This window comes from Paenibacillus sp. TCA20, assembly GCF_000732325.1.
Taxonomy (GTDB): Bacteria; Bacillota; Bacilli; order Paenibacillales; family Paenibacillaceae; genus Paenibacillus; species Paenibacillus urinalis.
Genome location: NZ_BBIW01000020.1, coordinates 1 through 57,671, shown reverse-complemented (window position 1 = coordinate 57,671; position 57,671 = coordinate 1). Strand labels below are relative to the sequence as shown.

Below are 57,671 nucleotides of genomic sequence, written 5' to 3'. Positions count from 1 at the left end.
TCAACAAGCAAGCTTGCTTCGGTAAGCTGACCTTCAAGCACGTCATAGCTCGGAACATTGCTTTTAGGCGATGGCGGAAGCGTTGGCTCCGACGGTTCGCTCACCGACATAGTCTTCCCGCCGGTCAAATCTACAAAATCACTCATACGACTACCTCCTGTGCGTTGCAATGAATACTGCTGCCCCAACGACGACCGCTCCGACAGCAGCACCTGCGATAAAGCTGCCTCCGCCAATGGCTGTGGCCGTACCGACAACGACTCCGCCTGCGAGGGCTCCTGTTGTGACTCTGGTAGTACGCAATCGCTTATTTTGCTTACCAATCCACTGCTGTTGCCGGGAACTGGGAGGCGATGATCTCCATGAATTGCTGGAGGGTTGGCGAAAGGGATAGTTACCATTATTAGCAACATCCATTCTGCTACTGCTATTACCGGGAACACTACTGATCCCGTTGCCGTTTGAATGTCTTGCTGGTGTATTTGAAGCAACCGGGCGTAGATGTCTAACGATCTCCTTGAGACGGCTGATCCGGTCGTGCGAGAAGTTGCCGACAACCTGAACCATTAGTTTATTCATGTAGTCGTCGTTCCAGGAAGTTTTATCCTCTTTAAGCTCCCGACCGTCATGTTCATCATAAAGCCCGTTTATATTTCGAGCATACTGTTCCATTTGGTTGAATTCAGCAAATGTCGGGTCAACAAGCAGGCTATCTTTCATCATAATACGGATACTTCGGACATTTCCTGCTTCAACTGCGTTTATAAAAGCATTCGTAATAGCCACGATGGTGCCCCCCTTAGATTTCCACTATTAGTTCCACTTTGGCCTTGATCTGCTCCAGCCAGCTCAGCTTGCGTTCCGATTCCTTAATACGTTCCTCGGCTTTTTCTTTATCGGTAGCATAACTCTCCAGTTCGGCAAGCTTTTCCTTGAGTATACCATCAAGCCGCACAAACTCTTTGTTAAAGCGTGCTGCGATTCGTTCCGACTGCTGAATTGCATATTCTTTAGCAGCATCGCCGTTATCGTATAAGCTTTCCTGTACAGGGGTTAAATACCATTGCGCCAGTTCATCGCCTTTAATGTAGCGAATGGTTTTACGAATATCCCTGTACTTGGTGACATATTCATCCTTAGGCCAAAAAACAATGCCTTTAAACCAGCCTCTTGTACGTTCTTTTACTTCATAACTTTCCTGACCCACAACCCGCTCTTCTTCATGTTCAAGATGCTTTACGGAATAATCGAGTGCCTGGACACTTCCATTCATTATCTTAAAAGGATCAATGGTTATACCATTGAGATCCTTGGTATCCACCTCTTCAAGCAAAGAGCGAAGCTTTTTCTGATATTCGGCTAACAAGGCGTTTCCAGTCTCTTCTAAGTCATTTCGGATGAGATCATCAAGATCTTCTTCGAAATCCGGTTCTAATTTCTTTGCGAACTTATTCAACCGATCAACTTCGTCCTTGACCTCATCATGTAAAATCTCCTGACCTCGCGAATCGTCGATACGCTTGGTGATCTTGCTTTGGAACTTCTCTATTACTTCTTCAACGACTACTTCGGAAGACTTTTTCACCTTGGTAATAGCATCATCAACGTTTTCCCTAAATTTCTTCGCATCACGTGCATCGTCCATCTTCTTGCGGATCGAATCGATCAAGCTCACGATCCGTTTGCTTTCCTCGCGATTTTGAGCAAGCTCACGCTTTGTTTCCTCAAAGGCGCCCACCTCGTCTAACTTGTGCAAAAACGTATCCACTATATTTTTAACTTTTGCCGTTTTGGCGTATTTCTGCACATACTGACGAATAGCTGCTTCGATAGAAACGACGCCGGTATGAATTAATGCTTCATCCGGATTTTCATTAGCTCTGCCGTTCCATGCTGCTCTTGTAGCCGCAAGCTGTTCGTTGATCTCGCCGCGAATGCTTGGGGGGAGCGCGGCATACGATTCAAAATGCAAGGATTCGTTGCGGTTCAACTTCTTGATCTTCATCTCCGTCTCATCGATCGTGTCCACATCCACGTCCGCTCCGCTTGCAATGAGCCTGATGTTCAGCGCAGGCAAGGCGGAAGCAGGGAACAAATTCGGATTCGCTATACCATGGTTTTTCAGGTAAGCACGTACACGCTCTAACGTTTGGCTCGTATCGCCATCCTCTTTCTTGCGGTCATCCAGTTTATTGACAACGAAGATAAATCTGTCCTTCGACTGCTTGCCCCCGACACTCATGCTCTCAGCGACCCGACTCAACAGTGCATTGTCATCGTCCGTACCGAATTCGCCTGTCATAATGTAAAGGACTAGCGCTTTGGATGACTTGCCAAGAAGCTCGCTCTGGACCTTCTTATGTCTGGGGTCGCGTGAATTGTTTGGCCCCGGCGTATCGATTAGTACAAGAGAAACATCCTCCGACGAAACGAATGGAATATTTCCTGAGACATGGATAGCGGAAACATTCTCGCTGGCATTCAATCGTTCCATGATCGGATATGTTAATTTGGCGTGCGTCTCAGCCAGCTCGTCCTCTTTATTATAAACTTCCGCTTTGAATGGCACTGCGTCTTGGGTGATATCCTTAATCCGTGTAATAATAGCAGTACAGGCTTCTTGCTTGGAGGGCATCAGCTTTACGCCGAGCACCGAGTTGATCAGCGTGGATTTGCCGGCGCTCATCGTTGCGACCACACAAACCTCAAAATCGCTGCTCTTGGCATGCTCGAATGCGCTCACGATCTCCACATCCTTCAACTCATCGAACGGACCTTGCTGGACTTGTTTGAACACATCATTGATGAGAGCTTCCTTATCCGATGTTTCTTTGGCAGCCTTACGCTTAATCGTTGCTCTTAAATCATTCTTCTCATATGCTTTAGTGAATACATCGACCAAGTCCTCGTAGTCGAGCAGCGTGCCGTGGAACGTAACTTCAAACTCCGTGTCATTGTACTCGTCGATAAGGATGCGCGGGAGTTCCTCTACCCAATCCTGCAATCGGGAGCCGTCGGCAGCTTTCTCGCCAAGCTTGCTGTTTTGTGCCAAACGTTTCCCTTCAACAGTGATTTCCGTTTCAAGCTTATATGGATTGTATTTCACGAATACTTTTTTCATCGGTCTTTCCTCCGTATAGTATGTTTTCCAGACCGTAAAGCCCGCTACTCACTGCTAGTGCCGATTGCTTGTCTTCTGCTGCCTGCACTTGAGCGCTGGATTTAGGAAGGTAGACAGGCAGGTCATACTCAGCCCTGCTGAATTTTTTTACATAGTAGTCATACGCATCCTGCTCATCCTCAGTCATGGCCTCGCCATACATCTTCATTTTCAACAATAGTGCGAAGTATGCAGACAACGGGCATATTACAGGCTCTTCAAATCCAAGATGAAGCAAATCATTTCGGACACCCTCAATGCTTGAGGCGATGGAATCGTCTGCACTTTTGAAATTATCAAGCTTATTTAACACGAAAATGACCTTGTCCTTTGGTACATATTCGGAAACGTATTTTAAATAACGTATCTCCTCGTCTGTCCCGAGCTGGTTAGCATTTAGTACATAGATGAGCTTGTCGTAATGCTCTTCACGCAGCGCACTACGAGTACGTTCGCCATGCTCTCGATTGATCGCGGAATTTACACCGGGAGTATCGATCAGACAAATTCGACTTGGCGAATCCGAATGTACGAAAGAACGGAAAAAAGAGGCGATCTCACTGCTGCCTGCTCGCCCCGCATTCATCAGATCGTCGTATGCTGCATACAGATTGAGCCGCGGACCGAGCAAATGAATCGATCCATCTTCAACCGGCTTGTTGAATAAGTAACATAGGTTCGCTGTGCAAGCTTCTTGTGACGTTCGGGCAACCTGCTTGCCGATCAGGGCATTGATAAGCGTAGACTTGCCAGCGCTCATGTTGGCTGTAATCAAAATTCGTATTTCTTGTTGAGCAACAAATCTTCGGTTTAACCGAAACTGGTGAATCAACCCCTCTGCAAACAATAGCTTTTGCGGGATAGTCTCATCAGTAAATAAGGCAGACACCAGGTTACCTATTGCTGCAGACTGCCGTTTGTTCAAGTATCCCATTAAGATCTTTAGAGCTTTGTCAATTGCGTTTTTATCCGCTGCGATAAGCGCAATGTCACACATAAGCCAGAAGCGATATTTCCACATCCATGGTCTTAACCAGTCATTGACCATTGAACGAATCATGCGTTCACGATTCCCATCAGTTAAGACAAGTGCACTCTCATCTCCGATAAGCATTGCATGGTATTGTGATAACCGAGCTTTCGAGTATTCGGCAAAACCTGCACATCGGTTCACAAGATATTCGAGTATGACATAGTATTGAATCCTAGTTTTTTTCTTCGCCCTCTTTAGCGGATGCGATATCAAGCTATGTGAGGTTATAAAATTGTTTCGCAGATTAATTTCCATTCGTTGCTATAGCACCTCAACCTTCTCTCCCTGACTTCGCATCCACATATCGACACCATTTCCGTATACTTCGACAGAAATCACATAAATCCCTTGATTTTCCGATAATATCTCTGCCGTCGGAAGCCTGTCCAGCACAGCATCAATAGAATCACCGCTAAACTTAAACTTCACCCTTCGCAATTCTCCTGAGTACATGAACTGTACCCGTTTGCGAAACTCTCCATCGTTGAACTTGTCCTTATATGGCACTTTAAATTTGGCTCCAGAACTTTGAAACCTTTCGATCCTATCCACACGAAACACCGTAGGGAAATCATGGCGATCATCGGCCATAAAAGCAACCAGATAGAAATAGTATTCTGAAAACATAATGGCGACCGGCTTCAATTCATGCTCCCGCTCCACACCATCTTTGCGGACATAAGTAATCCGGATTACTTCGTTTTGAGTTATATACTGCGAAAGTTCCCATATTGTCCCGAGAAGCTTCTTGCCATGCCTCAATGGAACATAATAAAACTGTTCACTACGGATCATGTTCTCGACCTGCTTGCGGTCATTTAACGTTACCTGCGCTAATAATTTTGCGACAAGCGCATCCAACTCTTCCTTGCAAAACGCCCGGCTCTCTAGAAGGATTTTACATACAGCTAAAACCTCTTCGTTAGTAATCCACTCGCGCTCCATACGGACAAGGTAGTATCCTGAACGAAATCTATCATAAATAATGGATACCTCCCCTTCCGCAAAACGGGTGTCTGCCAAATACACTCTTAATTCGTCAATGTCACGTTGAATCGTTTTTTCTGTTACTCCGTATCGCTTGGCAAGCTCTGCCTTCTTGATGAGTTCGCCTCTATTGAGCAGTTCGTGCATATTCAATAGACGAAATCCTTTATTACCGTTAAAATCAAGGTTCAAGCAATATCCCCTTCTTAAACAGTTTTTTCAACTATATCACAACCGGATGGACATATATTGGGGTTAGTAAGATTTCACTTAACTAATTTCGGATTCATCCTAGTTACAATTATCCATGACATATGATCTAATATTACACTTTTCGATATGTCGAATACTGTAGAATTTTGTAGAGAGTATTTTAAGGTTCAAAATATGTACTAGTTGAGAAGTCGCCCGGCGCTGTTTGTTCGATGAGCAACGGTGGTTCCTTGCCCTGTTACAACGTGTTACTGTTACGTAAAAATTAGTGTCGTTCTTAACGGTTCAGATTAACCTTTTGAACTGAAAAAACTCAATTATTCTAGTAGTGTGAAATAAATAAAAAGAATGCGCGGCCAATAATTCACCGCGCATTAGTACATATCCTGCATAGTTATGTTTCGTGTGCTGATGATCGTACTGTTGAAAACGGTCATCAAACAAGGACACAGCTTCCTTCTTGCCCCAGGACTTCCCTGCAAAGGCATAGAGATATTCATGCTCGGGGAGTTGATACTAGCAATGCTTTGTTTTAGTTACTATCACCGAGTTCATTGCAAGTAACCAGCAGGTTTCATCTTTTTAGAATGGGATAAACGCCAAGCCGCTGCTCCAAATTTCAATCCATACATCCTACCAGGCCACACTTGGTTCGTTCCTGAATCAATCCGGTATTAAAACGTAAAAATCTCAACCGAATCCTCATACACCCGTATTTCCCTTACAACCTGCCGGATTAAATCCCGCTTCTCTTCAAACGATAGTTCGTCTTGCCCTTTTGACAGATAATACTGAACGGCTTCCATTAGGACGTTAATGTTATACTCATTGTTCTGTGTAGAATTCAACATATCCGATAACTCGGCTAGTTGGTTATTCAGAGCTTCCTCTTTCTGAGTTAACTCCTTCAATTCCTGCCGGATTTCCTCTTCCCCAATACCGTCTTCACTGGCTGCAAATAACTTGATTAATTTTTTTCGGGCGTTTTTAGTTTTTTCGATTTCCTTTTCAAGCCTAGCTATTTCTCCAGCTTCAAAAGGCTCTTTTGTTTTCTCCTGCTGCAACGCCGCGGCAATTTCGTCAGGATTATTTAACCAACCAGCGACTTGCTCCCATACTTGATCTTCGATCATCTGGGCTTTAATTCTTCTACCACAGCCTTTTTGTTTTGCACCGGCTGTATTTTTAATATCTGTATATTCAGGGACCTTTTTGCCCCAATTATTTGATAATCGTCCGGTCATTGTATTGCCGCAGTCTCCGCATCTAAGCAAGCCACTTAATAAATATGGATGCTTACTCTTCTGTGCCCATCTTCGACGTGATTCTGAAAGCAGTCTCTGGGCGTGTTCAAACTGGGCCTCTTCGATAATGGGAGGGCAAGGTATCAGGATCCAATCACTCTTTGGCCTCTCCCTCATTGGAACCTTTTCCTCATCTTTTCTATGCTTGTTGCCAAGCATTCCTTCGGTATTCCAACGATTCTGATAAAACTCGCCAATATAGGCTCGATTCATTATGATTTGTCTAACGACTTGACGATGCCATACTGGAGCTCCTCGTTTGGTAGGTACACCTTTGCTAGTTAAATATAGTGCGATACCATTTAAACCTTGAACCAATGTATTGGGCTGTGTAAATAAATCAAAAATTAATCTTACGATTGCAGCTTCGTCTTCATTGACAAGGAATTGCTCCGACTCTTTGTCATAACTATATCCGTAGACTTGAAAATCTCTCAACACTTTACCTTGTCGCGCTTTTTCTCGTCTGCCGCGGCTCATTCGTTCGTTAATCTTGGATTTTTCAAATTCGGCTATCGCCCCACGCATAGAATAGAACAGGTTTCCTTCCGGGGTTTTGGAATACTCTCCATTCACGAATACCAGTTCTATTCCTCTTCTATCGAACTCATCCGTTATGATTAATTGGTTCATTAATTTCCGCGATAAACGGTCGGGATCCAGACATATGATTTTGTTTATGATCCCTTCTCTAACATCTTCCCGTAATTTGGTTAAGGCTGGTCTATCTAGAAACTCTCCAGATATCCCATCGTCCACATATTCTTTAACTTTATTCGTCTCCGCTTTCATCCGACACTGACGAATCTGATCGTTCAGGCTGAATCCATGTTTTGCTTGTTCTTCTGTGCTCACCCTGGCGTAAATAGCGATCATGTTTCTCCCTCCTGAACTTCTCTAGGAGATAATCATAACAGGCCATGCGTATTTTGTCATTAGAGTCGCCCGCAATCAGTTTCACATGCACCCGGCATCGCCTCCTAATGGAGGATATGCTGATACGGCTTGGACACTTGATAATAAAAAACGACCATAGACATTTATTTGTCCATGGTCGCTATATCACTTCATAATCAGTATTCCAGTAAATCTAATGAACCGTATTGACATATAATTACTGAAAAAACTTATAAATTCAGGGTATTGAGCTGAGGTTCATCCTACACGAGCTTGAACAATTGCCTATCGATACGTCTTAGCTCCTAACTTTCTTAGTCCACATATCGTTCGAAATATTATAGTTGATGTTTCACTTTCATTGGAAGTTTACACTTAGATGTAGTAACTGAGTTAGGCTTCCAAATCAACCTCTTCCACACCAATCATTTCTTTAAAAAGATTATCGTAGGCCGATATTTTCAGCTTTTGGGCCTTATCTATCTGGAACGTGACGCTGATGCGGGAAAGATCGCGGCAACGACTCGACGGCCTAATTTTCATTCTATAATAGACCGATCCATTCGCCTTGGTCAACGGTTCATATTTGCCTCCCTTGCGGGCCATCGGAATGATTTCGATCTGATCCTGATGCGGTCTCATCGTAGCGATCCGCTTCTTCACCTCGATCGGATAAGTGTCACTCTCCTGAATAACAGTGACAGTTTCTTTATCGTGGTGATTGTAAATCCCGTACGCGGCATTTACGGAATCGTCAACCAGAATCTCCCCATCGTTATAACTGTATCTTGCATTGCCGCGACAAATCGCTGTCTGCAGGTATTGCTTCTCCATGCCGAGCTTGGCATTCGGAAGTAACTTTTCCAGGATATCATGTACATGCGGAATTAGGCTGCTTCCCCCCGACAATAGAACCGTCTCGATCCGTTCAAAGCCAGACTCACCATTTTTCTTCATCTCCTGGTTCATTTGCAGCAGCCCTTGTTCGATGTAATCCCACAGAGGTTGGCAGCGGCTTACAAACTCTCTGCGCGTTAGCTTGATACTACGAATGCCTACCCGATCGTGCTTTGGTAGCAGTGGCGGCATTGAAGTGCTGTACTCCTCTACCTCGGAGAGTGCAATCTTAATCCGCTCCGCAGTCTTTTTCAGCAGTGGGTATATTTCGTTCTGCTTTAAATTTTCTATCCGTTTCTCATCGTCAAAAATGGCTAAATCCAAAGCTTGGCATACTGGATTCCCCTGCTTCTTACCCTCTTCGATGATGAATTTAATAATGATCATGTCTATGTCATCGCCGCCAACGACAATTCCCTTTTTGACTAAGATCTTGCCACGACTATAATTATCGGTACTTCCGTTATTCCACTGTTTCAAAATGGAAGCCGCCGTTTCCACGCCATTCGCATTTTCGCTTTTATTCATAACAGCAAGGTCCAACGTGCCACCGCCAAAGTCAAATACTAGCATCGTTTCTTCTCTGATGAACCTGTCTTTATAATCCCAGAGAACGGCGATCGGCTCGTCTATGAACCATATGACATCTGATGAAATGCCTAGTCGCTTGCAGGCTCTTTCCATCAAGCTTTTTAAATCCTCGTTATAATGAGTAGGAACACTCATAACGAGTCTTGAAATATCGCTGGCATTAAGTTGCGCACGCCTTAATAGGTCAGTCAAAAACAAACCAACCAGTTCATCGGAGGAGTACGTCTTTTCGTTTATGGTCCTGGAATAATGGATGTCCTTCATGAGGTGCCGTTTCAACGAAATGATTCCTCGCAATGAATCGTTGTAAGCGCTCGTTTCTTCTGCTTCAACTGAACCATCTGGATTAAAGTATAGCACTGTGCGAAGCAGTTGCCGCCCAGGAGAGTATCCCCCTTCAAGCTCGATAACCCTCACTTCTCCCGTTTCATTATCGATAACGGCGATCGAGCTGTTTGTCGTTCCGAAATCAATACCCACGTAATACATCCAGTTTATCCCCTTCTGTCTTAGATTTTTGCAAGTTCCGCCAAAAATTCGTCAAGCTCTTCATCACTTCTTTCTTTATAAACGTAAAGCTTTGCTCTGCACAGCACAGAACCGTCCCGCATGCTTCGAATCCCAAGCTCCGACAGACGAAATTCAACGTTGTGACCATCAAGGTCCGGAATTGTATTCTCTAGTTCAAACATTCGAGGATTCCGATGAACCTGCTCTCGTAGATGCTTCCCATCCCAACGATCGGGGAACCATTCCCAGCCCTCTCCTTTCTTACAGAAAAAAGCTTCAAGTTCCTGCGAGATTTCGGGCAACATTCTAGTGGCGTCCTCCAGACGGAGCAAATATTGTCCGCTAAGCCGCTGAAGAGCGGCTACCTGTTCATTCGTAAAACCGAGCTCGTACTTCCTTTTTCGTTGGAAATATCTTTTGATAGAAGCAAACATCTTTGTGTCCCCCCTGTCGGAATTTTATAGATTGAATAAGCCGTTAAATATATCGTCCAGCTTTTCTTCGTTTTCAATCTCCCCGCGTACGACAGAGCGAACCAAGACACGACTGTTCTTCATCAGCAAGCCTGGTTCCACGAGCTCGTAACGAAAAGTAATACCGGACATTTCACTTAAAGCAGTCTCCAGCTCAAAACGTTCTGGGTGCTGACGAACCATACTTTGCAGCTGCTCCGAAGACAGGGCTCTCCCATCGTGATCGGTTCCGATTATGCTGCAACCGAATGCTCTCAACACTTCCTGAACAGGCCATATCTGATCTCCCCTACAAGCGTAAAGATCCATCAACAACTCCTCCAGCCCGGCGTCAGACAAGTAATGAGCTCCAATAGCCTCTAAGCCCTGTAAAGGAAGCTTGTCCCAAGATTGTTTCAGGTGGTGGAGCATATCGTTCTGAACCTGCGGCTCGAACACCCAGTCCTTGATGTAAGCTGCGTCTCCCCCGTGGCATCCGTACAAAGCGAGCCACCGTATATCTTCTCGAAAGGCGGGTACGTACTCGAATGCATATTGCCAGTACCGGCAATATATTACGTTCAAGCTGCTTCGGTCCCTCTTGTACCAGTGAACCTCCAAAAAACTTGTCAATATTCGCTGCAGCAGTTCCTCATTGTTATTTACGAATTCTATAGGGCCCAGCATCCCTCTCAGGTTGCGAGGTTCGATGACAAACAGCCATTCCAGTTCTCCCTGCTCTATCAAGCCGCTTCGAATAAAGGAAGGGAATTTCCCTACCGTCTCCCCTATTCGCCCCGCTAATCTATTGAGGATAAGCTCCACTTGCCGGTCGCCGGAAATCGCCTTTTGAACAAGCCGATAGGCCGTTTTACGATGCGAGGTAAAAGCGTCCTCCCATGGAAATTCATCCTTCACAAGCAAACTAGTGAATGCTGCGGCAAACATCTCGCCCAAGATCGCATCGGATGCCAAATATTCCAGCAATCCTGTATCTGTATGAAAATACCTGACGAAGCCCTCTACATCGTCGATCTCCTGCAGTGTAAGCCGCTTCTCCAGTATCTCCACGAAACGATCGTAATGCGCCATCAATCCTAACATGCTCAACACTTTCATGCTTACTCCGAGCGCTCTTTCACTTCGGGGCGATTTAGTATCGAGTGCATCGTCTTGCGGATTCCTCCACCGAATATAAAGCTCAATCGCCTCCAATACCTTCTCAATAGAATTGTCATATACAGTCAGGAACGGTATAGCAAACGTTAGCTTCGCAAGCTTAGAATAGTCAATGCCAACTAGACTTGATTGTACATGGTAATGATATTTTAAGCTTTTCACCACCAAATCCGCCTGGGACTTCAACCACTTTGCTAAGTCGTCCTCACCATCCGGCAGCGACCAATCTGGTTGTCTCAACACTTCGAGCTCGATTAACTTGCTTGGCCGCTCTGGTTCAACTCTTTCACTGGGACCATATCGGCGGTTGCTCCTCCACTCTTCAAATCCCAACAGGAATTTATCCAGATTTTTCCGTGCTTGTTGAACCTTTTTATTCTCCGATTGGGAAATTTTATTTGCAATGTATGTCTCTATCCCAGTCTTGATCTCAGCATATGGGAATTCAGCCTCAGCTTGCTGTGCCCCCCATAACCATGCCTGCCATGTCTTCAGTCGATCAATAAACAGGTTCCAATCGTCCGGATATCGGCTGTGGACCCGAGTGAGTGAGCGATGAAAATTGGCTAACGTATGCTCAGACTTAGAATTGGACACCGACTCATAAAACACAATATGCGGAATGAGGTGATGAAACAGCGCCTCCTCCCATGGTGCCTTCTTCCACTTTTTTATTTCTATCGACATTTCGCCACCATCGAAAATCTGCCGTTTCTCAAGCTCAGTCGGAGCTGATACGAGCCACTCCAGACAATCAAATGAAGCTTCTTTGATAAGAAGTTTGATCGTGTCTCCAGAACTGCGCCCACCTGCCCCATCAGCTTGCACTATCTTTTTCAGAGCCTCTATTGTTAATCGCTCCGTCACTGACTCCCGCCTTCTTTCTTATCAAACCTTCTGCGCACTCGCTCGACTAGCTGTAGCACCACATCCCGAATACCAACATAGAGGCTGGTCTCGGCGACAAACCCGCGCTTACGGTCCCCTCTGAAGGAGAGCCAGTTATAGCTGCCGACGATGGCGAATTTATCGTCACAAATTAGTATTTTCTCGTGGGTATCTCCCAGCCGGACCGCATGGAATCGATTGGAGGCCAGTTTTTCTTTGAGCTGCTTAACAGCTTTCTCCGTTCGCTTGCCCTTATATTCCTCATCATGCGGGTAGCCATATCCGATCCAGAGATGGCCGCCCCTTCTCAGAAACGATTTCATCACTGGGAATAATTCATCGATTACCTCGTTGGAAACCCATGGACTGACGATGTACACGGTATGCTCCGCATTCTCCAGTGCTTCCTGCATCTTAGCAAAATGCTCAGTCGTAGTAAGAGGGTATACAGCCCCGTTAACTTCAGGTCGATCTTCCAGCTTCGGTACATCGAAAGCTGTCCACAGCTCCTTCAGAGCCTTTTCCTCCTCATATGGTCCGGTTGTCCCAGACTGATGCGGCAGTGGCAATTCATCGCGAATAGAAGCTGGAAGCTCCGTCATCTCCCAGATCTCTACACCGCTTTCAGCCATCTGGGCCAAGGGCCCGGAATATTCTGGGGCATAATGATGCCGGTCAAACACTTGGAAAATAAATTTCCCTTCCTCCGTTCGATACACCAACAGTCGCAACCTTTGATATTCGGTATACACATTGCCTGGAATGCCGACGATATCATCGAGCTCGGTCTTCTCGTTTTGCTGGTAACGATTTTTATAGTCTTTATACAGTTCCTTAAGTTCTGAGAAATGCTGCGATACCTCATACAAAGTCGGAGCAGGCACATATGGTCTTAGAGTATTTCCTGAATCCGCTCGCAGCGCATAAGAACCGATGGAGTGTAGATGATGCCATTTGCCTGAAATCGCATCCAGTTTTACTGTAAAAATCTCTTCCCTGGTCGTAACGATTCGGTCCAGCTCCAGCGCTTCCAGACCTTTCGGGTTTATTTTGTAAATGCGGCCGGTCAAGGTTGGAACTTCGATGATATAAGAAAGTGCGGATAATTCGCCCAGGCATTTGCGCAGTTCCCCCAGCGGCACACCGAAAAAGTCTGCCAGATCAGTCTCCTCATGAAACTCCTCTTTAATCAACCGCAGCACAAATTGCGCTAGCAGGCTCATACCTCTCTTGCCCCGCACGCGTATAGCCAGCTCCATCCGGTAAACGGGAAAATCTTTCTCATAGAAGGCAACCAAACGCGCCCCGGGGATCGCAAACTCTTGCTGCTGTGCGAGATCCAGCAATTTCATGGCTGCAACTCCTTCCAGGAACGAATCGCTGCATCGCGATCGGTTGCTATGTAGTCGTAAATCCCTCGGACGATGTGCTGAGGGGTTAATCCTCTTGCCATCTCCGTACTTCCGATCATAACGAGCAGCTCCCTCGCGCGGGAGAGGGCAACGTTCATTCTTCGCTCATCCCTTAGAAAGCCAAGATTGCGTTCACTGTTATTCCTCACCATACTGTATAGTACGAGGTCAGCTTCTCGTCCTTGGAATGCATCCACAGTGTCAACCTCTACCTCTAGATGCTCCAGCTTTAATACATCAATCGCTTCGCGCAGTTTATTTCGCTGCGGCATATATCCCGTAATAACGGCCACTGATTTTCGCGTTCCCGTATCTTCCAGACACTTATCTAAATTCAGCAATGCGTTTTGAACAGCATTGACCTCAGCTAGATTGAAATAGGATGTGCCCAGCTGCTTTTCCGCAGCCTGCTGATGATCATCCGTACGAATCCAGGTTATCGGCTTCCAGTCGTGAATTCCCGACGCCCTTTCTTCTTCGGTACAACCCGGCTTCAATGGCGTATCCGAGTAGAATAGCGCGGATACCATTCGTGCAATCGCGGGATGCATCCGGTATTGCGTCTGAAGGGTAGCTCGACTGTCCGTATGGATTCGCTTGAACAAATCTTCGAACAAGCTGACTTTCAGCGAGTTAATTTTCAACTTATCCTCTCCGGCTTCATCCAAGAACCGGTCAATAACCGGCGGAAGCTGCTTGTGGTCGCCTACAAAGACGACCTTCTTGCCGTTGATACTTGGGAGAAGCGATTCCGGCGGCGTTGCTCTCCCTGCTTCATCGATAATGACCCAATCGAACGACAAATCCCATTGGTACAAAGGATAGCTTCCCATACAAGTAGCACCGATCAAGGTCGGAGATTGAGCCAGAAACAACGGCTTCATCTCATCATCTTTGCCGAACATCGTCTTCCAATCGTTATAAATGTCCAATACACGGTTATAGCGGGCCGGATCCTGGATTCGATCCATAATGGACCATATTTTACCGTCCACATTATCCTCCAGATGCTCGACCCAACGCTGAAGAGCCGGATCGATCGTCCACTGTTGTACACTCTCTCCGATCTTTTCATTCCCAATCCGCACAGCAATAGGCGCTTGGCGGAATTCATGCGCATGCTGTTCGACAATCTTCATAAATTTAGAGAAGGCATGATCGATGGCCACATTGGACTGCGATGCCAGCAAAATGCGGGCCTTCGGCTCACGGCGATAAATTTGCAACATGAGTTCCGTAATCCATGTCGTTTTGCCCGTGCCGGGCGGTCCTTGCAGTAAAAAGATCGATTCGGCACCCAGAGCGGCCTGAAGCGCGAGTTTCTGATCTTGGTTTACATTTTGATACGTGCTTATAGTAGAAGCCGGATATGTATTCGCATGTGCGGGCTCTACTAAATGCTCTAGAAGCAATCGGTTGATTTTGCGCCCCATCCTGAATTGCTGCAGCACTTGACGCTGCCGATTCAGCTGAATTTTTTCCCGCTGCGTGTTTTCGCATAAGTCGCCAAGCTCGGGAAGCTCTTCAGAGCCGTAATCTCTTACGGTTTCCAAATAAACCTTATTGCCTTCCTGTCGGATGTAACGGCCTGCCGGGTGCTGAGCTTTGTCGGTGACAAACATCATTTCCGTTCCTGCCGCGAAAGATAGTTGCCGTTCGACCAGAAGCTGAACCTCCAGCACTGAACCATCTTCAATCAGCCTCCATTCACGGTATGCGTACCGCTTATCATCCGCATTCAGCCGCTCTAGCTGCAGGCGTAAAACATCCTCCCATTGGTCAAACACTTCTCTTGTCTGCCGGTTCTGAGCCCGTTTCGAATTCGACATAATCGACTCGCTCTTAATATACTCCAGCAGAGAAATTCCTGATGTTTTTGAATCGGATCGTCTATCAAAGGTCCATCCACCGCGAAACCTCTTAGCGCGTTCCTTAGCCCTCTCTCTCTCGAAAGGTGATTTTTCACCGCAGTCTTGAATGATCAAATCCGGCCCGCCTTGTTTGCCCGCATTCACTTGAAAGATCCACTCATAAGTCGATCCAATAACATAAAGAAGCATCCTTCGGTTCTGTGAATCGAATCGACTGTACAAGTAAGATTCAGGCGCTGCATCGGTCCCAAACCGCTGCTCCCACTCCTCGCGAGACAGATCAGAGCGCTGCAACAGACCGGCCGATTCATCCGCGTGCCAGCCTACTGTCCAGACGACCTCGTCCATCTTCTGGGATAAATAGCGGTTGGCCATCTCGAGAATGACGGAAAGTGGTGTTTCCTTTACGGAATCCCACAAAGCCGATAAGATGGTGAACAACCCGGAATCGCACTCCGATTCATAAGCATGCAGTGCCTGGTCCGAATCAGGTATCGACTTTCCCGGAAACACCAGTGTAAAGAGAAAACAGCCTGACGCATAACGATCGTCTGACGCACTTCGATACGATTTTTTCATAGAAGTCCTCGTGGTGTAGTCAGCGCAGCAGCTCCAATCTTCTTCCAACGAGAAAAATTGCTTCATTCGCCATTGCTGTATACCAGGGAAAATATAATTGGCCGTTCCGCCTTTTTCCGCCAACTCGATCCATACATCCTCAGGACAGAGCCGCCCATGATAAGATAAAATGCCGTGGATTTGTGCTATATGCTCAACGAGATCCATCCAGATGCGAATCCTCTTGGATAAATCTAATCTCAAGATGTCAGGATAGGCCTGATCCCATCGTCGAAATTGTGATGGCTTCTCCACTGCTACAAAATAAGAGGAGACTCCCTCATCAATCCTATGCTGCCCGTAAGAGAGAAGTGAAAGAGCACCTACTTGTTCAAGGCGCTTCAGCATATCCATCTGGATATAGAAATCATTCCAAGCTACATCTTCATTCAATGAAGCATCCAGTCGGTATTGATACACTAAAGCTGATTTGCCAGAAGGATTGTGCAATACCTCGCTAAAAGTAAAGCGTGGGTTGACCTCAAGTAAAGCAGTTACATTGCATTGGTCAAGCCAACCATTGTTTACCATGTAAATCCTCCAGTTTACTTTCATTTTTTGTATTTAAGACAAAACGGTTACCCTTGGGTAACCGTCATCCCATCTAATACAGTCGACTCTAATGATATAATAAACCATTAGTCTATTCGACAAAAAAAACTAATAATTCCTTCTGGATCGGAATAATATGTCTTTACGTCCTCTGTTACAAAGTCTTGTATGGTTATGAACTTTCTGATATCAGTGGCTATAAGGTACTGGATCAGTCCAAACAAACACGCTTTATCGTAACCAGGATGTACAGGGTATCAAAATTGTGATGGATATTCTTCTAACGTACATCTGAATATTACCTTTCATTTCATTTTTCGCCCTCCTCTTCACTACTAATTCCCCAGCAATTCTCGAACTCCCATGCAGAATTGCTCTTCAGATGGGGTCAGCCCGTTATCCGAATCCTCTTCGCCTAATTCACCATTAACCCCATAAAAATAAAGGTTGCTTTTCAGTTGAGATGAAAACCACGGATTCCCTTGTTGATATCGCCGAATTTCAGCATCGTTTTCATCTGGATATACCAGAATACCCGGAGCCGAATACCCATGATCGGAGAAAGCATCCATATACGCATGAATCTGGTACAAATCATTTCGTTCCAAACCCGTTGGTTTTGATAACGTTACAAAAGTGTGCTTATATTTTGCATCGACTACCGCTAGCACTTGTTTCGAAGATGGCATCCGTATAATAAAATCCGGCTTTAAAGAAGCTATTTTCTTCCCGTTCCTGTTTACAAACAAATTGCCAACGGCTTCTCTAACTCGTCCAGTATGGATCACTTCTATCCCTGCTAGAGCATTTCTTAGAAGATGATAAACATAAAGCTCCCAAATTTCAGCCATATCCAAGAGGGTTCCTGTTACTTCTTGGCCCCCGTTTGAAGAGACCCCAAATGATTTTTGTTGCAAAATCCTCAAAGTCAAATCAACAACGGGGCGATAGGATTCCAGGATGGGGGTGTATTTAATTTTGGGAATCTTATAAATGGTTTTATAGCTTCTACACCCTTCGGATTGGAGTAAAAGGCCTATGATTTCCCTTCCTCTGTCGGACAACCAGTTATGTGCATTTCGATGCCCCAATTCCTTCTTAATTCTTCTATAACCGTTGCTGAGTATGTACGCAATGTCAGGATGAACAACCTTGGACCTGGATAGACTTGCAAGTCGATTCGTTCCCTTGCCTATCTCTAGAGCCGTTTCCATCACTTTCATACGACCGCGCAGAGATGGAGCCTTCAGTGTTTCTTCCATTCGAGTATACGGTAACCCATGCTTGGCTCCACGGATAAGCTGCTCACCCCAAATTCGGGCTATTAGTTCCCACAGCCACATATTCGCATTACGATAGGAGCCCTTACTCTGGATCATTCGCACTCCCCATATAGTGCTAATCCAACGATGAAAAGAGCTTTCATAACGTGGTGTTATACGTAGAGTTCTCCCCATATATTGGATCTCTCCAACATACCTTCCCGCATACCAGCGTCCATGGCGAAATTCGATTACTGGCTCATCATCCGATTTGTCAGTGAGACGAATTGTGAACAGTTCTTTATCGAGATAAAGGCACAAATTCTGCAACCATATCTTCTCATCATCATTTATTAAGCCGATCTCAGATAAGTCATTTGCAATGATTTCTGTTCTTCCTTGTGCGGACTTCATACCTTCCCCCACAGGAAAGTGCTTTTCGCTTGTTCCATAAATTGCTTTCTTTCGTATGAATCGGCCCCGGACAAATACTGCTCCAATAACGGAGCCAACGAATAATTCCACAAAGCAGTTACAGGCCCACGAGCTTGCTTATTCCGGTTCCATAGTACTTGCTGAACGCCCGGTTGTGAATAAATATACTTCTGGGCAAATGAAACCACGTCACTGAAATAGGTATGACCAATGACATAAAGCGGTCCCATATGTTCATGCCCAGCTATTAAATGATTCAACTGGACGCAACGTTCCGCTAGAAGTTCAAATTCATCCTCCACACGGTTCCATTTACGAGGTTTTCCATACTTCTGCGGCCAACGTTCCCATTTTCCCTTCAGTAGAGTGACTAGATCATTACGATCGAATCCTCGGAAAAACCAGAGAAATCTGCGGCGAAGTGCAAAATCGACTTGTTCCAGCGATTGGTCAATCAAATTCATAGTTCCAATAATATATAGATTCTCGGGTACTGTTAACGGATATGGTTGGCCATCCTGACCGGCAAGCAGCACAGCACTTTCACGATCCTCCATTAAGGAAAAGCACTCTCCCAACACCTTGCTGAGATCCGCCCGGTTCATTTCATCGAGAATGAGGACAAAAGGCAAGCCTTTACCGATTCCGGCTTCCGCTGCTTCAATTTCCTCTAAGACCTGTAAAAATACGCCTTTTTTATAGACGGTCCGATTCTGTTCAAGCTGCATCCCCCGTATAAAATCTTCGTATCCATAGCCCGGATGGAATTGTACACGGCGAATCCTCCGCTCTACTAGCTTGTTCACATCCTCTTGCTTTTTAAAGAATTCCCCCGCTCCCCACAGGCGTAATGTCTCTTGGCGAATAAACTGTCCGGCTAATTGCTTTGCTTCATGAGTTTTCCCGGTTCCCGGAGGTCCATACAAAACAATCTGCTTCTTGATTTGCAGCCCTTGAATGGGTAGAACCTCCGAATCATGGTCACTATAATCCCAACATTCAACGAGTGGACTTCGATAGAAATCAAGATCCTTTTCTCCAAGAATGTCTTCGAGCTTTGTTCGAATAGCCAGGATGCGATCATCAATATCTTCAGGCACGGAGTCTTCATCCAGAATTTCCAGGAAGGCCTCAACAATCTGTTGCTTATGACCCTGACTCGCCATTCTTTCATATTGATCAGGGTATAGGAGGTGCAAAATAATATGTCGGGATAGCGGGTTCGTGTCCTCCTTTATAGTATCGAGCATATTTCGTACCTTTAAATGGTCGGATAAAAACACAATCCGGTCATTTTCAGGTTTCTGCAGAACCGCATCTGCGAACATAGCTATATATCGTATTTCATAATAACGTCTTGTATTGTAGGCGATACCCGGTCCGCCTATGCCATGCTCCAATGCTGTCAGCGCCTCATTCTGATCGTCCAGTGTAAGTCCGGCAAATGATGCAATCGTATTCAGAAGTTCTTTTTTCTTCGAAATGTAATCGTGGAGGGAAACAGCAAGTAGAGATAGACAAGTTCACATGCAAGCTGAACAACCTCAGGCTTCTGACCCTTCAGTTGCCCTTGCAGTTTGTTCTCAAAGATCTCTGAAGATTCATCCACATTCTCTATAAAGCAGGCTTTAAATGCATTCAAATTCGCAGTGCTCCAAATTTGCTCAGAGGGCCAAAGTAATGATGTGCCATTAATGAGGCTCATCCTTTTCCATTGATCTGCATGATGGTAAACGGAGGTAGTATCCCATTCCTTAAATTGTGCCATGAATTTCATCCTCACTAATGTTGATTTCCAAATGCCGTACAACGCGATTATATATATCTTCCAGATCATTGATAATCTGTGGCCGGTGGGTTTGAATCTGGGGACACGGATGATAGTAGTAATATCCTGACTTTTGTTTGGGGTGCGCCTTTCCAAAGATTGGGACGCATGAGGTCTGAATTAACGAGACCCATTTATCTTTAATTTGAACAAAAGGACGCCAATGTCTCTTGTGCTTTTTCACTCCCCAACCCAGGAGAATCCATGGATGTTGTTTCAACTCGACCAATTCAATCAATGACTCATCAAATTGAAAATCCCCTTTTGTAACAAGCTCCACGAATTGCTCTATTACATCTTGATCATCTGTATTTTGCAGCCAGAACAAATTATAAAATTTAAATTGCCCCTCTAGGGATTGTCCATAAATTCGTTCCAATAACGTGGCCAATTGATTCATGGTTGGATCAGGAATAACTTGGCCATGTGCCTTTCCATCTGCTAATAAACGAGAGTATACTTCAGGAGCGACTTTTTCCAACGTGGCTGACCCCGGATTAAGTAGTACACAACATCCTAAAGATTTCGTTGAGTCTCCCCACTGAAGATGGGCGGATGTACGATATATATGTTCACCTCGTTTGAGAAACTGGCCATAAGCCCGGAATTTATCCATATTCCTCACTCCTTGGGTTAATGTACCGCGACATCAAATTGCTTAAGCTCCTTATCCGAAAGATTTTTGTAAATGGTTGATTACCAACAATCCCCCAGCCTTGTGCAGCGGCTCATTCTGCTTTTCGCAATGAAATAACTGAATGCACGATGGGCAGCCTTCCGAACAACCACAGCCACTGATGATCTGTTGGGCTTTCTCCAAGAGAACCCCGAACTTTTCCGCAACAACCTCGACTATACCCGAACCGCCTCCTGCTTGGCTGTCGTAGAAGAACATTCCAGGCATTCCAAACAAGGCTGAGCCAGAATAAAAAGAGGTGTGCTGAAAATCAGCCATACTGCACCTTACAACAGCCGGTATCGCCGAAGCTATGGTATGTTCAACGGCATGAAGACTTCCCTCAACCAGGGTCTCCAAGTCAATGGATTCGCGATTCTGCACATCCTTGAGCAAACCTCTAAGTTCATCCCTTCCTTGGAGATCCCACATCAACCAAAACGCCTCGGTTTGGAAACTGACAGGATATGTGTTTGTTAATTGCACGGTTTCGGGAGGCGTTGCGCCGTGATTGTAGATTTTTTTGTAGCCAAATGTACTTCGTTTTACGATGATGTTTCCAAGATTGGATTTGATCGCCGCGTCACTTATCAGAGGATTGGTTATATCATGGATTTCAATGCTATCACGAACAATTCCGCGAGTATGATAATCCGTTCTTACTGGCTCTACAACCACTTTGCGTTGCCTGTTATTGACCCACTTGACCTTATAGAAGGTACGATTGTCAGGCCCCAGAAATACGGCATCTACGTGATAATCTCGAATCAAAGAACGTCCGTCCACACTTTGAAATAGGATGTCCTCATTCCACCCGTTCTTGGTTACAACCGTATAGGTATCGCCCATAGTGAACAAAGTTTGATACCGGGGTGTTTCTCCTTGATAGTGTAGTTTCCCTTCAATCTGCTGCCACTGGTCGCTTGCCTCCGCAACCACCTTGCGAAGCGCCGAAGAGCGAACATAATTCATAGCATTCGTCAACGTCCCTCCCAGTTCGTGAGCCGCGTATGCGAGATGCTCCTTTAATAGCTTGGGATTCGTTGTATTGATCGCCGCAGATTCAGGCGAAAACGTAAAGAATTCTTCAGGGTTGCGGGCAAAGTATTGCTGCAATGGCTCTTCCTGAACCATCATAATCACCACACCGTCTCTGCTTCGCCCCACACGCCCAGCCTGCTGCCAGAAGGAGGCCTGAGAACCTGGATATCCAAGCAAAATACATACATCCAGACACTTCACATCAATTCCGACCTCTAGGGCGCTAGTGGTGACCACTCCAAGGATCTCGCCTTGCTCAAGTTTTTGTATGGTTCGTTCTTTAACTTCCTGCGTGAGGTATGCATGATACGGCAGAAAAAACTCATGTGGTTCGTCTGCCGAAAGCCCGGCATGATCATGAAGATGGCTGCGCAAGATCATGTTTAATTCACGACTTAAAAGCTGGGCTTGTTGGCGGTTGCTTGTGAAAATGATACTTCTTGGCCATCTTCCATCCTTGTAGATCGTGCGCAGAATTTCATAGAGATCGGAAACAACAGCCCTTTTCTTCTGCTCATCGTCTGATAAGCCAGGATTCCACATCAAAATCGCTTTTTTCTTTACTGGCGCTTGTACACCCGATATTTCATGAAATCCTTTCAGTCCACGCATTCCTGTTAATTCTTCAGCTAGATACTTTGGATTAGCAATGGTAGCCGAGCAGGCAATAAACTGGACGTTTTTATTCCCCAACCTGTCACATAACATTCTTAATCTGCGAAGGACCAAAGAAACCTTTGAACCTAACAAGCCTGAGTATTGATGAAGCTCATCAATAACAACAAACCGAAGATTTTGCAGAAAGCGCAACAGTCCAGGACCTTTCCCCTTAGGTGAACTTGCACCTTGAAGAATTAAGTGCAGATAGTGAACGTTGGTCAGCCAATAGCGCCCCTCAGAGAACACGAAGCTAGACGCCTGATCTTTTCTCATATGCTCTGGAACGTTCCGTTGCCCATGAAGAAGTCCAACAGATATTTGTTGTCCATTCACAGTGAATCGCGAAAATCCATTAAGCGAAATTTTATTTCCCTGCTCTTCTATATCATCGGCCCATTCTTTCAAATGGGTAAACTGATCTTCGACCAATGCTTTGAACGGAGCCAAATATAGCGCACACGCATCCGGATCAGATACCAATTTTTCCATGATGGGAACATTGTAAGCCAATGATTTTCCCGATGCGGTTTTCGTACAGAGAACGACATTGCGTCCTTCCCGGATGTTCTGTATGGCTTCTCCTTGATGCTCATACAGCTTATTGATCCCCAGAGAATGAAGCTTCCGTTGCAGCCAACTGGGCATAAGGATTTCAGCATAAGCGCCTTGATTGGCGTCAATTTGATGTAGATGTACGTCGCTTCGGACACGAGTTCCTACTTCAAGCAAGTTCTGGACGAGCATATCGCTATCGAATGCTTGTTGCACGGGAAGTCTTCGGTCTGAGATCATTTCCATTTCTTCCGGTGTCAACATCCCGTCCAAGATCAAGCATCCATCATGCGTACAATAAACGCCGGCTTGTTTGTTTATATAGGACTCCATATCGGGTTCAAGTGAGCGCCACTCCGAAAAGCGAATCCCGTTTGCACGTTGATGGATATAACGGTAATATCCTTTCGGATCAGCTTTATAACCGATTTGGACAAAGTCTCCATATGGCCGTTGGCCTCCACAAGAAGAGCAGATTACAGGCATTCTTAATCGTTCCCTTCAATCAGTATCTTCAGCAGCATTTTGGCCCCAGGTTTGAACAGTTCAATATTCCCTTTACCGGGGAGCTGGACGCAACTAGGACATCCTTCAGTACAAGAGCAGCTTTCAATAAGCTCAAGCGCTTTTCGAAGCACATGAGGGAGTTTCTCGTAAATCGCCTCGATGGTTCCGAGGCCGGAGCCATTCTCGCCATAGAAGCCGATAACAGGTCGATTAGCAAAAGCCGTCATTGCACTCGCCGAAAAACCTGTAAAGTCATTCGCGTCACAAATAATGAGGTCAGGAATAACGGAAGTCATAGCGTGACCTGCAGCGTGAAGAGAGCCTTCGGCCAACAGATCAACGGGTCTGCCTTCATCTACCCATTCCTGGATGTTATTTTTCAAGTGGCCCCATTGGGAATCCGTTAATGTAACCCACATTCCTTCGGGAGTAAATCGGGTGACGGACGGATGGTCCAATTGAACCTGCTCCGATTCATGCTTCTGTCCGAAATAAACCTTCTTATAACCGAAGACGCTCCGCTTGATCTCTAGTTCACCATAGGCCATATCGATTCCTTCGATATTTTGCTTCTGGTAAGTCTGCATAATATCGATGGCATCACGATAAGTAGATTGGGTGTAATAAGTTAGTTCTTGAATGGGCAATAGAATGATTTCGCCTTTTCTGCGATTGATAGAGTCTACTCGATAGCCTTTTTCTCCAGGAGTCCAATAGATCGCGCCTTCATGGAAGTCACGAAGAGCACTCCATTCATCCAGACCGTCAACGATCGTTTGATCCTGTCCACGAATGGTGACGCTGTAGTTTTGCCCGGAGATGGATCGAAGGCTAAACTTTTTATCAACGACTTCCTCTTGATTCGCTGATGCGGCAACCTGGAGAACAGTCTCGATATAGTCTTCAACTAATCCGGGGAACATGTTCTGCAAGTCTTCCTTCGTGACTTCTCTCCCTAGCTCTTCTCTCAGTAGAGGAATATGCAAAGCCAACAACTTGTAATTTGTTGGATTAATTCGAACTACTTCCGGAGCCTTGTGAATAAACTCCAGTGGGTTTCGCATGTAATACTGCTGAAGCGGTTCGTCCTGCAGGATCAAGACAGCGACTCCCTCGCCTTTGCGGCCTACGCGCCCAATCTGTTGGGAGAACGCCGCTTTCGATCCGGGATAACCAACAAGAACGGCGAGACTCAGATCACCGATATCAATCCCGACTTCAAGGGCATTGGTCGTAATAATGACATGAATATCGTGGGACTTGAGACGCTCAATAATCCGTTTCCGGGTATCATTCGGTAGAATTCCAGTATAAAAAGCCGCGAGTTTCTCTCCGTCCACTTTCTCCTTAGGTAGTCGGAGAGGCTGGCGCAATACGTCTTTGATATAACGGGTAAACACCATCGTCTGGCTGCGAGAAGGCTGAAAAATGATGCTCTTAATCACCTTCTGATCCACAGTCATAATTTGTTTCGCCATCGTAATCGCATCGGTAGAAGGCGCGCGGCGGACCTGTTCGTCGGCAGACATGCCAGGATTCCAGAGGACGATTTCCTTCTTCTGATGGGCGGAACCATCTGTATTGATGAGGGTAAAGCCACTTAGCCCCGTAAGATCCTCTGCTAATCTAGCAGGGTTCTCAATCGTTGCAGAGCTCGTGATAATCTGGATATTGTGTGCATTACCCAGTTCTCGGCAAACCTTCAGCAGACGTCTGAGTACTAATGCGACATGACTTCCGAATGTGCCGCGGTACATATGCATCTCATCAAGCACAATAAATTTAAGGTTCCGCAGATAATTCCGAATGTGGTGCGCGGTCGCATACTTCACCTTCTGAACTTGCCCGAGAATAGAGTAATGAATCATATCTGGATTCGTCATCCATACCTGTGCCTTCTCCATGATTCGCTGCCGCGGCCCATTCTCGGTATCCCCATCCAGCCGACCAATATGAATCAGACGATCTCCCAAATGCAACTGGGTCTCAAACCATTCATCCAGGGAAGAAGGATTCTCCGTCAGTTGCAAGCCAAACCGCCTAATTTGATCCAATTGATCATTTGCTAACGCTTTTGTTGGAAATATGTATAACGCACGTTCTTCGGGATGGTTATATAAACGACTAAGAATCGGCAGGTTATAGGACAACGTCTTTCCGGATGACGTTGAAGTGACCAAGACAACATTAGAACCAGAATGGACTGCATCGGCCGTTTCTGCTTGGTGTGAATATAACTGCTTAATTCCCATTCGATATAAGGCGTCCTTAATGGGCTCCGGTGTAGATTCAGGAATATCTGCAAAAGTTGCTTCTTTGGCAGGAAGTGTATGTACATAAATCTCAGCGGCCTCTTCCTCGGCCAACTTCTTCAGCTTATCCAGTACATCTTCTGATGAAAATTCATGACTTACGACGCCAGGAATTCGGTTATCCTCACATAGTACAAATTCTTCTTTCTCTAGAGGAACGATAGCAAAACAAGACGGACAGTAAATTCCTTCTGCGAATCCTCGGAGGTTTTCAATTACGGGAGTCCAGTCTGAACATTTAATCCCGGTTGGCGAATATTCAAGTAATCGTTGCTCCCCAACTTGGCTGATTTTATTGGAAATTTGAATTGCCTTTAGCATATTGGTGCATTCCGAGCATTTCAGAAATGCCATTACCTAATCCCTCCATCGCTAATGTCTGTTGATCCTATTTAAACATAATGATTAGACAATAGGTTGTCATCGAATATACGTTCCTGTGAAATAAAATCCCTTTATTGATAATTCGACAATATAGGCATTAAGTCCTTGTTTATGTAAATTCGCACAAAAAAAGACGACCACTATGATCGTCTTTCGTGATTTCTCAGTTTTTTTTCTTATCATCTGAATGTGTCTTGCCTTCACTACATTAACTCGCTCATCAGGACCAAATATTCGTTCGGCCCTACCCACATAACTAAGGAAGTTCCTATTTTTTAAATCCTTGCTATCCTCATGCTCATGATATCCAAATTTTCGATAGAGGCGTATGCTTTTAATGATTACTTTTGTTTTTGGATCATCTTTGCTTCTCAGAATCTTCTTTATATTTCGATTCAACTTATTATAATACTTCGAAATGGTCTTATCCCTAATAGTTACAGCATTCCCATCGAAAGAAAAACCTAAGTAATCAATTTTCTTTTTTCCTGTCATACATAATAAAGCATCGCGGATGTCAAATGATTCTATGTTGCCTATACTGCATTCAAAAAGTTGGGTTTTATCAGGCTCCAACACCAGTGACGGTGTTGCATGTATGATTGACATCAAGAAGGCAAGTTCTTGTTCCAATGGTAACGCCTTATCTTTTGGAAGGATAACAATAAAATCATCGCTATACCTCATATACATTCCATCTTTGGAAGTAACATATGAATTTATCTTAGCATCGAACTCAAGCATGTATATATTTGACAACACAGCACTTATTGCCGATCCTTGAGGAATGCCGAACGATTTTTTATTTGGAGTAACCATGTCCTTCTTTAAGGCCTTAAATTTACTCCAAGGTATCGCCAAATCTTGTTTGTTTAGTCGCTTAATTCCAGAAAGATTTAACAAATGCCCATTTTCTTTCAAAAGGTCGGATAATTCCCATGTTGAATATTTAGTGATGTTTTTAAATACCGCATAATAATCGTTAGGAAGCTTATCTTTTTGAAGCAGTTGACACATTCGCTTTTTTAAGTATTGATGGTCAAGGCTGTCGAAAAAGTTTTTAAAGTCCCCGATGACGACATAGCATTCTTTAAGTTCTTTTATTTTGTCAAAAGCCTGTTTAGCAAAATGAATATTATTCATGTGCAGATTGTTGCGATAAGCAATCGAGCATTGATCAAGACCGTCAATAGATACTCTTTTGTTATATTCTTCATTTAATTGATAAGCGTAGTACTGATAGATATACCGATCCATGTGTGCGGAATAACAAATTTCACGGTTTTTGGTACTCTTACCTTTGGATTTACTATACTTCGTAATTTTCAATGTATGGTGGATAAAAGGAAGAAAGCCATGAGTTTTTATTTTTAGTGGATCAGAGATATAATCCCATGCTTCATTTATGGTTATTTTTCTATCGAAATGGGCATAGCCTCGGAATTTCATCTTTTTCTTCCACTCATCCACAGTCATAAATTCCCCCATAAAGTGCAATACCTGCCAACACGGGGGGTAGCATCCCTAAGTTGGCAGGTATGATGTAATAGTATTGCAGCCACCCGTACATTACGCATGAACAACTATGCTAAGATAGTTGAGGAGGCGTGTTCAATGTGGAGTGCTAGTTGGTTGCTGTGTGAGTTCGTGTCCACCAGTGAACTGTGTCAGTGTGTCTTGTGCGTGCTACTGCTCGCCAGACCCTTGACTTCAATCTCCAACCCTTACAGCAGGTCTGCAAGGCAAAATTATAGTATCATAGTTTCATAGATTTGGCAAACCAAAATTCGACAAAAAATTGTGACTCTCGTTCACTCAACCCCTAATGCCTTAAACACAGCATCTTCCGCACTCTGGTAGAAGATAATATTGAAGCAGCCAATCAATTCAGACGGGACAGTTCCAAGATCAACTGCTGATGTAATTGGAATCAAGACCTTCTTGGCTCCGCTGTCCAAGCAAACCTGCAATGTATTCGCCAGTTCTTCGACTTTCATGATCGTGCCACCGATACTTAAGTCACCCAACACTACGGAGGAACCTAGAGCAGGTTTATTCAAGGCTACCGAACATATAGCTACTACAGCAGGTAAGGTCAGATACTTGGTCATGCCAATACCGTTCATGTCTTGGATGTGCATGAGGTAATCCTTTGTGGTCGTACTAATCGATCCACTAATATTTTTACCATTCGCTTTTAAGTACCGATACGCCGTATCAACAGCTTCCCTGGCTTCACGATCCGAACCAAGACCTGTTTTCTCAAATTTTCCAGTACCCGAGGTCATTTGCATCTCTAATTTGTAGACCCCAATCATACCAGACTTTCCATGCGATACCGTGTAAATATGACCGGGCTTGCCCATTCCCTCTGGGATTAGTTTGCCGCCTCCCTGCTCTGGAACTGGTACAAATTCCTCGTTGAAAGTTTCTTGATCGATATACGAAAAATTCACATCATAGAATTCCATGCCGCCTATCTTTTTCAACTGCTCTTTTACTCTTCTGCGCATTTCCAAAGCGAATCTCAGAATTTCCTCAACATTCTCTTTGGTGAATTGCCCGTTGGGGTAAATCAATTTGGTTAATCCTGACACCGTTCTTCTTACCGCGATTACATCTCGCTGGTTCAGATTATTACCCAACTTAAAAAATTTCTCAAATGCATCTCCGTAGGAGATTTTACGAAGCTCACGCATGATCTCCGCAAAGTAGTCCGTAATAAAACCGTAATCATTCGTAAAATATTCAGGCCGATACTTAGGGATTTCCCAACCGGGAATATAGCAATGCATGCGATCAAGGAATGCAGAATCGTTAGCCATTGCATCTGGGAACGGATCAAACAAGTGTGACGTCTTTAATACTACGTCGACACTTTGATTAATGTTGCCAACGAATGTCATGGAAGCATAGGCATTCTTCTCCTCCTTGCCTCTTGCGAAAGAACCAGAAGCCATATAATCTTTCATGATTTGTACGCCGTCTTGATCTTTAAACTTGATACCGGCCACTTCATCGAACGCTACACAATCCCACAAACCAACGAGCCCCACCGTTTTGCTGCCCATGTTGTAGAATAAATTGGCTACTGTAGTCTGCCCTCCGGAGACAAGTATACTATTGGGGCTAATTTCTTTATAAATATGGGATTTCCCCGTTCCTCTTGGCCCGAGTTCGCACAGGTTGTAGTTATTTTCTATAAGTGGAATCAATCTAGCCAAATGCAGCCATTTGACCCGTTTATTAAATTGTGAAGGCTCCATCCCTGTGCTTCTTAAAACAAGATCAATCCATTCATCGTCGGTAAAATGGGCTCTTGCATGCTTGACTTCCTCGATATCCAAACTCGGCATCTGTATGGGTGTCAGCTTGCGGATAATGAACGGGCAGCGATTTTTGTCGGCTTCATCATAAAAATATTCCAGTTGGACAATACACCAAATCCCCCCGCAGAGAAGTCGCTCATAGTCGGAAACGTGTGTTTCTGCAATAGGAACCCCTTTAATTCCAAGATTGGAAAATTCGGATTCGTAGATATCATTCTTATAATTTAATTTGACAGAAACCTTATCAATTACAGTATAGCTGCCACGTTCGCGCAGCTTGGAAATAATCTTCTGCGCTTCATCCGGACGTACATAGTTTTCGGCCAAGATTAGTTTTACATTAACGACCCCGGCTTCAATCTCTTCTTCATCCATTGATGAACAGTACATCCCGAGCAAATATTCCAATACGTAGACCGGAACGTTAGCTCCTTCTTTGATTCTCTTGGTCAGATCTTTCCTGACAATTTTCCCTGAGAACCAAGTTTTCAATTTTTCTATCATTTCCGATTGGCCATCCGTCCCCTGATGAACGTCGTCGATCACATACTCACCACCTATACATTGAATCCAAAGTCATTTGCAAAAGCAATATCCAACACTACCTCATGGCGAAGGACTTCCAGGTCATTTGTTTCATCAAATGCAACAAGATAATGTCGTTTCGACTTATCGTATTGTTTATTTTTAAAATTAAAGCGGAGGCGGAACATTCGTTTTTGCGGGTCAGCATCTTTCTTATCTGCAATATAAATGTTCTCGTTAGAAATCTTCTCGTTGTCTTCGGATATGAATAAAATCTTGAAACTTGTTCCCTTCAGGACATCACTAATCGGCTCGTTCTGAATGAAATCAAGGGTTGTAATCAAGTTCGTAATTTTCTGAACCATACTGATCAGCGCAATCTGGATGGTTCTCGTCTCTTTATGCCCTTTTTCCGTTTTAATATCCAGCACTGGAATAATCATTTCCTGCGGGGATGACCCGCCATGTACATAGTTCTGACCACCGCCAGCTACCTTGAACACGTTAGAACTAATCGGGAATGATACCACTTTGGTATCATGATTGCCAAGAATTCGGCTTAATGGCAAAGAAGCAATACCATCCCCCAGAATTGATTGATCGGATACAATAAAACGCCGGTTAACAAACGATCCTTTCTCGGAAATATTCGCGATCTTATCGCTTTCCTGCAGCTTGTCGCGCTTATAGATAAACCCGTGATCCGCAGTTACGATATAATGAGTAGCACTTACATGGTCTGTGAGCTGGCGAATCAGATCGTGGATTTCATTTATAGCTTCCTCACAAGCAGTAAAAACCTCGTTCTCAGTATTAGCTTTATCGCCGCGGGCATCAATTTGATTATGATAAATATAGATGACGTCCATCCCGACAAATAACTGACGGATCGCATCTCTTTTCATCAATTTGAGGTCGTCATATTGAATGCAGCGGCTATTAGGATTATAGCGTTGTAGCAGAGCTTCACGCTGCTTCAGATCATCACAAGATGCCCCATCCACCAGTACACGGTAATCCTCTGTCATTTCTATTGTTTTGTGTGGAAGGAGTGCCGCCATTCCAAGCCGCGTATACGATGGCAATACACCAAGCATAGATTCAAATTTCACAGTACATTTCTCATCATCCTGTAATCTCGCAAACAATGAACGGCCCGTCTCATAACGCATAGCATCGGATATAATGATGACTACACGTTCTTTGCTGTTGCGAACATATCGAGAGTAGAAATCCCTCTGTAACGGCAATACCGTAATAGATTCATCGCAATCAATAACCGCGTTCCACTTTGAAATGATTTCAGCCAAATATTTATTGGTATAGATGTTCTCAATCAGATCACGCAGTCGCTCGAATGCAACATTGTCCTTAAGTTTGTCGAAATAGGTGTAGAAATATCGATAATGCGTATCCATAAGATAGTCAGTTTTGCAGTATTGGCTGACAATCCCCTTGAAATCTTCGGGGCAGTGATATTTCGCTTGTAAAATCAGAAAATAGGCATGTTCCATTAGATGATACTGTTCTTTGTAGATATCTCCAAAATGCCGCTTTCTCCGTTCTTGGCAGATCAGCGGGATGGTCATTCCTTTCAGATGAGCACCAGTATCCTCAACCAAGAGCCGCCCCACAATCCAACGAATAATCATTTGATCAATAAACGAAAATGCATCGCATCGCAACAAATCTTCGACGTTTACGGATTCCAAGGTAGAAGCGGCATTCAATCCCGTGGCCACAATCTCGGATAATTCGTTATATCTATCACGGTAGAGCAAACTATTCATCAGGTTGTCCAAGAAAGCAATAATATTGCCGGACTTATAAGAAACAAAGCTTTTCCAAGCCTTAGGAAGTTCGGTATCGATATACCGATCCGTGTAGGTAACGAACATGGTAACGACCAGCTTCTCAAGCGTCGGATTGGAATCCGTATAATCAAAATAGTCCTCACAAAGTCGCCAGTAAGCAGGAAGGAGATCGTACTTTTCAAAATCTGCAAGAAATTTGTTGCCCTGCAAGCCGCTATCTGTTAAGACGACACGAACAACTTCCTCGAAGGAAGCTGTTCGTGTTTTGCAAAGTACGCTCATCAGAGCAATTTCAATGGTGTCTTTAGTAAAGTTTTCAATCTCTAAATCATAAAACCGTTGAGTCCTGTCTTTTGCCCCAAAGAATTTAATATATTTCTGGATGAGCGGCTTATACTTCTCATCAATTCCGAGGTCAACAGATAGCAGAGAAGCACGATCGGCAAAAAATTCTTTGGAATATTTAATGGTATCGGCCAGATGATTATCCCGAACGTGCGGTTTGGGGAACGGTGCATAAATCAAATAATTCGTTGTTCGATCCAACCGTTCCAGAAAGTACTTGGTATAAAACTGGTTGTCGGGCTCCAAACGATACAGTTTAGCATTATTTAATTCAAGAGTATGAACGTCTTCAGAAAATTCAGCTTTATCGTCATACCAGAATACCAGTTTGCGGGTTTCGCCAGTGAACTCGGCATTCAACTTGTCGGCAATTTGTTTCAAATTCAGTTCAGCCATACGACCCGCTCCTTCCCATCATGATTAAATCTTCGCCAGCACATCCAGCTTCTTGCCGTCTGTTCCCGTCTGCACTTTATCGTAATTGACTTTCAGACCATCGTCCAGATCAATCGGTATGCGTGCAAGCGCTAGATGTGCAATCTTTTCGTCATATTCTTTGGTTTCTTTCAACTGCCGGATCAGCTTTTCCTTTCGTTTCGTTGCCGCGGCTACTTCCCGCGCATTATTGCTGTTGTCAATGGTCTCCTGCATCCGCGTGATCTCGCTCTCGTAGACACGCTGCATCCGATGCAGATAGTCAATCCGCAAGTTGCCGATGGTATCCTCGTTATAACGGTGCATGTAGATCAAAGCCTTGAAGCCGTCTTCCTTCCCACTATCATAGAGCCAGTAGATTGGACGTTTTTGATAAACCTTGCAATGGTCTTTAAAGAAGTCTTTAAGAAAGTAATTCCGAATTACTTCTCTAGAAGTATTTCCTTTGTTACCAAGTGCTTTGGCGATAAAGTCAAGATTTTCTTCGAGCGTATCCGAACCAAATGATTTTTTCAGGAATGCGCAGAACAAACCAACAATATCGTCCTCGAAGTATTCTTCGTCGGTAATCGGGATAACATTATCTTTATCCGGTATGAAGGTGGTGTATTTGCTGTCATCCCAGTCACCACCGGCATAAGCTAATCCTTCGAAATTAAGACTGTAACGACCAAACATACAGCCAACGGCATATGAGAGAAATGAACGAACATCACGGCCTAAGTCTGCTTTTCGGATGGTTACATCTTTCTCTTCGACTTCAGGAGACAGTTCATCTTGCAATCCGTAAATTTTAATAAAAATTCGGTTAAGTTCTTCTTCGTTACCTTTTAGCTTTAATATAAGTTCTGCGATAAAATCATCCCATGCTATGAATATTTGCTCCAGACGACTAGACCCTATATGCACGCCCAAGAAAGGATGTCGAACAAAGTCCCAACTAACTTCATAAGCATCCCATTCTTTTTTAGATAATGATATATTTTCTTTTGTTAGTTGATCTATTTCATTACTCTCTATTATACTATAAGGAAGTTTCTCTATATCCCCACTAATAATACTAAGTCCTGGTGAAATAATATTTGTAAAGTATCTACATACTTTACTATTCATATAAGAGAGTACTGCATATATATTTCTTTTATCAGGAAATCCTTTAAGCCCTACCGAACTAAACACGAAACCTTGAGGATCATATCTTACCGAAAGCTCTGAGGCGATTTTTGACCATGTTAAACCTTCACGAAAATAATATTGCCTTGAAGGAAGATGATTTCCTAAAAGAAGCAATTCATCATAGCTCTTTCGGTCCATTTTAATCACTTTTTCATTATTTCCAAACCATTTTCTATATTCGCCCCCTTTATCTAAGGGGAAATATTTGTAACCCGAATTAATAGCTTCCTCGATTGATGTCATTGCATTTGAAAACAATGATGCGTTTATTTCATGCCAATACCTTACAAATTTTTCATCATTTCCGGTAGATGTTCCTTGTTTAGGCAGTAAAATTTCTTTAATTTTTTCATAACTTCCAAAAGCTAATACTGCTTTTTTGGTGATCCAGTAAGCAATTGGTATCCCCGGTATTTGATAAAAATACTCTTTTGGTGCAGTATACTTTCGATTTCCGGACAAAAAAGCATCTTTTTTTTCGTTTTCACCAACTACATCAACAAGCCTTATATATTCACTTCTATATCTAGATATCTGTCTTGGCCTTATTACAAATGCTGTCGTTTGGACAATTTCACCACCAATTGCATCAAAAGCCCTCGGCCCTAAATGAGCCATATTCACAATATCATTTAATAATATTTTTTTCGTAAATTCTCGTAACTTGATAGAAACATCCATGCGTTTTGTGTAATCATCGAAAGATAACCTTCTCTTTTAACATATTGATTACATCTTTCGATAAACACCGCAAATAAATCTGTCTTGCTATCTGGAAAATTAATTTTTATATATTCTAAAAGCCTGAAATCCATCCCACTACTTCCCATATAAGGAGGATTCGTAGCCACCACATCGTACTTTCCTGCCAAAACTTCCATAAACTCCACCATCTGACGAAGCTGGGTTTGACTTTCCACTAATCCAAATGTTTCGAGACTCATCTGACCGTTAAAACTTAGATTATCAATAAACTCATGCAATTTTCCCCAGTTCAAGTCCTTAACTTTCAATATTGAACCATACTCTTTAGCATCTTTCAAAGTATCCAATAAGTAGCACGTCTCGTTTAGGGCAACTTTTCGTTCCATATCTATCATACCATGACCAAAATAATCAAGGTGTCCTCGATTTAACTCGTTGCTCTCCTGAATCGTGTAAAGATGACACTTAGTTTCACCATCCAAAATTCGACGGTTGTATTGTCTAGCTTTCATCATTACAGCGAAATATGCAAGTTGGTAAGCTCGGTTATCAATATCCAGTCCGTATAAGTTGTGTTCAATAATACTCCTGGCAGCATCACGCTGGCTGTATCCATAGCTCTCATAAATCTGCATAAGTACATCAAAAGCGTATACCAGAATATGGCCACTGCCCATGCATGGATCAATAACCTTAATATCTTCCAGCTTGATGTTCTTGTACTCTTCCCGAATCCAGTCCAGTTGCACCTGCACTTCCGGTTCCTGCTCAGCCTCGTCTAAGTAATATTTCCATTTAGCTTTTAGTTCGTCGTTCGGGTGACCTTCTAACCAAAGACGGCCCAGGCTGTTTTCAACCATATATCGAACAATCCAATCCGGTGTAAACAACTGAGTAGCGGCTGGAATTCGCTCCTTCGTAATTTTGACGTTCTTCTTCAGCAATGCGAAGGTTTCGTCTTTCGGCTCTGTGTTGTAGTATTGATATAACCACCCAATAATTTCAACCTGCCCCTCTTTTCCCACGTTGAAATCATCTTCCGGAATATCGTGTACCAATCGATACACAACACCATCCTTATCCGTAAAGGACACATTCATCAGCAGTTCAGTATAGTCATTCGTTTGCTGAAACAGTTCAGGCAAAATTGCATTCAGTGAATTACACTGTTTGATAAATAGCATCCTGAACAGTTCGTCCAACTTATTTTCATTTTTCAACTGAATGATTCGATCTTTCTCATAAGGTGTATAATCCAAATCTGCATCAAAAGGAGATGTCACCAAGTCCGGTTCAATCTTGGAACTGCTCTCCGAAGATAAAACCCTGCTTCTTGAAGGCAAATAATCGTTCACTTCCATAAAACGCACAGCAATAAGTCGGTTAAACCAGGTATAGGCAACCTCTTCAATGACGCTATTATAAGCCGTTTTATAATCAGACTGCTTTTCTTTTTGTTGTATGATATCAACCAAATGCTTGCGTTGCTCAATTTCCACATTTTTGATGGAATAAGGTTCCATGGCTCCAATGTCAAAAAACTGAACATCCTTCGTAGATTGCGGGAGGGGATTTCCAATCCCCTTCTCCGTAATCCCCAACAACCCTGCCTTGTACGTGATATCTGCAATGAGCTTCTTTCTTGCCCATATGGCAAAGTTTTTGATTGCGGTCTTATTCATCTGCAATGTCTCCCTTAAAACTCGATATTGATGATCGTGTCTGCATCCAACTCTTTCAGGATTCGTTCTTTAAGCGCAGCAATATACTTGTCAACGTCTTGCGGGGTTTCAATCTGCCAAGATGCGGCAAGGTTCACACTCTTAATACTAATGTTCTTTCTCTTCTTAATTTTCGGCTGAGGCATAGGCTCTGGATTCACAGTGTTGTTTTGATTATATTTCTCACTTTCCTCTTTAACCTTGTCGCGCGCAATTTGCTCGTCTTTTCTAGATAATTCATTTAACAGTCGTACTTTCAACGCATCAGCTTCCACTTTAATATTCTGCATGGTCGCGACATTGTTGCATGTTCTAGCCTTTTCCGTAATTTCAAGAAAAAGTTGATGGAAGCGACTAGAAAATTGGTCTTTGTATCCTTTTGTATCCAATACATCAAATACTCGTTTCCGGGCATCTTCTATCGCCGTGATTACGGGAGCTTCCATATCCTGCAATAACTTCGCATAAAGCTCTGTGAATTGATCCAGTAATGCAGGCAATTTAGGAATTTCACTATAAGGAGATTCTTTTTTCAAGATCGCTTTTATTTCATTAACAACTTGTTCGACTTTTTCTTCTACGATAAAGGTCTTACTTTCCTCGTAGATGTTCATTAAGTTCAGAGCTTTTTCAAATACCTTCTTTTGCTCCCCGTCAAAGAATAATTTGACCGGTTCGTAGTCATCAGCAAAATCAAGGTAATCGTCCCGATCCGCATGAAGCTTCTTGAAAAATTCCGTCGGAGATTGAATCTGAAGAATGGCGCGAAGCAAACTTTTTCCGAGTGCGACAACTTTTTGCCCAGGGAAAGACTTTGCCTGGTACATGATTTCAAATTTCTCTAGCTCATTCAATATATCCCTGCTGTACTTCTGGAAGCTCTGCATCATGGCATCATCATCTTCATTGACGCTAGAGGTGCCGAATAATTCCTTCATGACTTCGCGAACAGCTTTCTTTTGGTTGTCGGATGCTCTTTCCCTTCGCTCAGTCAACAGCTTCTCGACAAAATCCCTCTTGGTAACGTAGTTAATAATTTCTTCCTGCGATTTATTCAGCAAGGTGACACTGGTTCCATTCACGGTAAATGAGATATCGCCGTTCTTGAAAAGTTTGGCGACGAGCCATTCCATATCATCCTCCACGAAACCATACGGTGCTTTCATAAAACGATCCATCAAACTCTTCATGGATGTTTTCGTGTGCATGGAAGAATTATTGGAAATAAAACTGAGCATATCGTTTAACGCATGGATGTTCGGTTCGGTAGTGCCGTCCAACGAAAGCGTAATCTGGTTTTCATTCTTGAACATGGCGCGAATATTGGCTTCACTCATGGGAGTGTCAATATACGGCAGTTTATGATAAACGATCGAAACGAGGCGTCCAAGTGCATCATTCATCCTTGCTGTGATGTCTTTTGAAGCAATCTGGGCTTTGTCCCCATTCACATAAATATCAGCACTCTTCAAGGATTCGCTCAAGAATAACTTCGCGTTTCCATTTCTCTCACGCATCTCCACACGCTTGGCTTCCTTGATTTGTTCGAATTTGGTCAATGTGCTGGAAGTATTCAAGCGCAGATATTTTTCAATTTTGAGAGCATTCCTGATTTCATCCAGAAAGGCGGAATCATTCGGGAGTACGACTAGAATTTCTCTTCCCTGCCCCGAAATCATGCGCAAGGTTGTCTCATCGGTACTATAATCGCTGCTCGGAGTGAGTACCCGTATTCCGATGTCGTGGCTCTGATTCGATTTATACGGCCGGTCATCCACGAATCGATTGAAAGCAAAATTATATCTGCCATTAAAGGCTGGGTAACGATATTTGTCGCCTTTGAAAATATCATCATAGATGAGTTCCGATACTTTACTGATAACCTCCGCCATCTCCACATTCTGGCTGTCAATTTCACGGTTTATCTCTTGTTCTTCATTGGTCAAGAACACGTAGATATCGCCATTCTTCTGGATTAATGTTTGATTGGCAAGAATTTTCAATGCTTCTTCTACTTGTTGTTTCAATTCCATTCTGTCAGTATCTATATCCGCGATCATCAAACTGGTAATATTATCGATGTTGGCTTTAATTTCTTTCACATACTTGATCATAAACAACGTTTTCAATACGTTTACCGCGAAGCAGTCGTCTTTCTTGTCGGGGTTAATATAATCGTTATCCATTGCGCGGCTGATGACGCCCTTATGGCTATGATCCAGGAATTGATGCAGCGCATCGTAGAACATATTAAAAGGGATTAACGTACCTTCTGGACGATCCATCAGTTTTACCGCCGATTCCTTAAACAAAGCAATCATGGATCGCTCGCCTTCAGCCAGATGCTTGCCCGATGCCCCGTGAGTTCTGATGGAGGTCAGGACGCTCCCTAGCAAATTGAATTGATAAGGCACAAAAGGATAAACAGCTGCAAAGTCGCGGTCGTCTGCATATAGCTTCTTTTCGATGCCGTCATTGAAGACAATCAAGTTCTTGATAATGGTGGCTTTCTGCTCGTACAGTAATCTTAGCGTCTGCTCGGCTGTCGTGTTTTTATCCAGAATTCTCTTCTTGATTACCTCATCGACATTAGCTGAAGAAAGAGACAAGCGTGTATCGAACCGCCCTTGAATCTTGGAGAAGTCGTTCCCCTTCGTCTTGGTAATGGAATCAATGTCTTGTTGGCTGGTAACGACAATCCAAACCTTACCATTGCATGCCGTCCCTAGATCCTCGGTTACCGTTTGCAAATTCAGCATCAGCTTCGAGTCATCCCCTATGTACTGACCAATCTCATCTACGAGGAATACAATGTGGCGATTGCTCCTCTTCCGATCGATATATTCTTTCACCAGACGCGCAAAATGTTCAATGCTAATGGAGTATGGCTCCGATGCTTTCTCGCACCAGTTACGAGCCGCGGCTTCGCTCATAAATCCCATTTCTGCTAGTACTTCCACTATGCTGTCTTGAATAAAATCAAACTTATGCCGCGATTCTTCCCACGGCTTACCAAAATTCTCTTGAAAGAGGTTCTTAAATTCTTCATAGCGGTCTACCTCAACAAGTTGCCTTTCCAAATCTGCCAGAAATGGAATGGAGCCGCAAAACCCTTGCATTTCATTAAATACTTTAAGAAAAACGGACACAATGGCATCCTTGGAATGCTTTCCGGTCATTTCACTCTTGGAATCAATATTGAACAGAACGACATCCGTAGGAACACTAGCAGCAAGTTTCATGTCTGCCAGCACCATGGAGTCAACGATTTTGTTATCTTCTATGAAGTAATCCAGTGCTCTCTTACCTTGCACTTCTTTATTGTCTAGTAGATACGATAGAATTTTCAGAAAGTGGGATTTACCGCTACCGAAGAAGCCGGAAATCCACACACCCATTTTATCGGTGTATCCGTTAATCCCCTTCTTATAACTTGAGAAGAAATCCGCAAAGTGCTTTTGCAGTTCCTTTGTCACCACGTATTCTTCAAGTTCTTGCTTAATATTTTCTTCATCGGCTTGACCAACTTTGATAACACCTTTAATATCCCGATCGATTTCTCTAACGAACATATCTTTGATCTTCATATCATCAGCTCCCTAATCAACAAGCCTGAATGCTCTGTAGTAATTATCGTCTTTGATTTCCGAAAACAGGATTAATTCCTGCCCATCATACTTCCCCGGGTAAAACATAACCACCGGCACATGATCAATGGCCTGGTGCAGATTATTCAACACCTTATGTGACCGTAGCAATGGATAGCATTTTCCAATTCCCGTTAAGAAGACCACAGCTTCCTTCGAGGTGCGTTCTTTAATATATTGAACGATCAGACTGGCATCATCATTGATCTGCAGAAGGTTTCCGACTGATTTTACGATGCGTTCAAGTCCTTTTTTCTTCTCGAACATAAAACATTGCTCCATAAAACCTTCTTGCTCCAAAATATCAATGATGATATCGTAAAGATCAAAGACCACCAGTTCAAAACCATCGGCTACTTTTGAATTTTTGGTTTTCATGTACTCGATTCGATCTCTGACTACAAGTTCTTTTTCCGCCGGGTAATCAAAAACATAGTAACCGACTTCATTGCCGAGCCCTTTATTTTGCCGGAAACTTGGCATTCGGATCATTCGTTCCGCTAAATCTAATCTTTCTTCCAAGCTGGCCATTCTTATCTCACCCCCGTCAGGGCATGAAGTATCAATTTCATACCGTTATCCTTCAGACATTGTTCCAGCTTCAGATCCAAGATTGGTTTCAGGATTTTTCTGTTTCCGGTTGAACGATCCGTTAAACCTGCTTCCATCAACATTGTTTTGTAGCATGTGCCCAATCTCTTTAAGGTGTAATCCGTCCATTTTGCAACTTTCTCGCTTTGCAGTTGCTTGTTTTTAAAGAAAATTCTGATGTCACTATCATCCAGTTCATCGCTTCCAATAATCAGCTTTTCCCGGTACACCTCATAAACGAAATTGAAGAATAAGCTGTCTGCCTTGATTATCGCAATGAGGTTGATAATTTTCTGCGTTGCTATATCACTTTGTTCAAAAAGCGAATAAAATGATTGATCCAAACTTTTTACCCGATTGGACACTGTATTAAAGATTTGTATTGCTCTATCTTGTGTGGGAGCCGCGAATAGATTCTCTTCTAAATTTAACAATTTAATCTCTTTCAACGATTTCCCCTGATTGATCAGGTTTATTACCTTACGAAAGTCAGAAAACCAGAACGAAAGCTTCACCATTCCTGCACTATATTCTTGTTTTCTCATCCTTTGTCACCATTCAGTGCAACATGGGAAATAGCTTCATTCTCCGGCTTATCCACAATCTCCACGATATCCCCGATATCACAAGCCAATGAACGGCAAATCTTAACAAGAACCTCCATCGAAACCAATTCATTGTTCGAGAGCTTTGTCAAGGTATTGGGACTGATTCCGGTCATTCTCCGTAATTCTGTTCTCTTCATTCCTTTATCGATCAACAACTTGAAAAGCTTGTTGTAACATACATCCATCCATTATACACCCTCTTATACATACTTTAAGAGCCTACAAGTTATAGAATACCACATGTTATAGGTTCTTAATAGTTATGTATAAGAATTTGCGATTTTTTATCAATTTTAAGCAATGTTTGCTTACAATGGTGAATTGTTCGCTTTCTCGCTTACCCATGCAAAGGATAGCTCAACTTCATGAATGCGGACAGAAGGGGTGAGTTCGTTAGTTTGGCCTTGCAACCCGAATAAACGGACGAAATTTAGATAATCCTCTAGCCATGCGGAGGCCGGGCTAAAAGAGTGAACCAGCATGATTGCCTTCTTGGCATTCAGATTCATAGCTTCCAACAAGGCCGAAGCGGTACGATGAAGCAGCTGATATCGAATGGAATCCAAATTTACGGAATCCTCAAGCTGCAGGGTTTCTCTAAGAAAAGCGAGTCTCTTTCTCTTGCCGTCGCTCGCTTGTACCAGCCAGTCCTTCACCAGTTCTCCGAAAGGCTCTTCCACTTTTCCTTCCACCATGACAACAACCAAATCTCGATCTGCCTTGCCTAGCACAAAAAGATCGTTCTGAGACGGTGCCTTTTGATTATCCAAATACACTTGGTGTTCCGGAAATACATAAAGAATTTTCATATTTTCAAATTCGGTATTCGAGAACACGCCTCGTATCGAAGACGGTAATCCCTCGCATGCAGCCCACGAATGGGCCAGTTCGTAGGCAGAATACCCTTTCTTCCACTGCTTCTCCGGATCGGCGAGAAAGCTTCTCCACACATTTAAGTCATTCGTTTGGATACAAAAATGTTTCATATTGCCTTTCCTCCTGCCAGAAAAACTACAGAGATACAAACCTCCGCAAACTAACAAAATACAATCCAGCTTCATTCACCCGATAACCGAACGTCTCAGACCAGACCTTAGCATAAGCCTGCACTTGCGGCGTATAAAACCCGACAAACTGCTCTAATTTACTCTCATCCAATTGATCCGTTTTGAAGTCGACGATCACCCAGCCATCCTCCTCTTCGAAAGCGAAATCTATTATACCCTTCACCAAGAGATTGCCGCCGTTATTGGATTGATGCGTTAATGCCGCGGCGGCTGTTTCGGATATTGCCTGTTCGGTTGCGTGAAATGGCGTTGGTCCCCCATTTCTCTGATGCATCATGATCGGGATCTCAAACAACCGCTGCTTCGCTCGCTGACTCCGCTGCCAGAGTTCACTGTCTAGAACTTCTTGGAGTATTGGCAGAGCATCTCCCGCATCCTTCTCTGCTACCCCTTCGACCTGGCAGAGATATTGAACGTACGCGGGCAATTCACTCATCGCAAGGCCTTTTCCAACCTCCTCAAGCCCCTTATGGATTACGCTGCCGAATGATTGGCCCCTCCCATTGGCTGACCATTCTGGTATTTCTCCCATGCTCTTCGTCAGCCCCGTAACGGTTGCTTCCGCGTAAGTAGGCTGGCGCAGCTGATGGAACACCTGCTCCCTCTGAGCCAAGTATGCCCCCAAATCAATAGATGCGATATCTCGTTCCAATTCCTCATCACATTCTTCAGTCCCTACATCCGTTTCCGGAACATCTATCTCCCGGATATGATCCATCCCCCCCACTAGCGAGCTCCACGGGCATTTCGCCGGCTGCTCAGGGTAGAGGCTGATAACCAACATTTGTTTTGCTCGTGTCGCCGCGACATAGAGAAGACGATCCCGCTCCGCGTGCATGAAGGCTCGTTCCCGCACGCTCATCGATTCCCAACCTACCGGCTGGGCAATCGTTTCTTTCTGAAACCCTTTCGATTGTTGGATCAGGAAATAGCCCGTGGCCTCTGTCTCCGAACGATCTACAAACTGGTCAGCGTCATGATCCTTGTCCCCGCAAGGACAAGCGAGAAACACGACAGGCGCTTCCAGGCCTTTTGCCTTATGGACGTTCATGATCCGTACCGCTTGACCTTTGCCCGTATAGAGACTGGCAGTTTCCATCCCTTTGCTCTCCCGAATGGCCGATATCGCCTTCGCCAGTTCATGCCAATCCGATGCAATCAAGGCTTCACGCTGCAAGAGTTCCAGCATCTTGAGAAGAGTTCCAGAACGATTGGCACCAGCTTCTTGTACAGTGGAATAAGGTAATAGGCCAGTGTCCTCGATAATTCGGTGCAAAGCGGCCCAAGCTGGCATTTCCTTGACCCAGTCGGCATATTCCCGCAATTTCCGTAATGCAGCGGTAACTGGATTGCCCCGTTCTTCTGTTTCCTCCGGCACCCGATAGATTGACCATGCATTTCCCTGAGCACGATACGCTATTAGTTCCTTGTCGCTAATACCGAATAGAGGCCCGCGCAAGAAGCTCAGCATCGCCACTTGGTCAGACGGATCGGCCAGATAGAGAGCTAATTGTCCAAGTGTATGAAGCTCGGGATATAAGGCGGAGCTTCCAACCGTTTCCGCGGCTACGCCCCTCTTCTCCAACTCCTCCGCGTATAGGTGCAAATAATGCCTTGTTCTTGTCAAAATCAGAAAATCACTGGGCCGCGCCTCTCTATACACCCAAGCTGCGCCATCCCGCTCCTGAATGTGCATATTCCCATCTCGGCAAGCCCACGCGATAGTTGCGGCTATACGCTCTGCGTCAACCGCCGCTACTTCATCCTTGCCTCCCGGAATTTTCGGATACGTAAGCACATAGATCCCGTGGTTCGCTTTCTTGCTTACTTTGGGATTGGGTATATTCGTTTTCATCCGGACATACGCCGCTTGAACATCAGTTTCTCGGACGGGAAGCTTGCCGACAAATTGCCCATTCACAAAATCGCCGATCGCATCGACGGATCGGAAATTGCTGGTCAAATGAAGCACATCTCCACATGCGTGAATCCTCGATTTCACCTCGTTATAAATGGAAATATCCGCGCGGCGGAAACGATAGATGGACTGTTTCGGGTCTCCTACGAGGAACAAGGAACCCGGCTTTGGAGTAAGCTTCCGCCAATTCCTTTCATTCGGATCATCCCCGGCCCCCGTTAAGAGAAACATCATTTCCGCTTGGACCGGGTCGGTGTCCTGAAATTCGTCGACCATTACCCGTTGGAAGCGTCCGGCGAAAAACGCTCGAACCTCCGGGTAATCACGCAGCAGACGGCATGCATTCATCAGAAGATCCTGAAAGTTCAGCTTCCCTTCCTGCAATCGCCGTTCTCTGCAATACTCCAATGCTGGCAAGACAAATTGAATGACCTTCGGATACAGATATTCACGCCACGATTGAAGAAAGGGAAACAGGACCGTGATCTGCCAATCATGAAATCGTTCGGAGATGGCTTTGGCTTGCTTCTTATCCGTCCATTTGTATTGCTTCACATCCAGTTTGAAGTCAAACATCTTCGCAAGTGTTAGCATCAGCATATCGTCCTGCTCATCCGAAAACCGCAGCATACGATTAGCAGCACGCAGTTTGGCCTGAAGATTATCCCAACCCTTCTCCGGTTCAACTGTCGGCATAAATCGGCTTGCTTCTTCCATCATGGGAAGCAGTGAGAGACGGATCAGGTTGAATTCAGGACGCTGGACCGGTTCGCAAGGGATTTGGAGGTCCGTAAAAAAGGATACCCGATCATAAACATTCTTAAGAATGCTTACATCAATGTCCACCTCGCCAAAGGATGCTAGGGCTTCAGGATCTCCCTCCTGCAGCCGAATCAGATATTCGTCCCAGCATTGATCGTGGAACGCACGATTCATTTCATCATCCATTTCCTCGAAAGAAGGGTCCAATCCGGCCTCAATCGGACGTTCCCGAAGCATGGAGGAACAGAACGCATGGATCGTTCCGATGAAGATTTGGTCCAAATTGGCCAAAGCTTCTTCCAATCGTCCTCTAGTTTCGCCTTCAGCCTCAGCCGCTTTCCGCTCCAAAGTCATGCGGAAACGCTCCTTCATCTCATCCGCCGCTTTATTAGTAAAGGTGATCGCCGCAATCTGCTCGATCTTAGCCGTTCCGGTCTCGATGAGCGCCAGCAATCGGCCGACCAAGCTGGTTGTCTTGCCTGATCCTGCACCGGCTTCTACCAGAAAGGTCGTACTCAGTTCCTCTAATATCCTCTTTCTAGCTTGTTGATCGGATGCTTCATTCAATGTTCTCCACCTCCAGCAGCGTGTGCAGCAACTCCGAATTCACTTCGTCCTCTCGCTTATCGGCCATCAGTTCTGCGTGCTCTCCGCATACAGCCGTGTAGTCGCAATACCGGCAGAACGCGGGATTTGAAGATGGAATAAACAGACCCTGTTCCATCGACGAGAGGATTCCTCGGATCACCTCGGTAACTCGATGACGTTCGGTTTGCAAGCGCGCAATCACTTGCCCGTGCCCCCGTTCGCTTGGAAAGACGTAAGACGCTTCAAGCACTTTTGCATCAGAATCCACACCCGTTTGCCGCAACCAAAGCTCCGTCCCCATTGCGTAAAGCGCGTGTTGCAGCTGCGTGCCGCCTGCGAACATGCCATTTTCCTTGTAAGGCCGAGGACTGCCGGTCTTATAGTCAATAATTCGATATTGATGCGGCGCAACTTGATCGATCCGGTCGACGATTCCGCGCAGCGTAATCGCCATGTCCTCGCCAAGCTCAAGATGCAACGGCTGGCCGTCTACGATGAGCTCTTTCTCGAAAAACCGGGGGGCCGTATTAGCCTGCAATTCCATGCGATAGAATACTTCAATATCCCGGAGCATCGATTGCCGCTCCCTCTCAAACACATGAGGGCTCGGTGCCGGAATCCGCTCGGCATATAAGAGAATCGTCTCCTCCGCAATACGAAGCAAAAGAGCATGATCGTGTGTAATAGGCATGATTTTATTTGCGCTGACTTCCGTCATATAACGACGATAAACCTCGTGCAGCAGCGAGCCTCTTTCATTCGGCTTCAACCAGGAGGTACGATCAAAAGTCACCTGATCTTTCACGCGAATCCCCAACACATATTGGAAAAAGTACCGCATCGGACACTCCGCGTACTTCTCCAATTGACTTGCGCTAAGCGTCCGTTCGTCTCGGCCTTTCCAATAATCAGCCCATTCATCCCCCGCTATATATCCGTCATGCTCCGTCACTTGCGAGCTGCCACGCGCTTCGAGTGCAAGTCTGCCTTGACGAAGCGAAGGATAGACCGATTCGATGAAGGATTGCCGGTCCTTCATAAGGTTTACATTCGTACGGATTTGTCGGAAGACGTAATGAGAGCCGTCTAAGGGTAATCCATTTTGCTCAGTAGAGGATGGCTGTTCTACATCCAAATACCCGACAGGTTCGCCTAAGCTCCGGTGCAGCATCTCATAGTCCGCATTCGGTTCTCCGGATACTTTCCGGAAGACCTGTAGAAGTTGAAAAGCCGGGCTTGCTGTCGCTCCTTCTGCCAAGTCATACGACGAGAAGCTGCATGTGATGTTGCCGCTAATCATCCCAAGCCGACCATCACGAAGGCGTTGCCGATCTCTTTGTCTCTGCACGGCTGTTTGAAGCCCAGCACCGATCCGTCTGCACTCTTCATCGAGAAGCATGGGATTTTGCCTGATATTCCCGGACCACGAATGTTCATCCATCCCGAGAAGAAACGTCTGTTTCCTCCCGCTGATCCCCCCGTTCGGCAAACTCGATATGTACAGGGATCCGGGCTTGGGTAACCGCTGCACCCCGACTCGAAGTTCCTGCAGCATGTCTCGGGCATACAAGAGCATTTGCTGAAATGGCATCAAGTCCGGAACAGGACATTCCTGCAGTTCATTAGCGATACCTCTCATTTCTTGCAGGACGATCGCATCTTCTTCCGTTCCAGAGACACCGACTCGATCCAAGACGTTCACGAGCCATCCCCAGATTCCCTTAGGAGAGGAGAGCGCCTCTTCGTCTGGAAACAATTCTCCAAGGAGGTTTGTCAGATGCTTCTTGATCTCGTCATCCCGTTGTTGTTGTTCCGTCCGCACCCGTTCTTCGGGTCTTTCAGTTGAATCCCCTTGGAACCGGACAACTTCTGACTCTAGCAACTTGATATACCGTTCTTTCCCCCAGCCGATTCCACTTTTCTCCAGAGCTCGAATACAATCCGCATTCGTTATTCCTTGCTCACGTTCGGAGAACGTAATCAATTGCTGCTGCAGCATCGATACGAGCGGCCGCACCTGATAACCGGACTCCAGCCAGTTCAGCAGGAAATGGGCGGCTCTTCCCATTCCGGATGTAATCGCAGGTAGCCCGTCTGCGAAGGAACAAGAAAGACCCAGAGAAGCACACATGGTCGAAATCGCCAGCGTATATTCTTCATCCGGGACGATCATCTCCACTTCATCCAATGGCATCCGGCCCTGAATAATTCGTCTCAATGCTTCGCGAACCTCCGCCATCCTTCCGGTCGTATGATAGAACTGAACCTCTCCGAACGGCAATGTGGATTGGACGTCAGTGAAGGAAGAATCCTTTACAATCCTTGTCATCCGTCCGTTTGACAACCGCTCCATCATCCAGGTGGAAACCGGTGGAAGCGGCATAGGGTCTGGCAGAAAAAGCTCCACGTTTTCCGGCAATTGGGTTGGTATATACGACAAAAGGCCGGGGAAATCGGTCCAGCGCCGCTCATTCAGAAAGCGCTCATACGCTGACAGCACCTTTTTGACATAGATGCCTTTCTGCTGGCTCAAAAGTTGATCCCTACGCAGTTCTTCTGCTTTTACCCCGGCACGGCGTAAATCCATAATGGCTTGGTGAACATGCATCACAATACCAGGCTTTACTTGATCCTTGGAGATGTAAGTATCCACATTGGAAGCAACTTGTTCCATAATATGATGTACAATCCAAAAGGACCGCTGATCCCCGATTAAGGTCACCCCTTGTTTATACAGGGAGAACTCAACCTCGCTTCTAACAAAGGATTGAACCGTATGGACCTCCGTGTTCATTACCGATCCTAATTCCCGACATATTCGCATCAACCAAGACTGTCCTTCCATGTAGGAAGGAGCGATCACAATCTTGCGGCGAAAAGGCTCTTTACGGATTGCATCATATAAACGTTCTAGAAATGTGCCTTCTACTTTCACAAGGGACACCTTCCTTTCGGTTAAACGCACATTTGCACTTACTGCCCATACAACTGTCCCCAACGCTGCAGCTGTTCCTTAAACTTTTCCCGCACAGATGGAGGTTCTAGGATCTCCGCCGAAGGTCCGTACTGAACCACCCAGTTCATAAATTCGCGCTCGTGGTTGACGGTTACTTCAAATAATAAGCTGCCGTCTGGCAGATCGGTCATCTTCGGTCTCACGAACAATTCTTCTTCCTTTACATAGCGGGCGACATCCGGATGGAATTTAATCTTGAAAGTGATTAAAGAATCCCCGCGTTCAATAGACCAGGTGTGCTTCATGTACTGTGCGATGCTGAAATCGCCCTTGTCAAAATGATTTCCTGTCAGCTCTACATGCCGGAAACGGCTCATGCGAAATGTACGAATCTCCCGCTTGGCACGACAATAACCGATCAAATAAAACCGCTGATCCCTTGGAACCAGGTAGTACGGATCAATTTCGCGCTCCGTCAATTCATTCCGGCTCTGGGTATGATAAACAGCCCTGATCGTCTTGCAGGCGATAATCGCTTCCATGATGGGCAGCAAAAAGTTGGCATTGTTCTCCCGATAAGCCGGGGTGCCCATTTGGATCATGTCCGCGACATTTTCCAATGTATCGTACCGCTTCCGGGTTTCTTTCACATGCGTAGCCATCACCTTGTCGTAGGCGGATTCAAAGCCTGGAGGCAGTTTGCTGGTGTCCAACACGGAAGGCAGGACAGAAAATACCAACGCTTCCTGTTCCGTGAAATTCAGCGGATACATGGCGAAATTACCGACAAAACGGTACCCTTTCCCATACCCCTCGTTCGTGATCGGTGCGATTAAATCCAATATCCTCAAGTCTCTGTAAATCGTTCGATCCGTTGTCTCGCATTTATCTGCCAGCTCTTTGGCTGAAATCCCCGGATTGGCTTGAATGGCAAGTAGCATTTTAAAGAGTCGTATTACTTTATCCGTCATGCGATATCTCCTATCTTGGCGTATGTAATGTAAATCCTTATCATAATTGGAATTCTACTTTTTACCTAGTTCTTCCTGCCTACAAGGAGAAAACGCAACGTTCTCTGTCGTTTTAATGATGTACACTTCCTCTAGGCTCAGCGTAAGTTCAACAATTGCCGTATCCTTAATGACAAATCGCACCATGCCGCAAACATGTTGTTCAAATCGATCATAAATCCGTCCGGCACTCCGGCATCCTTTCGGTACGGTATGCGGACTGTTGGCGACATAACCGATTTTGCCCAATGGGATCATATCCACCTTTATTGCTTCATGGTCATGCGGATTATCCGGGTCTTTGATTAAGTGAACGATTTGACCCGGCTTTAGGAAATCAGCTCCGTAATAGTGCTGCGTGCCCGTAACGGCGACATAGATCTTTTGGTCCACTGTACTCACTCCCGTATGTCTTTCCTCCATTATGACGAATCAAAGAGACAAGAGATTGTCAGCGAATGTACGTTCTATTTTTTTCTGTGAAAGGATTTTTAGCACGCAGTAATGTCTCTGCGTAAACCTCGGTTTTATATGAGTGTGTTTATCTGACAAGATGGGAAAAATGGCAATAGGATGCCCGATACATCGGTTTTGGAGGTTCGATGTATACCCTTTGAAAATAGTGGCTATGCTGTTAAGCTACAGGTCGAGCGGATTCTGGTCCGCCTTCTACGTAAGCGATCTTTGTTTTCAACATCATGTATATAATCGTCAGGATTTTACGAGCCAAGGCAATGATCGCTTTCTTCTTACCACGACGGGCGGCCAGTTTCCAAAAACGAACCGACAGGCCAGATTTTCGGCATTTCGTTGCAGCCCATGCTGCTTCGCATAACGCGGTTTTTACATGTGGATTTCCTTTGCGTGTGTGTGTACGTTTTTTTTTGCCAGCGCTCTCGTGGTTTCCAGGGGCAACGCCTGCCCAAGAGGCCAGATGAGCTGCTGTTGGAAACTGCTCCATGTCGACACCAATTTCGGCGATGATGGCAGCTGCCGTCACATCGCTTACGCCCGGAATGGTTTGAATGAGCACCTGTGCTTCCTGATACGGTTTCAAGTGTGCTTCAATCTCGGCATCAAGTGCAGCGATGGATTGCTCAAGAAAGGCGATATGCTCCCAGCAATTGCGGATCATCAGCATCTGATGGGTGTTAAGCGTGCCAAACAAAGACTCTGCTACACGCTTCACATTGCGCTTGACGTTGCCATGGACCCGATGCTCAATGTCGTCTGCATCCACGTAGCCTTGCTCCATCAGACGGGCGAGCAGGTTGCGACCGGAAACGCCGAATACGTCCGAGATGACAGTTCCAAGCTTTACGTTAGACGCTTCCAGCATTTTTTGAATCCGATTCTTCTCGGCTGTCAAATTGCCAACTCGTTTCTTGCGTAGCCGCGTCAAGTCCCGAAGCTCCCGAAGGTCTTCGGCAGGCACAAAGCTTTTTTCGATCAGACCCACACGGAGCAGCTTGGCGATCCATTCGGCATCGCTGACATCGGTTTTGCGTCCCGGCACATTCTTGATTCGCTGTGCGTTAGCCAGTGCAATGTCAAAGTAGCCTTCCAGGATGTTGTAGACAGGCTTCCAGTAGATCCCTGTGCTCTCCATTGCGATGTGCGTTACACCTTCAGATTCCAACCAGGTCATCAAGGCGAACAAGTCTCGTGTCATGGTGGGGAACGTTTTCGTTTCGGAGCGCAGCGTTTGATCTGCTTCTCCGATCAACACACAAGCAACAATGGTTTCTTTATGGACATCTAGTCCCGCACAACGCGGCAGCAACACTTCCATCTTCCATGCCTCCATCTGAATGTAATGGACGATTGGTGCATTCGTGTGAAGTCTCCATTTTTCTGTACGCGGTCATTCAGCTAACGAATGCTGAGCCAGCATGGGGTTGTGCACAACACGAATGCTCACAGTTTTTTAGACAGGGTCGAACCACCAAAAAGAACCACGTATTTCTGTCCAATCGTCTTAGTATTCAGTATGGAAGCTGCTGCGCCACACTAAACCCTTTCATGCCGGGGATGCGACGGAAATTCATGTCTGTTTTTTAACGTGGGGGCATTGACAACAAGTCCTACTATCTTTTATAGTATGAAACATAGGCAGAGTCATAGGCAGAATTTTCCCCTGTTATGCGGGATGCGGAAAGTTCCTCTGCTGAATTCTTAATAGTTCAACTGTTAATGAATATAAGTCTCTGGCATACGCGAAAGGGATCCAATTTTTCCACAGGTAACTGTGGTATTTTGGGTCCCTTTTTTGTTTTTCTATGCCTTTTTGAAAGAGGTAATGTTTATGGGGCTTGTTTCACCTAAGGTAATCAAGTGTTTTAAAGGCAATCATTTTCAACATAATGTTCAATCTGCAATTCGGGCTCTTGCTGCAAGTAAAGAATCAAAAACAAGTGGAATGAATACTTCAAAAGTTAATCATGCTTCAAAACGTTAATAGCACTGTTGTTACCCATTTTCGAAGCGGTAATCTCGACAGTAGCTTTCGACTTCAAAATTTCAATTGCTGACAAGAGTGACTGTTTATGATTATCCCCATAAATGACTCTAATTTTGGTTGGTACTACCTTTGCCACTTTCTCACCTCAGTCTTATTAGCTTTTTGAAATCAAATTAAGGAGGTCCCGACATGGATAAAGATTCCAAAAACGCAATTAATGAATTAATTAGCAACCAGAAGCCACAAAACGAACTGTGGAAAGGAACAGAATTATTTCTGTGGAATGCTTCTTCCACAGAAGAATTTATAAATGGAATAAAAAATCCTCACGATGTGCATCTTACAACTGACGCCGTATGGGACGTTAGAAAGAGCAAAGTGAGGAACATTATGGATACATTATTTAATTATGAAGGTTATGACAACTCCACTGATCTGCCCCACACTAAAGGGAACATCGCTGATTGGTTGTGGGAAAACAGAGTTCAGCCAAGTATCAAATTGGACAAAGTGAAAATTTATTTGAAACGGATTCAGACATCAAAGGCACCGATCGAACTTTACGATTTCTACGAGGAAGCACTGGAATTTCAACAACAGATCTCTACATACATTAAAAAGCCGATTTGGCAGCTTAACGATCTTGATATTACAGAAATAAACTTTCAGTATTGTCTGAAAAACGTCAATTCAGACATAAAGAAATTCTTTCTCAACCAAATCGCTAAATTGTACTTCCCAGGAAGAAGATTCAATATAGTCAAGCAAAACAAAAGGATCCTCTCTAAACTAGCCGATCATGAACTGCATCCATATTTGAAAAACTTCAATGACCAAATTCAATCAGAAGGTCGTTCCGGAGGATATATAAAAGATATTAACCGCGACGTAATGTTGTTTTTAAACTGGCTTGTTAACAATTACGCTAGTTTCAATGATTTCTCACCGAATGCAATACCTGTTTGGTTAATCGAAAGAGACCATATTTTAGAGTTTGAAAATTACCTTAAACGTTGCCATTCAAAAGGCCTTTACAGCGAAATAACGGTTAGCAATAAATTCTACTGTGTGATTTCGTTCTTTAAGTATCTGTATGACAACAGAATCATCCCAAAGAATATCGGTTCAATAAGAGGAATATCAGCACAGAGGTATCTTCATCGTGATATCCCCAATAAAGATCAATTATCAGATTTCTTCAATACTATAGCTAGATACTCGGATGATCCTGATTATGATATAGCTTTTTTTGGATCCTTGCTGCATCTCGGACTACGATTCTGTGAAGCCGAGCGTCTAAATTGGGAAGATATTAATTTTCAAGCAAGGATAATCAAAATCCGGGGTAAGGGCAAAGCTGGGAAACCTGTACCATTACACTTGCCGAAAAAACTTTATCAATATTTAGAATCCCTATATAAAGTTCGTACAGACGAGAAATCTGTCTTTAAGGGAAGACAATCTAAAAAAGTTTTATACGGAAAAATGTTAGATAAATACAAGTTATATTCTTTGATATCCGGTTGGACATTCCCCGGAGGTCTTCATTTGTTCAGGCACACATTTATCACCAAACTGAGTCTTAGAAAAAACGTACATCCGCAAATCATCAAACGTCTAGCTCGACATACCAGACTTGACACGACCTCAAAGTATTTACATAGGCAAAATCAAGAACTTAATGATGCAATGCAAAAAATCGATTCTATATGGAGATGATTTCATGTTCAAGGTAGAAGGTAACTCACCTGTCGCTAATCTGATGGTCCACTTGCAAAAACTTGCTGCGACCAACAGTCATGATCATATGAGACAAGCTTTAGAAAGAAGCAATCTTATTTTCGTTGAAGAACCAAAGGAACGGAAAGATGTAACGTTTGAGGAAGCCGTAAATTGGTACTTACAAAGCTCTGAATTCGGACGCAAGAGTGAAGCTACTCAAAAGACATATCGTTCTGAATTGAACCAGTTTGTTTCATTTGTCGATTCGCTGCCGGAAACTCCATCTTTGCTTTCATTTGAGAAGAATCCCAAAGTACTACTTGATTACCTTAAGCCAGTTAAAACCCAAAATACGCGATCAAAAAAAGCTTCATTTTTAAGGGACTTTTTCACTGTTACCTTCACACGATTCTTTGAAATAGATATTAAAAAGATCAAGGAAACCTTGATAGTTGACGTTGAGTTTGATGAAGATCTTCCAAAGGCTTTTACGAAAGAACAAGTAGAGGAAATTATAAACTTATCGCGGCTGACCAACGATGGTTTTAGAAACTTTGTCATCTTATGGACTTTTCTTGGCAGCGGTATTCGCCTTAACGAGTTGACTCAACTTCAAATCGGGGATATTTGCTATAATTCTCAGAATATAAAAGTTCGTGTTAAGGGGAAAAAGCTTCAAAAAGTTCCTCGGCGGATTACAGCTACATCATTAGAGCTTCTTAGAAAATATGTAAGTTTTAAATACGGGTCACTTAAGAGTCAGCCTAATTATACTGATTTGTATGTTTTTTCAGCGGATAAGGGAGTTACCCCTATCAGTGATAGTACAGTCCAAAAGATGTTAGATGGGTTAATTTCTGAGGCACAGACCATTTCTCCAGAAGAGAAAGAGCGATTATCTGTCCATTCTTTACGTCATTCTTTCGCATTGTTCGCTTTAGAAGAGGGCGTGGATCTTGTCAGTATTTCGAAACTCCTTGGCCATAAATCATTAAAAACAACAACCATTTATTTGCAACTCTTTAACAGCATGCTTCTACAGGCAATCGAAAAACATCCTTTCGCTCGCTCGTTAGCGGCAAATTTATTTGATTGAGGTGGAGACGGAATGACGCCCTCTGGAATTGTATTCGACTCTATTTATTTTAAAACTTGGAGTGAACACTCTGGCTTAAAGAAACCAGCATGCTCAGCAACCAAAAAGGTTCTCGCCACACTTCAGGAATTTCTTTTGGAGAACGGTTTCGAAGGCAATCTAGATTTTGACCGATTCACATATTATGTTGAATCAAATGATTTTGAACCGATTAACAAATCGTTCATTGATCAATTTGTTCAGTATCTTATATCATCAAATCCAGGGCTTTCAAATAAAACCATTTACAATAAAATTAGTTCATTAAAGAGCTTTTTCAACTTTCTTGATCGAGTAAATATGATAAGCCACAACCCCATGGCCCATTATACAAACAAATATTATGAACGAAATATAAATATTAATTTCTTGACTGAGGTTGAGTGTAAAGACCTCCTGAAAGCAGCCCTTCTAGAGGAGCCCTTCTCCAAATATTACTATCTGTTGATTTGGACAGCCATTACAACCGGACTTAGAAACAATGAAATATGTTGCCTTTCATTTGAGCAGATCAACTTTCAAAATAATATGGTGATAGTTAACAAAGGTCAAAAAACAAATGCTAAGGGGATCGCCATTCCTGGGTTCCTAGCAAACGAACTGAAACACTTCAAACAATATAAGGAGACCATTGAAGAAGATTTTAGTCCATATGTATTCTCAAGAAAAAAACGTAAACTCTATAATAATCAAATGGTATCTATAGTCAGATCTATATCAGAAAAAGCCGGGATTAATAGAAGGGTCATTCCCCATGATCTCAGAAGAACTACCGGATTTCTGATGCTTAAAAGTGGTGCAAACTTGAGAGCAATTCAACAACAATTAAGGCATGAGTTGTTAGGTACCACGTTGGAGTACCTCTCCATTTCGGATAGTTTGATATTAGACGAGGATTAAAAAAATGCCCTTCCAATGCTAGATTGGACAGGGCATTCATATCGTTTGTAGGATTAATCTATGGCAGTTAAATGTCTCCAAGCCATCTCGATATGTGTATCTTTAAAGACATTCTTCTTCCTTTCATTCCAGGCTTTAAAATGATCAATCGCAATCTTCACATTATCTCTGGAATCAGGAAAATGCTTAATAATCCAATCGGTCGTAGCTAGCAATTCAAGTCCGTATGGGGTTTCGTAACCTTCAATTATTTGTTTGGTATGCTGAAGCCTTTTTTCCGTGCTCCCATCATTTAATTGACTCAGAAAGCCTTCAGCTTCCCTTGTTACTTCAGATAAAAGATAAATCTCCGCATCCCGATTTCGATCTCCATATCCCCGTATATAATGCCCTTCAAGTCTTTGAAGAACATGATTTAAATTGTCAGCATACGGTCCAAACTGAGCTTTAACAAATCTTAGCTTTAAATCCTCTCCACTCTCTTGCAAAAAGTAAGCAAGTTTCTGTATTTCCAACATTGACAGTTTGTAGCCCGGTGCAGCATAGAGATTCATTAGCATTATAAGTAAGGCTCTAGCACGAGTTAACTTCGGCTTTTCGGTTCCAACACGCATTTTATCAGGCTCTGGACTTCCAATTGGCGGGTAAACCATAAATAAAACCTCAGGAACTTTCAATGCCGCTTCCTCAATTAGTGGCCGAACGTCTTCCCAGTTCAAACCACCATTACCGCAGCCTAATGGAGGGATTGCTACTGATCTAATTCCATACTCCCGAATTATCTCAATAAAATCGATTAATCCAGACTGTATGTCTTCAATCTTTGACTTTCCTTTCCAATGACGCTTTGTTGGAAAGTTAATGATGTATCGAGGATTAAACATAGACCCTGTATCAACAACAAACATTTTACCTGGCATAACCATATTATTTTTGCATGCTTTTTCGTACTCTTTAAAATTATCAGGATAAGCCTGTTTAAATTGAAGTGCTATCCCCTTACCCATTACACCTACACAATTCACCGTGTTTACTAAAGCCTCGGCCTCGGATTCCAACAAGTTACCTTTCTTATACTCAATCACAAACTCACCACCTTAGTAATACCATTCTCTGCGTACCTCAACAGGTATATTAATCGAGTTATTACGCAAAATTTTAAGTGCCTCACCCTTGTAAGTTTCATTAATTACACCAATTTCAAGTATAGAGTCAATGGGAAAAAACTCAAAAGCCAAGAACTCCGCCTGGCGTTTCCGTTTTCTGTCAGGATATTCAGTAGTATCATACCAATATTGGGATCTCATTATTCCCCAGTCAATTTGCTCTAAATCAACCGGGTCATTGTAAAATTCGGAATAACTCATGATCGCATGTCCATCTGTAAACACGAATGGGATTTTCTCTGATAACACTTGTTACTGATGATGTTATCCGAAGAATTTAACTCGGACTTAATCCATGTCATCAGAAATATGTAGTTCCCGTTGACACACATCACATTTAACAATAAGATATGTGCCTAAGCCCGAGGGGATAAAAGTAAAAGCAAACTTTGCCCCGCTTACGTCAACTGCTTTACATTGGTCCCACTGATTAATTCTTTTGATGACCTCTTCATTTATCGTAAATGTTATTGCTGCTGTTCTCGATAGTTCAATTTTCTGAGTGCAATCACCCAAATCGCCTACATAAATGTGATCAGGGTTATTGGGATCAATCTCTCTTTGAACTGCCTGATGTAACTCAACGATTTCTTTAGCAAAGTCAAAAGTATTTAAATAAAAACCCCGTATTTCTAAGATATCGTTTGAAAGTCGATCGAACATCATTCTTGCCTCTGCTTCAGAGTAATCCATCTTTTTTAGTTCTTCAATGACGCCCACGAAATATTGCTTGTACATTTCACTTTTTGATTTCTCATCCTTCATTTTCCGCAACCCTTTCCGTACCCACAAGTATTCAAAAAACCACATGCTCAGATGTGGCTTCATAAGTAATAAGCTATTCGTTAATGCAACACTTATGACATTAG

General features: G+C 44.0%; 37 protein-coding genes and 1 pseudogene (1 of these 38 running past the window's edge). 4 read left to right on the top strand and 34 right to left on the bottom strand.

The window, feature by feature from the left end; all coding sequences use genetic code 11:
- From TCA2_RS24435 to TCA2_RS24285, 31 genes and pseudogenes are all read right to left on the bottom strand, one after another.
- Positions 1 to 146, bottom strand: the 5' portion of a protein-coding gene (locus TCA2_RS24435; RefSeq protein ID WP_052512287.1) for an ATP-binding protein. 3,178 nt of this gene lie to the left of the window's left edge; 146 of the gene's 3,324 nt are visible here — the first part of the coding sequence; the start codon lies at positions 144 to 146; its stop codon lies beyond the left edge, outside the window.
- Positions 147 to 150: 4 nt separating this feature from the next.
- A complete protein-coding gene (locus tag TCA2_RS24430) occupies positions 151 to 786 on the bottom strand; it encodes a hypothetical protein (protein ID WP_047914210.1) in 636 nt (211 codons plus the stop codon).
- A 13-nt stretch (positions 787 to 799) separates the two neighbouring features.
- Positions 800 to 3,121 (bottom strand): dynamin family protein, encoded by a 2,322-nt coding sequence (locus TCA2_RS24425; protein WP_047914209.1) that lies wholly within the window; start codon positions 3,119 to 3,121, stop codon positions 800 to 802.
- Positions 3,087 to 4,220: a dynamin family protein gene (locus tag TCA2_RS24420; protein WP_238546508.1), complete on the bottom strand. Its 1,134-nt coding sequence runs from the start codon at positions 4,218 to 4,220 to the stop codon at positions 3,087 to 3,089. Before TCA2_RS24420 ends, TCA2_RS24425 begins: the two co-directional genes overlap by 35 nt.
- Positions 4,221 to 4,454: 234 nt before the next feature.
- Entirely contained in the window at positions 4,455 to 5,372 is a 918-nt protein-coding gene (locus tag TCA2_RS24415) for a YafY family protein (RefSeq protein ID WP_043110909.1), read from the bottom strand.
- 695 nt (positions 5,373 to 6,067) lie between these two features.
- Positions 6,068 to 7,573: a recombinase family protein gene (locus tag TCA2_RS24410; RefSeq protein WP_043110908.1), complete on the bottom strand. Its 1,506-nt coding sequence runs from the start codon at positions 7,571 to 7,573 to the stop codon at positions 6,068 to 6,070.
- Positions 7,574 to 7,987: 414 nt separating this feature from the next.
- Positions 7,988 to 9,571, bottom strand: coding sequence for an Hsp70 family protein (locus TCA2_RS24405; protein ID WP_028597601.1), 1,584 nt, complete (start codon positions 9,569 to 9,571; stop codon positions 7,988 to 7,990).
- A gap of 20 nt (positions 9,572 to 9,591) precedes the next feature.
- On the bottom strand, positions 9,592 to 10,026 hold the full coding sequence (locus tag TCA2_RS24400) for a hypothetical protein (RefSeq protein WP_028597600.1): 435 nt from the start codon (positions 10,024 to 10,026) through the stop codon (positions 9,592 to 9,594).
- A 24-nt stretch (positions 10,027 to 10,050) separates the two neighbouring features.
- Positions 10,051 to 12,090, bottom strand: coding sequence for a hypothetical protein (locus TCA2_RS24395; RefSeq protein ID WP_047914207.1), 2,040 nt, complete (start codon positions 12,088 to 12,090; stop codon positions 10,051 to 10,053).
- The gene (locus TCA2_RS24390) at positions 12,087 to 13,463 is read right to left on the bottom strand and encodes a phospholipase D-like domain-containing protein (protein ID WP_028597598.1); all 1,377 of its coding nucleotides are present in this window, start codon (positions 13,461 to 13,463) and stop codon (positions 12,087 to 12,089) included. Before TCA2_RS24390 ends, TCA2_RS24395 begins: the two co-directional genes overlap by 4 nt.
- Complete coding sequence (locus tag TCA2_RS24385) at positions 13,460 to 16,543, bottom strand: DEAD/DEAH box helicase (RefSeq protein WP_047914206.1); 3,084 nt, start codon at positions 16,541 to 16,543, stop codon at positions 13,460 to 13,462. Before TCA2_RS24385 ends, TCA2_RS24390 begins: the two co-directional genes overlap by 4 nt.
- Positions 16,544 to 16,899: 356 nt before the next feature.
- Entirely contained in the window at positions 16,900 to 18,240 is a 1,341-nt protein-coding gene (locus TCA2_RS24380) for a hypothetical protein (protein WP_047914205.1), read from the bottom strand.
- The gene (locus TCA2_RS24375; protein ID WP_047914204.1) at positions 18,237 to 19,661 is read right to left on the bottom strand and encodes an McrB family protein; all 1,425 of its coding nucleotides are present in this window, start codon (positions 19,659 to 19,661) and stop codon (positions 18,237 to 18,239) included. Before TCA2_RS24375 ends, TCA2_RS24380 begins: the two co-directional genes overlap by 4 nt.
- A 59-nt stretch (positions 19,662 to 19,720) precedes the next feature.
- Positions 19,721 to 20,029, bottom strand: coding sequence for a hypothetical protein (locus TCA2_RS24370; RefSeq protein ID WP_047914203.1), 309 nt, complete (start codon positions 20,027 to 20,029; stop codon positions 19,721 to 19,723).
- Positions 20,016 to 20,705, bottom strand: a complete 690-nt coding sequence (locus TCA2_RS24365; protein ID WP_052512286.1) for a hypothetical protein — start codon at positions 20,703 to 20,705, stop codon at positions 20,016 to 20,018. Before TCA2_RS24365 ends, TCA2_RS24370 begins: the two co-directional genes overlap by 14 nt.
- Before the next feature lie 51 nt (positions 20,706 to 20,756).
- Entirely contained in the window at positions 20,757 to 23,282 is a 2,526-nt protein-coding gene (locus tag TCA2_RS24360) for a DEAD/DEAH box helicase (protein WP_193746118.1), read from the bottom strand.
- Between the two features lie 224 nt (positions 23,283 to 23,506).
- On the bottom strand, positions 23,507 to 26,191 hold the full coding sequence (locus TCA2_RS24355; protein WP_047914201.1) for a DEAD/DEAH box helicase: 2,685 nt from the start codon (positions 26,189 to 26,191) through the stop codon (positions 23,507 to 23,509).
- A gap of 66 nt (positions 26,192 to 26,257) precedes the next feature.
- The gene (locus TCA2_RS24350) at positions 26,258 to 27,691 is read right to left on the bottom strand and encodes a reverse transcriptase/maturase family protein (protein WP_238546507.1); all 1,434 of its coding nucleotides are present in this window, start codon (positions 27,689 to 27,691) and stop codon (positions 26,258 to 26,260) included.
- 341 nt (positions 27,692 to 28,032) lie between these two features.
- The gene (gene brxL, locus TCA2_RS24345) at positions 28,033 to 30,054 is read right to left on the bottom strand and encodes a protease Lon-related BREX system protein BrxL (protein WP_047914214.1); all 2,022 of its coding nucleotides are present in this window, start codon (positions 30,052 to 30,054) and stop codon (positions 28,033 to 28,035) included.
- Positions 30,055 to 30,107: 53 nt separating this feature from the next.
- Complete coding sequence (gene pglZ / locus TCA2_RS24340; protein ID WP_047914200.1) at positions 30,108 to 32,630, bottom strand: BREX-1 system phosphatase PglZ type A; 2,523 nt, start codon at positions 32,628 to 32,630, stop codon at positions 30,108 to 30,110.
- 24 nt (positions 32,631 to 32,654) lie between these two features.
- Positions 32,655 to 36,232: pseudogene (pglX, locus tag TCA2_RS24335) on the bottom strand (BREX-1 system adenine-specific DNA-methyltransferase PglX).
- Positions 36,233 to 36,246: 14 nt separating this feature from the next.
- Positions 36,247 to 39,858, bottom strand: a complete 3,612-nt coding sequence (gene brxC, locus TCA2_RS24330; RefSeq protein ID WP_047914199.1) for a BREX system P-loop protein BrxC — start codon at positions 39,856 to 39,858, stop codon at positions 36,247 to 36,249.
- Positions 39,859 to 39,870: 12 nt separating this feature from the next.
- Positions 39,871 to 40,449 (bottom strand): DUF1788 domain-containing protein, encoded by a 579-nt coding sequence (locus tag TCA2_RS24325; protein WP_047914198.1) that lies wholly within the window; start codon positions 40,447 to 40,449, stop codon positions 39,871 to 39,873.
- Positions 40,450 to 40,451: 2 nt separating this feature from the next.
- Complete coding sequence (locus TCA2_RS24320) at positions 40,452 to 41,054, bottom strand: DUF1819 family protein (protein WP_047914197.1); 603 nt, start codon at positions 41,052 to 41,054, stop codon at positions 40,452 to 40,454.
- Positions 41,051 to 41,302, bottom strand: a complete 252-nt coding sequence (locus TCA2_RS24315; RefSeq protein WP_047914196.1) for a helix-turn-helix transcriptional regulator — start codon at positions 41,300 to 41,302, stop codon at positions 41,051 to 41,053. The genes TCA2_RS24320 and TCA2_RS24315 overlap by 4 nt, the downstream gene beginning before the upstream one ends.
- Before the next feature lie 123 nt (positions 41,303 to 41,425).
- Positions 41,426 to 42,103 carry a hypothetical protein gene (locus TCA2_RS24310; RefSeq protein ID WP_052512285.1) on the bottom strand — a complete coding sequence of 226 codons (678 nt, stop codon included), beginning with the start codon at positions 42,101 to 42,103 and terminating at the stop codon, positions 41,426 to 41,428.
- A gap of 25 nt (positions 42,104 to 42,128) precedes the next feature.
- Positions 42,129 to 45,431, bottom strand: a complete 3,303-nt coding sequence (locus TCA2_RS24305; protein ID WP_047914195.1) for an exodeoxyribonuclease V subunit beta — start codon at positions 45,429 to 45,431, stop codon at positions 42,129 to 42,131.
- Entirely contained in the window at positions 45,424 to 48,387 is a 2,964-nt protein-coding gene (locus TCA2_RS24300) for a PD-(D/E)XK nuclease family protein (protein ID WP_047914194.1), read from the bottom strand. The genes TCA2_RS24305 and TCA2_RS24300 overlap by 8 nt, the downstream gene beginning before the upstream one ends.
- Positions 48,388 to 48,425: 38 nt before the next feature.
- Positions 48,426 to 49,379 (bottom strand): YafY family protein, encoded by a 954-nt coding sequence (locus TCA2_RS24295; protein WP_047914193.1) that lies wholly within the window; start codon positions 49,377 to 49,379, stop codon positions 48,426 to 48,428.
- A 54-nt stretch (positions 49,380 to 49,433) separates the two neighbouring features.
- Positions 49,434 to 49,811: an HIRAN domain-containing protein gene (locus tag TCA2_RS24290; RefSeq protein WP_202964142.1), complete on the bottom strand. Its 378-nt coding sequence runs from the start codon at positions 49,809 to 49,811 to the stop codon at positions 49,434 to 49,436.
- A 241-nt stretch (positions 49,812 to 50,052) separates the two neighbouring features.
- A complete protein-coding gene (locus TCA2_RS24285; protein ID WP_047914191.1) occupies positions 50,053 to 51,210 on the bottom strand; it encodes an IS110 family transposase in 1,158 nt (385 codons plus the stop codon).
- A gap of 513 nt (positions 51,211 to 51,723) precedes the next feature.
- On the opposite strand from TCA2_RS24285, the gene TCA2_RS27360 reads away from it, so the two are divergent.
- The 4 genes from TCA2_RS27360 to TCA2_RS24270 all read left to right on the top strand — a co-directional run bounded on the left by TCA2_RS27360 (position 51,724) and on the right by TCA2_RS24270 (position 55,636).
- On the top strand, positions 51,724 to 51,876 hold the full coding sequence (locus tag TCA2_RS27360) for a hypothetical protein (protein ID WP_193746117.1): 153 nt from the start codon (positions 51,724 to 51,726) through the stop codon (positions 51,874 to 51,876).
- A 192-nt stretch (positions 51,877 to 52,068) separates the two neighbouring features.
- Complete coding sequence (locus TCA2_RS24280) at positions 52,069 to 53,598, top strand: site-specific integrase (protein ID WP_047914190.1); 1,530 nt, start codon at positions 52,069 to 52,071, stop codon at positions 53,596 to 53,598.
- A gap of 4 nt (positions 53,599 to 53,602) precedes the next feature.
- Positions 53,603 to 54,697 carry a tyrosine-type recombinase/integrase gene (locus tag TCA2_RS24275; protein WP_047914189.1) on the top strand — a complete coding sequence of 365 codons (1,095 nt, stop codon included), beginning with the start codon at positions 53,603 to 53,605 and terminating at the stop codon, positions 54,695 to 54,697.
- 12 nt (positions 54,698 to 54,709) lie between these two features.
- Positions 54,710 to 55,636 carry a site-specific integrase gene (locus tag TCA2_RS24270; protein ID WP_038694499.1) on the top strand — a complete coding sequence of 309 codons (927 nt, stop codon included), beginning with the start codon at positions 54,710 to 54,712 and terminating at the stop codon, positions 55,634 to 55,636.
- Between the two features lie 53 nt (positions 55,637 to 55,689).
- Here the strand turns inward: TCA2_RS24270 and TCA2_RS24265 are convergent, their stop codons facing one another.
- The 3 genes from TCA2_RS24265 to TCA2_RS24255 all read right to left on the bottom strand — a co-directional run.
- A complete protein-coding gene (locus TCA2_RS24265) occupies positions 55,690 to 56,721 on the bottom strand; it encodes a macro domain-containing protein (protein WP_047914188.1) in 1,032 nt (343 codons plus the stop codon).
- A 12-nt stretch (positions 56,722 to 56,733) separates the two neighbouring features.
- Positions 56,734 to 57,051 carry a DUF4433 domain-containing protein gene (locus tag TCA2_RS24260; RefSeq protein ID WP_304623289.1) on the bottom strand — a complete coding sequence of 106 codons (318 nt, stop codon included), beginning with the start codon at positions 57,049 to 57,051 and terminating at the stop codon, positions 56,734 to 56,736.
- Positions 57,052 to 57,090: 39 nt separating this feature from the next.
- Positions 57,091 to 57,671: hypothetical protein (locus tag TCA2_RS24255; RefSeq protein ID WP_047914187.1), on the bottom strand; the 581-nt coding region annotated here is incomplete at its 5' end.

Coding starts and splice junctions, on each gene's coding strand:
- TCA2_RS24365 (WP_052512286.1), bottom strand. CDS start 20,705: ATGGATAAATTCCGGGCTTATGGCCAGTTTCTCAAACGAGGTGAACAT.
- TCA2_RS24420 (WP_238546508.1), bottom strand. CDS start 4,220: ATGATTCGTTCAATGGTCAATGACTGGTTAAGACCATGGATGTGGAAA.
- TCA2_RS24380 (WP_047914205.1), bottom strand. CDS start 18,240: ATGAAGTCCGCACAAGGAAGAACAGAAATCATTGCAAATGACTTATCT.
- TCA2_RS24390 (WP_028597598.1), bottom strand. CDS start 13,463: ATGAAATTGCTGGATCTCGCACAGCAGCAAGAGTTTGCGATCCCCGGG.
- TCA2_RS24325 (WP_047914198.1), bottom strand. CDS start 40,449: ATGGCCAGCTTGGAAGAAAGATTAGATTTAGCGGAACGAATGATCCGA.
- TCA2_RS24360 (WP_193746118.1), bottom strand. CDS start 23,282: ATGTTGACACCGGAAGAAATGGAAATGATCTCAGACCGAAGACTTCCC.
- TCA2_RS24270 (WP_038694499.1), top strand. CDS start 54,710: ATGACGCCCTCTGGAATTGTATTCGACTCTATTTATTTTAAAACTTGG.
- pglZ (WP_047914200.1), bottom strand. CDS start 32,630: ATGGCTGAACTGAATTTGAAACAAATTGCCGACAAGTTGAATGCCGAG.
- TCA2_RS24405 (WP_028597601.1), bottom strand. CDS start 9,571: ATGTATTACGTGGGTATTGATTTCGGAACGACAAACAGCTCGATCGCC.
- TCA2_RS24275 (WP_047914189.1), top strand. CDS start 53,603: ATGTTCAAGGTAGAAGGTAACTCACCTGTCGCTAATCTGATGGTCCAC.
- TCA2_RS24315 (WP_047914196.1), bottom strand. CDS start 41,302: ATGGATGTATGTTACAACAAGCTTTTCAAGTTGTTGATCGATAAAGGA.
- TCA2_RS24310 (WP_052512285.1), bottom strand. CDS start 42,103: ATGAAACATTTTTGTATCCAAACGAATGACTTAAATGTGTGGAGAAGC.
- TCA2_RS24425 (WP_047914209.1), bottom strand. CDS start 3,121: ATGAAAAAAGTATTCGTGAAATACAATCCATATAAGCTTGAAACGGAA.
- TCA2_RS24385 (WP_047914206.1), bottom strand. CDS start 16,543: ATGGTAAACAATGGTTGGCTTGACCAATGCAATGTAACTGCTTTACTT.
- TCA2_RS24410 (WP_043110908.1), bottom strand. CDS start 7,573: ATGATCGCTATTTACGCCAGGGTGAGCACAGAAGAACAAGCAAAACAT.
- brxL (WP_047914214.1), bottom strand. CDS start 30,054: ATGATAGAAAAATTGAAAACTTGGTTCTCAGGGAAAATTGTCAGGAAA.
- TCA2_RS24400 (WP_028597600.1), bottom strand. CDS start 10,026: ATGTTTGCTTCTATCAAAAGATATTTCCAACGAAAAAGGAAGTACGAG.
- brxC (WP_047914199.1), bottom strand. CDS start 39,858: ATGAAGATCAAAGATATGTTCGTTAGAGAAATCGATCGGGATATTAAA.
- TCA2_RS24320 (WP_047914197.1), bottom strand. CDS start 41,054: ATGAGAAAACAAGAATATAGTGCAGGAATGGTGAAGCTTTCGTTCTGG.
- TCA2_RS24280 (WP_047914190.1), top strand. CDS start 52,069: ATGGATAAAGATTCCAAAAACGCAATTAATGAATTAATTAGCAACCAG.
- TCA2_RS24370 (WP_047914203.1), bottom strand. CDS start 20,029: ATGGCACAATTTAAGGAATGGGATACTACCTCCGTTTACCATCATGCA.
- TCA2_RS24285 (WP_047914191.1), bottom strand. CDS start 51,210: ATGGAAGTGTTGCTGCCGCGTTGTGCGGGACTAGATGTCCATAAAGAA.
- TCA2_RS24355 (WP_047914201.1), bottom strand. CDS start 26,191: ATGGCATTTCTGAAATGCTCGGAATGCACCAATATGCTAAAGGCAATT.
- TCA2_RS27360 (WP_193746117.1), top strand. CDS start 51,724: ATGGGGCTTGTTTCACCTAAGGTAATCAAGTGTTTTAAAGGCAATCAT.
- TCA2_RS24295 (WP_047914193.1), bottom strand. CDS start 49,379: ATGACGGATAAAGTAATACGACTCTTTAAAATGCTACTTGCCATTCAA.